General features: G+C 68.2%; 49 protein-coding genes and 1 pseudogene (1 of these 50 cut by a window edge). 35 read left to right on the top strand and 15 right to left on the bottom strand.

The window, feature by feature from the left end; translation table 11 throughout:
* From AC1DDH_RS13375 to AC1DDH_RS13420, 10 genes are all read left to right on the top strand, one after another.
* On the top strand, positions 1-598 hold the 3' portion of the coding sequence (locus AC1DDH_RS13375; protein ID WP_476955601.1) for a DeoR/GlpR family DNA-binding transcription regulator. The gene continues 176 nt to the left of window position 1, outside the view; only the last 598 of its 774 coding nucleotides appear in the window; its start codon lies off the left edge, out of view; the stop codon is at positions 596-598.
* Positions 595-1,782, top strand: a complete 1,188-nt coding sequence (locus AC1DDH_RS13380; RefSeq protein WP_476947376.1) for an MFS transporter — start codon at positions 595-597, stop codon at positions 1,780-1,782. Before AC1DDH_RS13375 ends, AC1DDH_RS13380 begins: the two co-directional genes overlap by 4 nt.
* A gap of 15 nt (positions 1,783-1,797) precedes the next feature.
* On the top strand, positions 1,798-3,294 hold the full coding sequence (locus AC1DDH_RS13385; protein ID WP_476947375.1) for a phosphatase PAP2 family protein: 1,497 nt from the start codon (positions 1,798-1,800) through the stop codon (positions 3,292-3,294).
* A 177-nt stretch (positions 3,295-3,471) separates the two neighbouring features.
* Positions 3,472-4,413, top strand: coding sequence for an ABC transporter ATP-binding protein (locus tag AC1DDH_RS13390; RefSeq protein WP_476947374.1), 942 nt, complete (start codon positions 3,472-3,474; stop codon positions 4,411-4,413).
* A gap of 3 nt (positions 4,414-4,416) precedes the next feature.
* Complete coding sequence (locus AC1DDH_RS13395) at positions 4,417-5,301, top strand: ABC transporter permease (protein WP_243178127.1); 885 nt, start codon at positions 4,417-4,419, stop codon at positions 5,299-5,301.
* 49 nt (positions 5,302-5,350) lie between these two features.
* Positions 5,351-6,730 carry a sensor histidine kinase gene (locus tag AC1DDH_RS13400; RefSeq protein WP_476955602.1) on the top strand — a complete coding sequence of 460 codons (1,380 nt, stop codon included), beginning with the start codon at positions 5,351-5,353 and terminating at the stop codon, positions 6,728-6,730.
* Positions 6,690-7,424, top strand: a complete 735-nt coding sequence (locus tag AC1DDH_RS13405) for a response regulator (protein WP_476947371.1) — start codon at positions 6,690-6,692, stop codon at positions 7,422-7,424. The genes AC1DDH_RS13400 and AC1DDH_RS13405 overlap by 41 nt, the downstream gene beginning before the upstream one ends.
* A gap of 285 nt (positions 7,425-7,709) precedes the next feature.
* Complete coding sequence (locus tag AC1DDH_RS13410) at positions 7,710-9,173, top strand: amino acid permease (RefSeq protein WP_476947370.1); 1,464 nt, start codon at positions 7,710-7,712, stop codon at positions 9,171-9,173.
* Positions 9,174-9,469: 296 nt separating this feature from the next.
* Positions 9,470-10,360 (top strand): intradiol ring-cleavage dioxygenase, encoded by an 891-nt coding sequence (locus AC1DDH_RS13415; RefSeq protein ID WP_476856795.1) that lies wholly within the window; start codon positions 9,470-9,472, stop codon positions 10,358-10,360.
* A gap of 62 nt (positions 10,361-10,422) precedes the next feature.
* Positions 10,423-11,736 (top strand): M18 family aminopeptidase, encoded by a 1,314-nt coding sequence (locus AC1DDH_RS13420; protein ID WP_476955603.1) that lies wholly within the window; start codon positions 10,423-10,425, stop codon positions 11,734-11,736.
* Positions 11,737-11,747: 11 nt separating this feature from the next.
* On the opposite strand, the gene AC1DDH_RS13425 is transcribed toward AC1DDH_RS13420, so the two are convergent.
* Positions 11,748-12,431, bottom strand: coding sequence for a DUF1345 domain-containing protein (locus AC1DDH_RS13425; protein WP_476955604.1), 684 nt, complete (start codon positions 12,429-12,431; stop codon positions 11,748-11,750).
* Positions 12,432-12,702: 271 nt separating this feature from the next.
* On the opposite strand from AC1DDH_RS13425, the gene rpsF reads away from it, so the two are divergent.
* The 4 genes from rpsF (at position 12,703) to rplI (ending at position 14,474) form a co-directional block, all read left to right on the top strand.
* Complete coding sequence (rpsF, locus tag AC1DDH_RS13430) at positions 12,703-13,008, top strand: 30S ribosomal protein S6 (protein ID WP_026266755.1); 306 nt, start codon at positions 12,703-12,705, stop codon at positions 13,006-13,008.
* Positions 13,009-13,063: 55 nt separating this feature from the next.
* Complete coding sequence (locus AC1DDH_RS13435) at positions 13,064-13,639, top strand: single-stranded DNA-binding protein (RefSeq protein ID WP_018775330.1); 576 nt, start codon at positions 13,064-13,066, stop codon at positions 13,637-13,639.
* A gap of 125 nt (positions 13,640-13,764) precedes the next feature.
* On the top strand, positions 13,765-14,004 hold the full coding sequence (gene rpsR / locus AC1DDH_RS13440) for a 30S ribosomal protein S18 (RefSeq protein ID WP_003800144.1): 240 nt from the start codon (positions 13,765-13,767) through the stop codon (positions 14,002-14,004).
* Positions 14,005-14,021: 17 nt separating this feature from the next.
* On the top strand, positions 14,022-14,474 hold the full coding sequence (rplI, locus tag AC1DDH_RS13445; RefSeq protein ID WP_018775331.1) for a 50S ribosomal protein L9: 453 nt from the start codon (positions 14,022-14,024) through the stop codon (positions 14,472-14,474).
* A gap of 172 nt (positions 14,475-14,646) precedes the next feature.
* On the opposite strand, the gene AC1DDH_RS13450 is transcribed toward rplI, so the two are convergent.
* Entirely contained in the window at positions 14,647-15,069 is a 423-nt protein-coding gene (locus AC1DDH_RS13450; protein WP_230009171.1) for a DUF1801 domain-containing protein, read from the bottom strand.
* A gap of 140 nt (positions 15,070-15,209) precedes the next feature.
* Here AC1DDH_RS13450 and AC1DDH_RS13455 point away from each other — a divergent pair, with 140 nt between their 5' ends.
* Both AC1DDH_RS13455 and AC1DDH_RS13460 read left to right on the top strand, forming a co-directional pair.
* Entirely contained in the window at positions 15,210-15,836 is a 627-nt protein-coding gene (locus AC1DDH_RS13455) for an FMN reductase (RefSeq protein WP_476955605.1), read from the top strand.
* A gap of 74 nt (positions 15,837-15,910) precedes the next feature.
* A complete protein-coding gene (locus tag AC1DDH_RS13460; protein WP_476955606.1) occupies positions 15,911-16,363 on the top strand; it encodes a TFIIB-type zinc ribbon-containing protein in 453 nt (150 codons plus the stop codon).
* Between the two features lie 57 nt (positions 16,364-16,420).
* Here the strand turns inward: AC1DDH_RS13460 and AC1DDH_RS13465 are convergent, their stop codons facing one another.
* A complete protein-coding gene (locus AC1DDH_RS13465) occupies positions 16,421-16,993 on the bottom strand; it encodes a hypothetical protein (protein ID WP_476955607.1) in 573 nt (190 codons plus the stop codon).
* Positions 16,994-16,996: 3 nt separating this feature from the next.
* Positions 16,997-17,443: a hypothetical protein gene (locus tag AC1DDH_RS13470; protein WP_476850679.1), complete on the bottom strand. Its 447-nt coding sequence runs from the start codon at positions 17,441-17,443 to the stop codon at positions 16,997-16,999.
* A gap of 845 nt (positions 17,444-18,288) precedes the next feature.
* On the opposite strand from AC1DDH_RS13470, the gene dnaB reads away from it, so the two are divergent.
* The gene (dnaB, locus tag AC1DDH_RS13475) at positions 18,289-19,674 is read left to right on the top strand and encodes a replicative DNA helicase (RefSeq protein WP_018775337.1); all 1,386 of its coding nucleotides are present in this window, start codon (positions 18,289-18,291) and stop codon (positions 19,672-19,674) included.
* Positions 19,675-19,684: 10 nt separating this feature from the next.
* On the opposite strand, the gene AC1DDH_RS13480 is transcribed toward dnaB, so the two are convergent.
* Both AC1DDH_RS13480 and AC1DDH_RS13485 read right to left on the bottom strand, forming a co-directional pair.
* Complete coding sequence (locus AC1DDH_RS13480; RefSeq protein ID WP_476955608.1) at positions 19,685-20,659, bottom strand: acyl-CoA thioesterase; 975 nt, start codon at positions 20,657-20,659, stop codon at positions 19,685-19,687.
* Between the two features lie 177 nt (positions 20,660-20,836).
* Complete coding sequence (locus tag AC1DDH_RS13485) at positions 20,837-21,271, bottom strand: DoxX family protein (RefSeq protein ID WP_028277632.1); 435 nt, start codon at positions 21,269-21,271, stop codon at positions 20,837-20,839.
* A gap of 149 nt (positions 21,272-21,420) precedes the next feature.
* Here AC1DDH_RS13485 and AC1DDH_RS13490 point away from each other — a divergent pair, with 149 nt between their 5' ends.
* The 3 genes from AC1DDH_RS13490 to AC1DDH_RS13500 all read left to right on the top strand — a co-directional run bounded on the left by AC1DDH_RS13490 (position 21,421) and on the right by AC1DDH_RS13500 (position 23,854).
* Positions 21,421-22,776 (top strand): MATE family efflux transporter, encoded by a 1,356-nt coding sequence (locus AC1DDH_RS13490; RefSeq protein WP_476947366.1) that lies wholly within the window; start codon positions 21,421-21,423, stop codon positions 22,774-22,776.
* A 38-nt stretch (positions 22,777-22,814) separates the two neighbouring features.
* Positions 22,815-23,408 (top strand): hypothetical protein, encoded by a 594-nt coding sequence (locus AC1DDH_RS13495; RefSeq protein WP_028277630.1) that lies wholly within the window; start codon positions 22,815-22,817, stop codon positions 23,406-23,408.
* Positions 23,409-23,491: 83 nt separating this feature from the next.
* The gene (locus AC1DDH_RS13500; RefSeq protein WP_476870326.1) at positions 23,492-23,854 is read left to right on the top strand and encodes a hypothetical protein; all 363 of its coding nucleotides are present in this window, start codon (positions 23,492-23,494) and stop codon (positions 23,852-23,854) included.
* A 98-nt stretch (positions 23,855-23,952) separates the two neighbouring features.
* Here AC1DDH_RS13500 and AC1DDH_RS13505 read toward each other — a convergent pair whose 3' ends face one another.
* Positions 23,953-24,495, bottom strand: coding sequence for a CGNR zinc finger domain-containing protein (locus tag AC1DDH_RS13505; protein WP_230007185.1), 543 nt, complete (start codon positions 24,493-24,495; stop codon positions 23,953-23,955).
* A 240-nt stretch (positions 24,496-24,735) separates the two neighbouring features.
* Between AC1DDH_RS13505 and AC1DDH_RS13510 the strand changes: the two genes are divergently transcribed.
* Positions 24,736-25,689: an EamA family transporter gene (locus tag AC1DDH_RS13510; protein WP_476947421.1), complete on the top strand. Its 954-nt coding sequence runs from the start codon at positions 24,736-24,738 to the stop codon at positions 25,687-25,689.
* 118 nt (positions 25,690-25,807) lie between these two features.
* A complete protein-coding gene (locus tag AC1DDH_RS13515; protein ID WP_028277626.1) occupies positions 25,808-26,080 on the top strand; it encodes a DUF2277 domain-containing protein in 273 nt (90 codons plus the stop codon).
* A 26-nt stretch (positions 26,081-26,106) separates the two neighbouring features.
* Here AC1DDH_RS13515 and AC1DDH_RS13520 read toward each other — a convergent pair whose 3' ends face one another.
* The 4 genes from AC1DDH_RS13520 to AC1DDH_RS13535 all read right to left on the bottom strand — a co-directional run bounded on the left by AC1DDH_RS13520 (position 26,107) and on the right by AC1DDH_RS13535 (position 29,898).
* Positions 26,107-28,410, bottom strand: a complete 2,304-nt coding sequence (locus AC1DDH_RS13520; protein ID WP_476955616.1) for a heavy metal translocating P-type ATPase — start codon at positions 28,408-28,410, stop codon at positions 26,107-26,109.
* 117 nt (positions 28,411-28,527) lie between these two features.
* Positions 28,528-28,758: a heavy-metal-associated domain-containing protein gene (locus tag AC1DDH_RS13525; protein WP_028277624.1), complete on the bottom strand. Its 231-nt coding sequence runs from the start codon at positions 28,756-28,758 to the stop codon at positions 28,528-28,530.
* A 67-nt stretch (positions 28,759-28,825) separates the two neighbouring features.
* Positions 28,826-29,185: a metal-sensitive transcriptional regulator gene (locus AC1DDH_RS13530; protein ID WP_230012592.1), complete on the bottom strand. Its 360-nt coding sequence runs from the start codon at positions 29,183-29,185 to the stop codon at positions 28,826-28,828.
* Between the two features lie 215 nt (positions 29,186-29,400).
* Entirely contained in the window at positions 29,401-29,898 is a 498-nt protein-coding gene (locus AC1DDH_RS13535) for a universal stress protein (RefSeq protein ID WP_476870327.1), read from the bottom strand.
* A 150-nt stretch (positions 29,899-30,048) separates the two neighbouring features.
* On the opposite strand from AC1DDH_RS13535, the gene AC1DDH_RS13540 reads away from it, so the two are divergent.
* The 3 genes from AC1DDH_RS13540 to AC1DDH_RS13550 all read left to right on the top strand — a co-directional run bounded on the left by AC1DDH_RS13540 (position 30,049) and on the right by AC1DDH_RS13550 (position 31,806).
* A complete protein-coding gene (locus AC1DDH_RS13540; RefSeq protein ID WP_028277621.1) occupies positions 30,049-30,261 on the top strand; it encodes a hypothetical protein in 213 nt (70 codons plus the stop codon).
* A gap of 78 nt (positions 30,262-30,339) precedes the next feature.
* A complete protein-coding gene (locus AC1DDH_RS13545) occupies positions 30,340-31,464 on the top strand; it encodes a WD40/YVTN/BNR-like repeat-containing protein (RefSeq protein WP_476856785.1) in 1,125 nt (374 codons plus the stop codon).
* Positions 31,465-31,479: 15 nt separating this feature from the next.
* Positions 31,480-31,806, top strand: a complete 327-nt coding sequence (locus AC1DDH_RS13550; RefSeq protein WP_476850672.1) for a MoaD/ThiS family protein — start codon at positions 31,480-31,482, stop codon at positions 31,804-31,806.
* A gap of 4 nt (positions 31,807-31,810) precedes the next feature.
* Here AC1DDH_RS13550 and AC1DDH_RS13555 read toward each other — a convergent pair whose 3' ends face one another.
* From AC1DDH_RS13555 to AC1DDH_RS13565, 3 genes and pseudogenes are all read right to left on the bottom strand, one after another.
* Complete coding sequence (locus AC1DDH_RS13555) at positions 31,811-32,047, bottom strand: hypothetical protein (protein ID WP_018775353.1); 237 nt, start codon at positions 32,045-32,047, stop codon at positions 31,811-31,813.
* A gap of 152 nt (positions 32,048-32,199) precedes the next feature.
* On the bottom strand, positions 32,200-33,933 hold the full coding sequence (locus tag AC1DDH_RS13560) for an alpha-amylase family protein (RefSeq protein ID WP_476955609.1): 1,734 nt from the start codon (positions 33,931-33,933) through the stop codon (positions 32,200-32,202).
* A 71-nt stretch (positions 33,934-34,004) separates the two neighbouring features.
* Positions 34,005-34,151, bottom strand: a pseudogene (locus AC1DDH_RS13565) (LLM class F420-dependent oxidoreductase); the annotation flags it as partial.
* 118 nt (positions 34,152-34,269) lie between these two features.
* On the opposite strand from AC1DDH_RS13565, the gene AC1DDH_RS13570 reads away from it, so the two are divergent.
* Positions 34,270-35,355 carry an ATP-dependent DNA ligase gene (locus AC1DDH_RS13570; protein ID WP_476870329.1) on the top strand — a complete coding sequence of 362 codons (1,086 nt, stop codon included), beginning with the start codon at positions 34,270-34,272 and terminating at the stop codon, positions 35,353-35,355.
* 127 nt (positions 35,356-35,482) lie between these two features.
* Here AC1DDH_RS13570 and AC1DDH_RS13575 read toward each other — a convergent pair whose 3' ends face one another.
* On the bottom strand, positions 35,483-36,799 hold the full coding sequence (locus AC1DDH_RS13575; RefSeq protein WP_223914915.1) for an MFS transporter: 1,317 nt from the start codon (positions 36,797-36,799) through the stop codon (positions 35,483-35,485).
* 225 nt (positions 36,800-37,024) lie between these two features.
* Here AC1DDH_RS13575 and AC1DDH_RS13580 point away from each other — a divergent pair, with 225 nt between their 5' ends.
* From AC1DDH_RS13580 to AC1DDH_RS13620, 9 genes are all read left to right on the top strand, one after another.
* A complete protein-coding gene (locus AC1DDH_RS13580) occupies positions 37,025-37,867 on the top strand; it encodes an IclR family transcriptional regulator (protein WP_230007573.1) in 843 nt (280 codons plus the stop codon).
* 201 nt (positions 37,868-38,068) lie between these two features.
* Entirely contained in the window at positions 38,069-38,950 is an 882-nt protein-coding gene (locus AC1DDH_RS13585; RefSeq protein ID WP_230007572.1) for a shikimate dehydrogenase, read from the top strand.
* Entirely contained in the window at positions 38,950-40,923 is a 1,974-nt protein-coding gene (locus tag AC1DDH_RS13590; protein WP_476955610.1) for a bifunctional sugar phosphate isomerase/epimerase/4-hydroxyphenylpyruvate dioxygenase family protein, read from the top strand. The genes AC1DDH_RS13585 and AC1DDH_RS13590 overlap by 1 nt, the downstream gene beginning before the upstream one ends.
* 41 nt (positions 40,924-40,964) lie before the next feature.
* Positions 40,965-41,873, top strand: a complete 909-nt coding sequence (gene pcaH, locus AC1DDH_RS13595; protein ID WP_476955611.1) for a protocatechuate 3,4-dioxygenase subunit beta — start codon at positions 40,965-40,967, stop codon at positions 41,871-41,873.
* The gene (pcaG, locus tag AC1DDH_RS13600) at positions 41,866-42,456 is read left to right on the top strand and encodes a protocatechuate 3,4-dioxygenase subunit alpha (protein ID WP_476955612.1); all 591 of its coding nucleotides are present in this window, start codon (positions 41,866-41,868) and stop codon (positions 42,454-42,456) included. The genes pcaH and pcaG overlap by 8 nt, the downstream gene beginning before the upstream one ends.
* Positions 42,453-44,000 carry a lyase family protein gene (locus tag AC1DDH_RS13605; protein WP_476955613.1) on the top strand — a complete coding sequence of 516 codons (1,548 nt, stop codon included), beginning with the start codon at positions 42,453-42,455 and terminating at the stop codon, positions 43,998-44,000. Before pcaG ends, AC1DDH_RS13605 begins: the two co-directional genes overlap by 4 nt.
* Positions 43,993-44,811, top strand: coding sequence for an alpha/beta fold hydrolase (locus AC1DDH_RS13610; RefSeq protein ID WP_230007407.1), 819 nt, complete (start codon positions 43,993-43,995; stop codon positions 44,809-44,811). Before AC1DDH_RS13605 ends, AC1DDH_RS13610 begins: the two co-directional genes overlap by 8 nt.
* Positions 44,808-45,293 carry a 4-carboxymuconolactone decarboxylase gene (gene pcaC, locus AC1DDH_RS13615; protein ID WP_476859620.1) on the top strand — a complete coding sequence of 162 codons (486 nt, stop codon included), beginning with the start codon at positions 44,808-44,810 and terminating at the stop codon, positions 45,291-45,293. Before AC1DDH_RS13610 ends, pcaC begins: the two co-directional genes overlap by 4 nt.
* On the top strand, positions 45,290-46,083 hold a 794-nt coding region (locus tag AC1DDH_RS13620), incomplete at its 3' end, for a thiolase family protein (protein WP_476955614.1). The genes pcaC and AC1DDH_RS13620, both read left to right, overlap by 4 nt.

Below are 46,083 nucleotides of genomic sequence, written 5' to 3' on the forward strand. Positions count from 1 at the left end.
CGTTTTCGGCGGCGAAAACCCGCACTACGGGCAACGCGAACTCGAGGACCACACCGCCAAGATGCGGATCGCCGCCGGGGTGGCGGCCATGCTCGCGGACCGTGGACACGTCTGGCTGGACAGCGGCACCACCGCCACGGAGATCGCCCGCCAGTTGCGCCAGCGTGAGATGACGATCATGCCGATGTCGCTGCGGTCCGTCACCGCGCTGTCCGCGGACGACGGTCCGGCCGGGCGCCGCCCCGAACTCCTGATGCCCGGCGGCAGCCTCGTCCCCGGCGAACTTTCCTTCCGAGGACCGATGACGGAATCCAACATCCGCTCGCTGCGCTTCGACACCGCCGTCGTCACGCCCTGCGCCCTGAACCTCAAGGACGGGCTGTTGGCCCACGACCTCGACGACGCAGCAGTCAAACGCGCCGGCCTCGAATCCGCCGCCCGGGTGATCGTCGCCTGTGCCGCCGCCAAATGGAACGCCACCGCCGTCGCCCTCGTCGCATCCCTGGACGCCGTGGATGCCATCGTGACCGACCGGCAGCTCAGCCCTGAAGAACTTGACCAACTCGCCCAGCACTCGGTGGAAGCAGTGATCGTATGACCAGTACCGCAACCGTCCCGCAACTCAAGGCTGCCACCGGGGCGACTTTCCTTGTCTTCGGGATCAACGGATTAGTTTTCGCCAGCTGGGCAGCCCGCATCCCGGCCGTGACGGAGATCCTGCAGATCACCGCGGGCCAGATGGGAACCCTGCTGCTGTGCGTCGCGGTCGGTTCGCTGATCGCCCTGCCGACGGCCGGGTTCGTCGTCGGCCGGATCGGCACCGCCAACACCGTCCGCAGCGCCGGACTCGTGGCCGCGGCGGCCGGTGTCGGCGTCGCGCTCTCACTGATGGCGGCCTCCATCCCGGGGACTGCCATCGCCTTGTTCTTCTTCGGGATAGGCGTCGGGCTGTGGGATGTTTCGCAGAACATTGAAGGTGCCGACGTCGAACACCGGCTCGGGCGCACCATCATGCCGCAGTTCCACGCGGCCTTCAGCGGCGGCGCGTTCGTCGGTGCCCTGATCGGCGCCGGATTATCCACCCTGGGGGTCGGGCTCCCGGAGCACCTGCTGGTCATAGCCGCCGTTGTCGCCGTCCTGACCACTGTGGCCCCCCGGTATTTCCTGCCCCATCGGCCTGCCGAAGCGCCCGCCGCGGGGGACGCGGACCGGGGCAACTCCGGTTCGGCCTGGCGGGACGGGCGCACGCTGCTGATCGGCGTCGTCGTCCTCGGCGCCACCCTGACCGAAGGCGCCGGCAACGACTGGATTGCCAAGGCCGCGGTTGACGGCCTGGGCGCCGAACAGTCCACGGGGGCGCTGCTGTTCGCCGCGTTCGTGCTGGCCATGACCGCCATGCGCTTCTTTGGTGGCCGTGCGATCGACGTCTACGGCCGTGTTGCCGTGCTGCGGGCCAGCATGGCGGCGGCAACTGCGGGCCTCTGCCTCTTCGTGTTCGCCGGCAACATCTGGCTGGCCGCCGCCGGTGCCGTGCTCTGGGGCGTGGGGGCAGCACTCGCGTTCCCGATCGGGATGTCCGCCGCCGCGGACGACCCCAGGAAGGCGGCGGCCCGGGTGTCCGTGGTGTCCACGCTGGGCTACATTGCCTTCCTCGCCGGGCCGCCCCTGTTGGGCTACCTGGGGGATGTCACCGGTGTCAGGACCGCCCTGCTGGCGATCGGGATTCCGATTGTGGTGGCCCTGGTCCTCGCCGGAGCCGCGAAGCCGCTGCCCGCGAGGTAGCAGTATGGTGGTCCAATGCGAACCATGCTGAGGAAGGCCCCGGGCCGCCTGTCGAAATTCGACCGCAAACTGGTGCGCGCCGTCTCCAATCTGCCGGGAGGAGGCCATGATGACTTCTTCCGCCGTCTGTCCGCCGCCGCCAACAAGGGCAAACTTTGGTTCGGCGTTGCCGGAGCCCTGGCCCTGGTGCCCGGTAAGACGCGCAGGGCAGCGGTGCACGGACTCATTGCGCAAGGCGCTGCCTCGGCAGTCACCAACGTCGTGTTCAAGACCCTCCTGCCCCGGGCCCGCCCCCTGCCCGAACACCTTCCGGTCTTCCGCTTCGTGAACCCGCAGCCGACGAGTTCGTCGATGCCGTCGGGACACTCCGCCTCCGCGGTGGCTTTCGCTCTCGGGGTCGGCATGGTCCGCCCGGTCCTCGGTGCGGCGCTGGCCCCCGTCGCGGCCGGAGTGGCCTACTCCCGGGTCCACACCGGGGCCCACTGGCCCTCGGATGTGCTGTTCGGGTCCGCGATCGGCGCCGGCGCGGCCATGGTGACGCGGAAGTGGTGGCCTGTCCGACCGCCGTTCCCGGAAACCCGCCGCGGCGCCGCCCCGGCCGCGGAACTCCCGGACGGCCAGGGGCTCGGCATCGCGGTCAACACCCTTGGCGGGTCCTATGCTGACGAGACTGTCGACGCCCTGCAAAAAGTATTCCCTAAAGCGTATATAAAGGAAATCGGGCCGGGTGAGTCCGTCGACGCGGGCATCGCCCAGGTCGCGACCCGGCCGGGCATTGCGGCCCTGGGCGTCTGGGGCGGCGACGGAACCGTGGGCGCCGCGGCGGCCGCCGCCGTCGAACGTACCCTCCCGCTGGTGGTGCTCCCCGGCGGAACGCTGAACCATTTCGCCCGCGACGCCGGCACCCCCACCCTGGCGGACGCCGTGCAGGCGGCGTCGCGCGGCGAGGCCGCCGTGGCCGACGTCGGCCACGTGAGTGTCGAGCGCGGGCTCCCCGACAGCCCGGAGCAGCTCGAGCTGATCATGCTCAACACGGCCAGCATCGGCCTCTACCCGAACCTGGTCCGCCGGCGGGAGCAGCTCCAGCCGGCACTGGGCAAACCCCTGGCCGGAGTGGTGGCCATGTTCCGGACCTTCGCAGCCGGCACCCCCACCACGCTGATCGTCAACGGGGTGCGGCACCGGCTGTGGATCCTGTACATCGGCCGCGGCCGCTATTACCCCCGCGACCACGCGCCGCTGGTGCGTCCGGTACTCGCGGACGGTGTCCTGGACCTGCGGATGATCACTGCCGATGAGCCGTTCGCCCGGTTGCGCCTGCTCTGGGCCGTGCTCACGGGCACCGTGGCCACGTCCGGGATCACCCATCTGAGCGAAACGGACCGGATCACGGTGGAACCCGGGAACGGGCCCATGGTCCTCGCCGTCGACGGAGAGGTCATGCCCGGGGTGCGGCGGGTGGAATTCACGGTCCGCCCCGGCGCGCTGACCTACTACTCGCCCCTCGGCTGAACCCCGTCATCCAAACCCGTCATCCAACCCCTGTCATCCTCCCGGACTACCCTGATTAGCCCCTGAATCATCCCTGAGACCGGCGAAATACGCAGCTTGCCTCGGTAGCGTGGTGTGCAGACGGGCCCGTGACTGCGGTGCCCCGGATCATCTCCCGCTACGCAAAGGAACGCTTCCATGATCGAAGCACGAGGCCTGACCAAGGTTTACGGCGACAAGACCGCCGTCGCCGGCGTCAACTTCACCGTCGAAGCCGGCCGGGTCACCGGCTTCCTGGGTCCGAACGGGGCCGGAAAATCCACCACCATGCGCATGATCATGGGGCTGGACCGGCCGACGTCGGGCTCGGTGACCGTCAACGGGTTCCCGCTGACCGGGCACGCCGCCCCGCTGCGCGACGTCGGCGCGCTGCTCGATGCCAAGGCAGTCCACACGAGCCGCTCCGCCTACAACCACCTGCTGGCCATGGCGGCGACCCACAGCATCCCGAAGAAACGGGTCCACGAAGTCATTGAGATGACGGGACTGGCCGAGGTGGCCAGGAAGAAGGTCGGCGGCTTCTCGCTCGGCATGGGCCAGCGGCTGGGCATCGCCGCCGCCCTCCTGGGCGACCCGCAGACCGTCATCCTGGACGAGCCCGTCAACGGCCTTGACCCGGAGGGGGTGGTGTGGGTCCGCAACCTGGTGAAGTACCTGGCCTCCGAGGGCCGCACGGTCTTCCTTTCCAGCCACCTCATGAGCGAGATGGCCGTCACGGCGGACCACCTGATCGTGATCGGCCGCGGGAGGATCATTGCGGACGCCCCGATCCAGGAGATCATCACCGGCAAGGGCCAGGGCCGGACGCGGGTCCGCACCGACCAGCCGGACCGGCTCATGCAGCTGCTGGCCGGGACCGGGGTCTCGGTGGAGGTCCAGGAGCGCGAACTCCTCGAAGTCACAGGCCTGGACCCGCGCCAGATCGCCACTGCGGCGCTGGAGAACCACGTCATGATCTACGAACTCACCCCGCTGCAGGCCAGCCTCGAGGAGGCCTACATGGAACTGACCAAGGATGAGGTCGAATACCACTCGCTGATCACCACGGGCGCCGTTCCCGTCGAAGCCGGAGGCAACTAAGCCATGAGCTCCACAACCGTTGAATCCACGCCCTCGCGCCGCGGCGCCGACGCACAGAGGTCCGGAAACGGCAGCAGTTCCGGTCCCGGCCCCAGCTTCCTGCGGGTCCTCAACTCCGAATTCATCAAGTTCCGCACCCTGCTCTCCACTCTGATCCTGCTTGGCTCCACAGTGGTGGTCATGGTGGGGTTCGGGGCGCTTTCGGCCTGGGGGACGGGCCAGTTCTCCGAGGCCGCGGCCCGGGACCCGGAGGTCGGCGCCAGGCTCGCGGCCCAGGGCGGCGACATCGCCGTCAGCGTGCCCACCTCCGGCATCGCGTTCGCCCAGCTGATCCTGGGCTCCCTCGGCGTGCTGCTGATGAGCTCCGAGTTCACCACGGGCATGGCCCGGTCCACGTTCGCGGCGGTGCCCAAACGCATCCCCGCCTTCGCGGCCAAGCTCGTGGTGGTGGTGGTGACTTCCTTCGTCGTCACCGCCGCATCCACCCTGGCCGCCGGATTCGTATCCGTGCCGATCCTGGACAACTACGGCCTGGGCCTGGACCTGGGCAGCCCGCAGTCGGTCAAGCTGCTCCTTGTCAACAGCATTTACGTGGCGGCGGTTGCGGCCATCGGCATGGCGCTGGGCACGCTGATCCGCAACTCGGCGGGCGGCATCATGAGCCTGGTGGGACTGTTCTTCGTGGCACCCATCGCGTTCCAGCTCATTCCGGGCGACTTCTTCGTGGAGGCCCGCAAATACCTGCCCGGCAACACCGTGGATCCGCTGACCGCGGTGGAGCACCTCCCGGACACCCTCGAAGCCTGGCAGGCGGCCCTGGTGCTGGGCGCCTGGGTTGTCATCCCGGTGCTCCTGGCCGCCGTCCTGCTCAAGAGGCGGGACGTCTAGGCCGGCGCCACGGGCAGCGTCCAAGCCCTTCAGCATTTAGGCTCAGAGCATGATCGATGCGGTACCTGTCAGGGACGCGCCGGCCGGACCGGCCGACGCGTCCCTTGCTGAACTCACGGCCCGCCGCCGCGGCCGGCTCCGGCGCTACCTGCTGGCCAATCCGCGGGTCATGGACGTCCTGGTGGTGCTCTGCTACCTGGTCCTGGTCACGCCCACGGCGGCCGAATCGGTCATCCACGGCGACTGGCCGGTGGCCGTGCTGCTCGCCGCGGCCGCGCCGGTCCTGCTCTTCCGGCGGGCGTATCCGGTGCGGGTGGCGGCTGTTGTGGGGGCCCTGGAACTGGCGGTCACCTTCCTGCATCCCTGGGGGTCCAATGTCTCCGCCGGGCTCTGGTTTTCGCTGTACGCCGTCGCCGTCGTCCGCACCCGGCGGTTCGCCCTCGCCGCCCTGGCCCTGACCACCGCCCCGCTGCTGCTCCTGTACTTCCTGCTGGCCGTCGGCCCGCTGGACGGCCGGCTCCCGGACATGGCGGTCCGCACACCGGAGAATTTCCAGCTGCTGACGGGCATCGCGGCGGGCATCGGCATCGCGCTCTCGAATGTGATCGCCACGGGGATCGGGATCTCGGTGCGGCAGCGGCGCGAGCACGAGCACGAGATCGCGGCCTGGGCCGCCCGGGCCCAGCAGCTGGGCTCGGTCACGGAACGGAACCGGATCGCGCGCGAAATGCACGACGTCGTGGCGCACTCGCTGACGGTCATGATCAGCCTGTCGGACGGCGCCGCCGTCGTGGTCAAGAAGGATCCGGAGCGCGCCGCCGGCGTCCTGGCCGAACTCTCCCGGACCGGACGCACCGCGCTGGCCGACATGCGGCGCGTCCTTGGCGTGCTGCGCGAGGACGCCGCCACGGGACATGCCCCGCGCGAGCCGCTGGTGGCCGGGGGCAGCCTGGCCAAACTGCTCGAGGGCTTCCGCACCGCGGGACTGCCGCTGCACTACACGCACACCGGCCCGTCCCTGCCCGACGATGCGGCGTTCCAGCTGACCGTCTACAGAATTGTGCAGGAGTCGCTGACCAACGTGCTGCGCTACGGCCGCGCGCTCAGCCGGGTGGAGGTCAGCATTGTCCGGAACGGCTCCCGCGTCACCATTGAAGTGCTCGACGACGGCAGGGGCACCGTTGACCCGGGGGCTCCCGGGACCGGCGCGCAGGCGAAGCCTGACACACTGGACTCCTTCGGCACCGGGCATGGAATCGCCGGGATGCGGGAGCGGGCCAGGATCTACGCTGGCACCGTGTACGCCGGGCGCGCCGGTGACCGCGGCTGGCGCGTGCACGCGGAACTGAACTGCAACGGCGAGAATGCCATGGAATCAAGGGGGAACAATGTCCGACAACACGCCGGTACGCGTCCTGCTGGTGGATGACCAGCCGCTGCTTCGGATGGGTTTCCGCCTCATCCTGGAGGGTGAAGACGATTTGTGCATCGTGGGCGAGGCGTCCAACGGCGCCGAAGCGGTCCGCCACGTCCGGGAGCTCGCGCCCGACGTCGTCCTGATGGATGTGCGGATGCCGGTGCTGGACGGGATCGAGGCCACCCGGGCGATCGCCGCCTCGGGCTCCGACGCCAAAATCATTATCCTGACCACCTTTGACCTCGATGAATACGCCTTTGCAGCACTGCGGGCAGGGGCCTCTGCGTTCCTGCTCAAGGACGTGGCGCCGGCAGAACTGGTCAGCGCGGTGCGGGTGGTGGCCAGCGGCGACGCCGTGGTGGCACCCCGTGTTACGCAGCGACTGCTGGAGACCTATGTCCGTGGTGCCGGCGGCCTGGATCCTGCAGGGACAGGCGGCGCCGGCGGTCAGCAGGCCGGCGGCCCCGCACGCCCGGCGCGGGATCCGTTGCTGGAAGACCTGACGCCCCGCGAAAACGAGATGCTCGGGGCGATGGCGGAGGGACTCTCCAATGCCGAAATCGCGCACCGATACTTCCTGTCCGAGGCCACCGTCAAGACGCATGTGCGCCGGATCCTGACCAAGCTCCACCTCCGCGACCGCGTCCAGGCCGTGGTGTACGCATATGAGACCGGCCTCGTGGTGCCAAGCAACGCGGACTACTGACCGCCGCCGCCCTGCCGCCGCAAGGCAGGTTACCGGCAGGTAGTACCTGAAGCAGTGGTTTCAGGCACATTGCCGAATTGCCCGTGAGGCAACTTTGGTTGACCCTATGGCCCTCGCGTTGGGTGATGGCCCGGTCTGACCCGCCGTCATTTGTGGGACTGCACAAGACGGACGGTCCGCCGCGCGGTCTAGTGTGAAACGACATTGTGGTCCGCCGCACAGCATGGATTCGATTCCGTGCCGGCATCGAGCGGGCCTGAACCCCCCACGAAGGACGGCGCTTCCATGCCCGCTGACCAGCAGCTTTCAAAATCCCTGAAACCCAGGCATCTGTCCATGATTGCCATCGCCGGAGTGATCGGCGCCGGACTGTTTGTCGGTTCGGGTGCGGCGATCCAGCAGGCCGGCCCCGGCATCCTGGTTGCGTACGCCGCGGCGGGACTCGTCGTCATCCTCGTCATGCGGATGCTGGGCGAGATGGCCGCGGCCAACCCGGAAACCGGCTCATTTTCCACCTACGCGGACAAGGCCCTGGGCCGCTGGGCCGGGTTCAGCATCGGCTGGCTCTACGCATGGTTCTGGATCATTGTCCTCGGCATCGAGGCAACGGCTGGGGCAGCGATCATGCACCGCTGGGTCCCCGGCATTGACCAGTGGGTGTGGGCGCTTGCCCTGATGGTGCTGCTGACGCTGACCAACCTCGGGTCCGTTAAGTCGTTCGGCGAGTTCGAGTTCTGGTTCGCTTCCATCAAGGTCGCGGCAATCGTGCTCTTCCTGCTCTTCGGCGTCGCCGCGATCCTGGGCCTCATCCCCGGCGTTCCGGCGCCCGGCCTGGACAACCTGATCGGCAACGGCGGGTTCATGCCCAACGGCCCCGGCGCCGTCCTGGCCGGCATCCTCGTGGTGGTGTTCTCGTTCTTCGGCGCGGAAATTGCCACCATTGCCGCCGGCGAATCCGAGAACCCGGTCGATGCCGTCAAGAAGGCCGTGAAGTCCACTGTCTGGCGCATCCTCGTGTTCTACATCGGCTCCATCGCCATTGTGGTCACCCTGCTGCCCTGGAACTCCGCTTCCGTCGCCAAGAGCCCCTACGTCGCGGTCATTGAGCTGTTCGGCATCCCCGGCGCCGGAACCATCATGGACATTGTGGTGCTGACCTCGGTGCTCTCCTGCCTGAACTCCGGGCTCTACACCGCCAGCCGCATGCTGTTCTCGCTGTCCCGCCGCGGCGACGCCCCCAAGTCGTGGATGCGGATTTCCAAGCGCGGCGTGCCCGCCGCCGCGGTACTGGCCTCCACCGTGGTCGGCTTCGTCACCGTCGGACTGAACTACGTCGCCCCGGACACGGTCTTCCTGTTCCTGGTCAACACCTCCGGCGCCATCGCGCTGTTCGTGTGGCTCGTCATCGCGACCTCCCAGCTGATCCTGCGCCGCCGCATGGGCGCCGCCGCCAAGGACCTCCAGCTGAAAATGTGGCTCTTCCCGTACCTGACCTGGGTGTCGATCGTGAGCATCGTGGCCCTGCTGATCGGCATGGTGATCCTGGAAACCACGCGGGAATCGCTGCTGCTCTCGCTGGCTCTCGCCGCCGTCGTCGTGGGGATCGGCGTCATCCGCTACCGCAGGAACGGTGCCAAGGCCGCTGTTCCCGCAACAGGTGCCGGCGAGGCTCCTGCCGGTGACGCCACCCCGGTTGACGCCGAGCCTGGCGCTGAAGACGCCACAGTGGGCGCCCGCCCGGTGTCGTAGCCCCGGAAGGCTCCCGCAGCCGTCCCGCACCACCGGACATGCCCTCCCCCTGCGCCCACCACTGGACATAGCGCCATCATGTCCACTGCCCGGCGCGAGGGGAGGGCATATCCATGCGTGCCGGGGGACATGCCCAGTCCCCGGGCCGAGGGGAGGGCATGTCCATGCGTGCCGGGGCACAGCCGCGTCCCCGGGCCGAGGGGAGGGCATGTCCATGCGTGCCGGGGCACAGCCGCGTCACAGGAAGGGACTAGCCAGCCCATAGCGCTGCCGGGTTCGATGGGGTCATGACAAAAATGCCGCAGCCCCCGCACGAGCCGCACCCCAACCACGACCGCGGCCTGGAATTCGATCTCTCCACCCTCGTCAGCCGCCGATCGCTGGGCATGTTCCTCGGCGCGGGAACGGCCGCAGCCCTTGCGGCCTGCAGCCCGGGCGGCACCAGCGGCACCAGCGGCAGTTCGACGTCGGCCGCGGGGACCTCGGCCGCAACAGCCCCGGCGCCCTCGGCCGCGTCGGCGTCGGCCACTCCGACGCTCACCCGGGCGATCGCCGAGTGCGGGGTCGAAATCCCGCAGGAAACCGCCGGCCCCTACCCCGGTGACGGTTCCAACGGGCCCAACGTCCTCGAGGCATCCGGCGTGGTTCGTCAGGACATCACATCCAGCTTCGGGACCTCCACCAGCACAGCCGAGGGCGTACCGCTGACCGTCACGCTGACCCTTCTCGACAACGCCAACGGCTGCACCCCACTGGCCGGTGCCGCGGTGTACGCCTGGCACTGTGACCGCGAGGGCAAATACTCCATGTACGATTCGGGGCTTCAGAACGAGAACTACCTCCGCGGCGTCCAGGAGGCCGACGCCAACGGCCAGGTCACGTTCAAGACCATCTACCCCGGCGCCTACAACGGCCGCTGGCCGCACATCCACTTCGAAGTGTTCGAGTCCATGAACAATGCGACGGCGGCCGGCCAGGTCCTGGCGGTGTCACAGATCGCGCTGACCGAGGCCGCGTGCAAGGAGGTCTACGCGTCGGCCGGGTACGAATCCAGCGCGCAGAACTTCCCCCGCACCACGCTGAAGTCCGACAACGTGTTCGGCAACGACGGCGGCATCTACCAGCTGGCCACCATCACCGGCTCGGTGGCCGCGGGCTACGCCGCCGGTCTCAACGTCACCGTCTAGGCGCGGCGTCGCCCGGCACCGCGGCCCCCGGGGCCCGTGCGTGCCGGGCTAGACTCGGAGCCATGCCCACACCGAGCACTGCCGCAGAGCACATCCAGGACCTCGGCGCGTACGTCAGCGCGTCGCCGTCGAGCTTCCACGCCGTCCACGAGGCCGCGCGCCGGCTGGACGCGGCGGGCTTCACCGGCCTGGACGAACTGCAGCCCTGGCCGGAGCCCGCGGCCGCCGCCGGCAAGTTCTACGTGATCCGCGACGGCGCCCTCATCGCCTGGGTGGTGCCGGCAGGCGCCGGACCGACCACGGGTTTCAACATCCTCGGCGCGCACACGGACTCGCCCTCCTTCAAACTCAAGCCGAAGCCCACTACCGGCAAGTTCGGCTGGCTGCAGGCCGGCGTCGAGGTCTACGGCGGACCCCTCCTGAACTCCTGGCTGGACCGCGAACTCCAGCTCGCCGGCCGGCTCGTCATGCGCGACGGCACGCAGCACCTCACGGCCACCGGCCCGCTGCTGCGCTTCCCGCAGCTCGCCATCCACCTGGACCGGGCCGTCAATGAGGGCCTGGCCCTGGACAAGCAGCAGCACATGAATCCGGTCTTTGGCCTGGGCGATCCCGCCGGCGAGGACCTGCTCGGACTCCTTGCGGACCGCGTTGCCGATGCCGAGGTGGATCCGGCGCAGATCGGCGGGTACGACGTCGTCATCGCAGACACCCAGGCCCCGGCGGTGTTCGGCGCCAGGGGCGAATTCTTCGCCTCCGGCCGGCTCGACAACCTCTCCGCGACGCACGCCGGGCTCACGGCGCTGGTGGCGCACGCCGCCACGCCCGTCCCGGACGGTGCGCCGATTGCCGTGCTGGCCGCCTTCGACCACGAGGAAATCGGCTCAGCGTCCCGGTCCGGGGCGTGCGGGCCCATCCTCGAAGATGTCCTCGTGCGGATCTCGGACGGACTCGGCGCCTCTGCAAGCCAGCGGCGGCAGGCCTTCGCGGCGTCGTTCTGCGTCTCCGCGGACGCCGGCCACGCCGTGCACCCGAACTATCCCGAGCGGCACGATCCCGCCAACCGGCCGGTCCTCAACGGCGGGCCGCTGCTGAAGATCAATGCCAACCAGCGCTATGCCACCGACGCCGCCGGCGCCGCCCTCTGGGCCCGGCTGTGCACCGACGCCGGTATTCCGTACCAGGAATTCGTCTCCAACAACGTGATGCCGTGCGGGTCGACGATCGGCCCGCTGACCGCCACCCGGCTGGGAATCCGGACGGTCGACGTCGGCGTCGCCCTGCTGTCGATGCACTCGGCACGCGAGCTCTGCGGCGTCGCGGACCCGCACCGGCTGGCCGCGGTGACCCGGACGTTCTTCCGGACGGCGGCCTGACGCCTGGCGCCCTACGCGGCGACGCCGACTACGAGGTTGATGGTGGTTGCCAGAATGATGGTCCCAAAGAGGTAGGAGAGCAGGCTGTGCTTGAGGGCCTCGGCCCGGATGCCATGGTTCTGCAGCGCGGTGTCCGATACCTGGTACGTCATGCCCAGACTTGTGGCTAAGTAGGCGAAATCGGTGTACTGCGGCGGCCGGCTCTGGTTGAAGTCGATGCCGCCCACCCGGGAGCCTGCCCTCGCGCCCGTGCCGTAGTACAGCTCCGCGTACCGCAGTGTGAACAGCGTCTGGACCAGGGTCCAGGACAGCGCCACCGAGACTACCGCGAGCAGCCCGCCGGCAATCCTGGAGAGGGTGTCAGTGTTGTTGTGCGAATCCACGATGACCGCTGCCGCCGCCCCCAGGCTGGCGGCGTTGGCGGCCAGGATAAGCAGGTCCGTCGTGCTCCGGGCCGGGTCTTCCGTTGTGGCGTGCAACCGGGTGTCCGCGGGGTCGAGGCGGCCGATAACCAGCCAGACCCAGACGACGTAGGTCAAGGCGGCGGCGCACCAGCCAATCGTGGGAGCCTGCACCCAGTGCCCTGACATTCCGGCCGCCCCGGCGGCGAGTAGCCCCAACAGCACCATGGCGGCGAAGCGGAGACGGCTGCGGCGGAGCGGTGGCGGCACGGCTGACGAGGGGTTGGTGTGCATTTTCAGATCATGGCACAGCCGATGCGCCCCCCGACTGAACGCTGGCCGTGTGGCGGTTATCCACATGGCCGCCGACGCTCTTCCCGGCCAGGCCGCGGGGCCGTACGGTGGAGGCACGGAATCGCGGATTCCGGCCCGCATGCACTAAGCTATTGAAGTCTGTGCTGCGCCCTGCCTCCGTTCCGGCGGCCGGGCATTGCACGACACCGCAAATGAACCTCCTGTTACGGAAATGCCGTAACCGCTTAGCCCAAAGGAGGTGGGTTCACATATGCGTCCTTACGAATTGATGGTAATCATCGACCCCGAGGTCGAAGAGCGTGCCGTTGAGCCGTCGCTTCAGAAGTTCCTGAACGTCATCACCAACGATGGTGGAACCATCGAAAAGGTTGACATCTGGGGCCGTCGTCGCCTGGCTTACGAAATCCAGAAGAAGTCCGAAGGTATCTACGCCGTGGTGAACTTCACCGCCGAGCCGGCTACCGCCAAGGAACTTGACCGCCAGCTGAGTCTCAACGAGACCATCATGCGCACCAAGATCACCCGCCCCGAAGAGCAGAAAGTTGTTGCTGAGTAATTCAGCAGCCAACCTTCAATCTTCATCCCCGCAGGAACGCACAAGGAGGCAGTAGATGGCAGGCGAAACCACTATCACGGTTATCGGTAACCTCACCAATGACCCCGAACTCAGGTTCACACCGTCCGGTTCGGCCGTAGCGAATTTCACCATCGCTTCTACTCCCCGCACCTTCGACCGGCAGTCCAATGAGTGGAAGGACGGGGAAACCCTGTTCCTCCGCGCGTCGGTCTGGCGCGAAGCAGCCGAAAACGTCGCCGAGTCCCTGACCAAGGGCATGCGCGTTATCGTCTCCGGCCGCTTGAAGAGCCGTTCCTACGAAACAAAAGAAGGCGAGAAGCGCACCGTTATCGAGCTTGAGGTCGATGAAATCGGCCCGAGCCTGCGCTACGCCAACGCCAAGGTCAACCGCACCCAGCGCTCCGGCGGTCAGGGTGGTCAGGGTGGCTTCGGCGGCGGCAACAGCGGCGGTGGATTCGGTGGCGGCCAGGGTGCAAACCAGGGCGGCAACACCGGTGGGACATGGGGCGGCAACCAGCCCGCCGCGCAGGAAGACCCGTGGGCCACGCCCGGGGTCAGCAATGCGGGCGGCGGCTGGGGCAACGGCCCGGATTCCGAACCTCCCTTCTAAACAACATCTAAGGTCCGGCAACGAAAACCGACTGGCCGCCGCAACGCGGCCTGGTGCAGACTGCGCCGGATCACCACCATCCCGTGGATCAATATCCACGGGCTCCATCGAATAGGAGCTCCACGATGGCTAAGGCTGAACTCCGTAAGCCCAAACCAAAGTCCAACCCCTTGAAGGCCGCTGACATCACTGTCATCGACTACAAGGACGTAGCATTGCTGCGCAAGTTCATCTCCGACCGCGGAAAGATCCGCGCCCGTCGCGTCACTGGCGTCACGGTGCAGGAACAGCGCAAGATCGCCCAGGCAATCAAGAACGCCCGCGAAGTTGCTCTGCTGCCTTACTCCGGCGCTGGCCGCGGCTAAGGAAGGGATTAACTAAAATGGCAAAGCTCATTCTGACCCACGAAGTAACCGGTCTCGGTGCTGCTGGCGACGTTGTCGAGGTCAAGGACGGTTACGCACGTAACTACCTGCTGCCCCGCAACTTCGCCCTGACCTGGTCCAAGGGTGGCGAGAAGCAGGTTGAGTCCATCAAGGCTGCCCGCGTTGCCCGCGAGCACGCTTCCCTGGAAGACGCTCAGAAGCAGGCTGCTGCACTCTCCGCCAAGCCGGTCAAGCTGGTCGTCAAGGCTGGCGCAACCGGACGCCTGTTCGGCACCGTCAAGCAGGGCGACGTGGCCGACGCTGTTGAGGCCGCAGGCCTGGGCCGCATCGACAAGCGCAAGGTTGAACTGCCGGCACACATCAAGTCGACCGGTTCCTACCAGGCAAACGTCCGTCTGCACGACGACGTTTCCGCTGTGATCGAACTCGACGTAGTAGCAGGTAAGTAGCCCTCACCGGCTGCAGTCCTGAACTGCTGGAAGGCCCCCGCCTCCGGACCTCTCTGAGGACCGACGGCGGGGGCCTTCTGCTTTAACCCCAACACGAGGTCACTTGCGGTCCATGTTGGACGGCGTCATGGGCCGTAGGTGACCCCGCGTTGCTTTGGCGGGGCGGATCCCCTTAGGCGTGGTGCAGCGCCGTGGTGACATGCCGGTAGCCGAGCCGGACCAGTTCGGTGAGCACGGCCTCGTCGACGTCGTCGAGCTTGTTGACGTACAGGCAGCCGGCGCCGAGCTTGTGCCTGCCCAGCCTGCCGAGGAGTTCGGCGGCCTCCGGCCCATATGTCAGGCCGTAGAGCGACAGGCTGGATTTCCTGGGGGAGAAGCCGACCGCCGCGGCATCGCCCTCCCTGCCGCTCGCGTACTTGTAGTGGTAGCGGCCGAAGCCCACAATCGTCGGACCCCACATTTGCGCCGGTTCGCCCGTTATTTCGGACATCAGCGCCAGCAGGCGGAACCCGTCGGCGCGCCGGACCGGATGCTCGACGGCGGCCAGGAACTCCTGAACCGACGCGCCGGTTGCCTGCGTTTTGTTTTCTGCCATGAGGGCAGTCTTGCAGAGCGCGACATTCCTGTCAGGCGGGGAGGTTGGCCGGGAATAAATCCCCTATCCCGCCGCTTCTAAAGGTAGATGCAAACGCATGTAGTCGCGTTGCTGACCAGGATTCAACTTAGGAGCACTCCGTGGAAACCCGCCGTATCACCGTTATCTCCGCCGGACTCGGCGTCCCCTCCTCAAGCCGCCTGCTCGCGGACCAGCTGGCGGCCTCGGCCGAGCGGCAGCTTGCCGCGGCCGGCTACGCCGTGGACATCGAGGTCCTGGAGTTGCGGGACCTCGCCGTGGACATCGCCAACAACTTTGTAACCGGGTATGCGGCTCCGCGGCTCGCCGAAGTGATTGCCGGCGTCGAGGCCTCTGATGGCCTGATCGCCGTCAGCCCCGTGTTCAGCGCGTCCTACAGCGGGCTTTTCAAGTCCTTCATCGACGTGCTCGATCCCAAGGCGCTCGAAGGCAAGGCCGTGCTGATCGGGGCCACCGCCGGCACGGACCGGCACCAGATGGTGCTGGACTTCGCGATGCGGCCGCTGTTCACCTACCTGCGCACCCGGATCGCCGCCACCGCGGTTTTCGCCGGGCCGCAGGACTGGGGAAACAACGACGACGGCGGCTCGCCACTGTCGGTGCGCGTGGACCGGGCGGCGGGGGAGTTTGTCGCCCTGCTGCAGGACTCAGGGCCGCAGCAGAAGCCGGTCGCGCTGGAGTCCCTGCCGTTTGAGCAGCTGCTGGCCGGGATCGCTGCCCGGCGGTAGGTCTGCCCGGCGCAGGGCTCCCGGGCCTGCAGCGCCGTCCGAACCTTTTCGGCCGCCCGCTCGTTGTCCGGGACATGAAATGTCCCGTGGATTCTATTGACCTGATCATGAGTGAACGCAGCGGCGTGGAGATTGACTATTGCCCCCAATGCCGCGGGGTGTGGCTGGACCGGGGAGAGCTGGACAAGATCATTGACCGTGCGGCGGAGTCGTTGGGCCCGGCAGCCGGCGTCCCCGCTAAACCACTGCCGCCGGCAGCGATGCCACCTGCGGCGTTTTCACCTGCCGAGTTTTCACCTGCGTCGTTTTCACCTGCGGTTGCTGGCCACATTCCGCCGCCGCTGTACAACCTCGACCCGCGCCGGGACGACCGGCGTCCGGATGACGGCAGCTATGACGAGCGCCGGTACGATGACCGCCGCGACCGTCCGCGTCCCGACCAGTCCAGGTATGAGCAGCCGCGTTACGATGACCGCCGTCGTCCGAAGAAGAAGGAAGGCTGGCTGGGGGACTTGTTCGACTTCTAGCCATGCCGGGTCCCCGGCCGTGCCGGTGGCCCGGAGCCGGCGTGGGCCCCGCGGGGCTCAGTCGCCGAGCAGTGCGATGAACTCCCGGGCCTGTTTCATGGAAATATCCGAGTGGCGGGTCAGGGCGGTCGCTGCGGCCTCGGTGTCGCCGCTCTTAGCCAGGGTGCGGATCCTCCCGTAGATCTCATCATTGAGCATGTTGCTGCTCACCTCGCGGGTGACATCGCCCTTGCTGGCGATCGCGCGGTAGCGGTACGAGAACCGCTGGGGCACGTCGTCGTCGTCCGGTACGGCCGCCGGCGCCGGCTCAGGGGCGCGGAAGGGCTGGGGGTGGGCTGCCAGCGCCGCGACGGCGTCGCGGGACGCCCGGAGGCCCTCGCCTGTGGCCTCGAGGTAGACCTTGATGGCGGTCATGGCCTGCCCCTGCGCGATCAGCGCGTAGAGCTGCCGGTGCTGGTCCTCGGTGAGCTTGGCGGCCGCCGTCCGGGCCAGCTCCGCGGAGTTGGGGTCCGGCTGCGGCGCTGGTGCCGGCATGGTGCGTTCGCCGCGGCGGCTCCACGCCCGTATCGCCAGCAGTACGGCGGCGGCCACGAGCACCAGGATCAGTACGGGAATGAGCAGGGAGTCCATGTGCTAGAGCCGATCTACGTAATTCTTTGCGGTCTTCAGGTCCGAGCGCGTCGATTGCCGCAGCAGCCGGACGGCCTTCGTCTTGTGGCCGTCGTGGGCCAGCGATTGGAGCTGCAAGAGGAGCTGTGGGCTCAGGTGTCCAATGGCGGACAACGCATCCTGGTGGCCGGAGCTGTCCCGGCCCAAAAGGGCGGAGCGGGCGTGGTCGGCCTGCTGCGATTGCTGCTGGGAGTTCTGGCTGGGGCGCGTGGTAGCTTCAATCCGGGCGCGGGAGGCCTCGGCAGCCCGGACCTGTGCCGCGTAGTGGGCCTGGGACTTGAGCGCCAGTTCCTGCTGGTAACGCTCGGCATCTGAGATGCCGTGGTTCCGCGGCTTCAACGCCGTGACCGCCGCCCAGAGCACCGCCGCGAGGATGAGGGCAGGCAACATGACTATCAGTACATCGCCCATGATTAGAGCTTATGCCAGATTGCGGTTATCCACAGCATGTTCCGCACCTCGCGTACAGTGCGCCGCTGCTGGCGTCAATTCGGCTCGGCGGGAATGAATCCGGTCACAAAATGTGCGTATCGGGCGGCAAATGTGGCCTCCTGTGCCGCATCGTATCCCCAGCTCCAAGGTGCAGGCTGTGGATGAAGCTTGGCGGAAATTGTTTTGTGTCCACAAGATGAATGCAACATTTCCGCAGGTCAAGCACTGAATACAGGCTTAACTTTTTTTCTATCCACAGCTCTACCCACAGACTGTGCACAAGCATCAGGCACTAGTGCACAGGTTATCCACAGGGCAGCGGAGCGGCCGGGTTGGTGCCTGCCCCGGCGGCGGATAACGTAGCAGGATATCGGGCGTGGGAAGTGGAAAAACCTGCGGTCGCCGGATGGTGCCCACCAGGACACCGGCTCCGGGATCCGGCGCCCTGCGGCCGCACCAGCACTGTGGATAACGGCGGTTGCTGGCCCGGCGCGAACTGTCGGAGCTGACTGGTAAGAATAGAGCGGCCGGCATGTGCCGGGTTTTGCCGCCCGCATCACAGCAGTTCGGCAGCACAGCAGTTCGGAATCACAGCAGTTCGGCAACACAGCAGTTCGGCAACACAGCAGGTACGCATCACAGCTCCGCAATGACAACAGTTCGGCATCACGGCCGTTGAGCACCGCAGCGGCTGGGCGTTGACCCGCCGGGATACGGCGCTTGGCTGTAAAGCACTGGGTACGAGGGCATTGGGCATAAGGCGCAGTGCTTACGCGCCGCGGCGAACGGACATCCGCCACGGCACACAATGAAGGACGGCAGTTTTGTCAGTTACGCATCTGGACTCAGTCGAGGGTACGCGGGGAGCCGAGGGCAGCCGCAAGCCTCCGCAGGACATCCCCGCGGAGCAGTCAGTCCTGGGCGGCATGATGCTGTCCAAGGACGCCATCGCCGACGTCGTCGAGATCCTGCGTGGCCAGGACTTCTACCGTCCGGCGCACGAAACCATCTACGAGGCCATCATCGACCTCTATGGCCGCGGCGAGCCCGCGGACGCCGTGACCGTCTCGGACGAGCTGACCAAGCGCGGCGAAATCAACAGGATCGGCGGACCCGCCTACCTGCACGAACTCATCCAGACCGTCCCCACGGCGGCCAACGCCGGTTACTACGCTGAAATCGTGGGCGAACGCGCGGTGCTGCGCCGCCTGGTCAACGCCGGCACCAAGATCGTCCAGCTCGGCTACGGACAGGACGGCGAGGTCGAAGACCTGGTCAACCAGGCCCAGGCCGAGGTCTACGCCGTCGCCGAACGCCGGACCGCCGAGGACTATGTGGTCCTCAAGGACGTCATGGAATCCACCGTGGACGAGATCGAGGCCTCCGGCCACCGCGGCGAGGGCATGGTGGGTGTACCCACCGGCTTCTACGAGCTCGATGAACTCACCCACGGCCTGCATCCCGGCCAGATGATCGTCATCGCCGCCCGCCCGGCCGTCGGCAAGTCCACGTTCGCGCTGGACTTCGCCCGCTCGGCCGCCATCAAGAACAACCTTGCGACCGTCATGTTTTCCCTCGAAATGGGCCGCAACGAGATCGCCATGCGCCTGCTGTCCGCCGAGGCCACGATCGGTCTCCAGGACCTCCGCAAGGGCACCATCAAGGACGAACAGTGGTCCAAGATTGCCACCACCATGGGCCGGATGAACGATGCGCCGCTGTTCATCGATGACAGCCCCAACATGTCGCTGATGGAGATCCGGGCCAAGTGCCGGCGCCTGAAGCAGCAGCATGACCTCAAGCTGGTGATCCTGGACTACCTGCAGCTCATGAGCTCGGGCAAGAAAGTGGAATCCCGCCAGCAGGAAGTCTCCGAGTTCTCCCGTGCCCTGAAGCTCCTGGCCAAGGAACTCCAGGTGCCGGTGATCGCGCTGTCGCAGCTGAACCGTGGCTCCGAGCAGCGCCAGGACAAGCGCCCCATGGTCTCGGACCTGCGCGAATCCGGCTCCATCGAGCAGGATGCCGACATGGTGATCCTGCTGCACCGCGAAGACGTCTATGACAAGGAGTCCCCGCGCGCGGGCGAGGCGGACATCCTGATCGCCAAGCACCGTAACGGCCCCACAAAAGACATTGTGGTGGCTTTCCAGGGCCACTACTCGCGGTTTGCCAACATGGCCGCCGACGCCGGCGGTGGCGGCGGCTTCTAGCCCCGCCCGGCTAGTGGTCGCGGTCCGCGAGCAGGTGGTTGGGCAGCCGGTTCCCCGGGGCCCGGCCGCGGATTTCCAGCAGTTCGCGGGCGTGGGCGTGCAGCCGGATATCCTCTTCTGACACCGGCACCCACTGCGGAATCGGGACCGAGGTGCCGGTCTCGTCTCGGGCGACCATGACCGTCAGGCAGTACGTGGTCAGGTTCAGCTCGCGCCCCTTGGGGTCTCCGGAGCGGACGTGGACGGCGATGTGCATGCCCTTGGTGCCGGTGTAGACCAGACGGGCCTCCACCTCTACGACGTGGCCGATCAGCAGCGGCCGGTAGAATCGGACACCGCCGGAGAATACGGCCACGGTGTCCTTGCCGCAGTAGCGGGAGGCGCAGACATAGGCAGCCTCGTCGATCCACTTCATGACGATGCCGCCGTGCACCTTGCCGCCCCAGTTCACGTCCGTGGGCGCGGCCATGAACCGCAGCACCACGCTCTCGGCCGTGCCGGCGTCGGTATATTCCTGTCCGCTCATGGCCTCCACAATGTCCTCGCGGACCTTGATCCGGGCCAGCGCGTGGTCCCGCTGTTCGATTTCGTCCGGCGTCTCAGGGACGAACTGCGGCACCGGTATGGGCTTGCCGTCCGCGCCCACGGCCACGAAGATCACGATGCACTGGCTGCGCATGGTGGCGGGGCCGCCCTTCGGATCGCCCGAGGACACCACGGTGCGGATATGCATCGAGGACCGCCCGGTGTACACGATCGTGGCCTCGACCTCCACCATGTCGCCACTGTTGACCGGGTCCGCGAAGTGGATGTTCCCCACGTAGGCCGTCACGCAGTAGGACTTTGCCCAGCCGACGGCGGCGGCATAGGCCGCCTTGTCCACCCACTCGAGCACGGTGCCGGCGTCGACCGAGCCGCTGTGGCCGACATCGGTGGGGGCCGCCAGGAAGCGCAGGCTCACGGAATTGGGCGCGTTCTCGCTCATAATGCGAGTTTACTGATTGGCCCGGCAGGCGCGGCCGGCCAGCGACACAATCGCTCTCCTGCAGGCCACAACCACGCCATAACCACGCCATAACCCGGAGACACACGACGGCGGGCGGCCACCAAAAGGTGACCGCCCGCCGTCGCGCTCCAGGCCGTGAGCCATGCCGTGGATGCCTTAGGCCAGGACGCGGAGCTTCGAGTCGGCGCGGCCGAAGAGGGCGCGGTCGGCGGAGAACTTGCCGGCACCGACGAGGGCCACGGCTGCGGCGGCGGCCGCCAGGATCAGGACGAGTTCATAGCCGCCGGTTGCGACGAAGACGCCGGCGGAGGCGTGGACCATGAACAGGGCGCCGAGCATGTCCAGTGCGAGGAGGACCGCAAACACGCGGGTGAGCACGCCCAGGATCAGCGCGACACCGCCGACGAGCTCGAGGGTCGCGACGACGGGAGCCACCGCCTGGGCTGCCGGAACACCCATCTGGGTGAAGGCGGCCTGGGTGCCTGCGATCGTGAATTCGTTGAACTTCTGCCAGCCGTGGGCGGCGAAAAGGAAGCCGGCGATGACGCGCAGGATGGTTCGGGCGGAGGTGGTCAGGGCGGGCTGGTTCATGGGAAATACCGTTTCGTAAGTAGGGGGCGGCGCGGCTCTCAGCCGCCGCGGCTTCGGTTGCGTTCAAGATCCAGTCTTCCGGATATTTAGTTGAAATGTCAACTAAATGACGCGCTGGGTCGATTCAACGGCCCGGCTAGGGTTAACGCGTGCAACCTTCCCCGCAGCTGTCCACCGCCCCGCCGCCGACTACCGGGCAGCGCCGGGAAATCCTGCGCCTGGCAGTGCCGGCTTTCGGCGCCCTGATCGCCGAGCCGCTGTTCCTGCTCGCGGATTCGGCCATTGTGGGCCATCTCGGCGTGGCCGAACTGGCCGGCGTCGGGCTGGCATCGGCGGTCCTGCACACGGCAGTCGGACTGATGGTGTTCCTCGCGTACTCCACCACCCCGGCAGTGGCGCGGGCCATCGGCAACGGCCAGCTGGCCAAAGCCCTCGCCGCCGGGCGCGACGGCATCTGGTTGGCTTTGCTGCTCGGACTCGTCCTTGCGGTCGCCGGGTTCCTGGCCGCGGGCCCGCTCCTGGACCTGATGGGCGCCGACGGCGAGGTGCATGCCTTTGCCGTGGACTATGTGCGCGGGTCCATGCCCGGCCTCGTGGCGATGCTGCTCATCTTCGCGGGCACCGGGGTGCTGCGCGGACTCCAGGACACCCGGACCCCGCTGATCGTCGCCGCTGCGGGTTTCACGCTGAACATCGCGCTGAACCTGGTCCTCGTCTACGGGTTGGGCTGGTCCGTGACCGGCTCGGCCGTGGGCACGAGCATCGCGCAGTGGGCCATGGCGGCCGTCTATGTGCTGATCGTCCGGCGCAACGCCCGCAACCACGGGGTGTCCCTGCGGCCGGACTGGCGTGGCATCCGGGCCCTGACCGGGGTGGGTTCCTGGCTGATGCTGCGCACACTCAGCCTGCGGATCGCGATTCTCGCCACGGTGGTGGTGGTCACCGCCCAGGGGCCGGTCAATCTCGCCGCGCATCAGCTGGCCATGACCGTCTTCACGTTCTTCGCTTTCGCCCTCGACGCCCTCGCGATCGCGGCCCAGGCCTTGATCGGCAAGGAACTCGGCGCGGCCCGGCCGGTGGCGGCACGAGCGCTGACGCGCACCATGACCCGGTGGGGGGTCGGCTTCGGCGTCCTGACCGGAATCCTTCTGGCAGCCGCGGCACCGTGGGCGGGCGCCCTCTTCACACCCGACGCCGAAGTCCGGGCGGCACTCACCCTCGCCCTCTGGGTGCTCGCCGCCGGGCAGCCGCTGGCCGGGTACGTCTTCGTCCTTGACGGCGTCCTCATCGGCGCGGGCGACGCCCGCTACCTGGCGATCGCCGGCGTCGTCAACCTCGCTGCCTACCTGCCGCTGCTGCTGGCCGTGCTGTATTCCGGCGCCGGTGCCGGCGCGGGATTGCTCTGGCTGTGGGCCGCGTTCTCACTCGGCTACATGGCGGCGCGGGCGCTGACGCTGGGCCTCCGGGCCAGGACGGACCGGTGGATGGTGCTCGGCGCGCGGTGAGTTCGGGCTGGGTACGTGCCAAGCACTAAACTGGACGGGTGACTCTTCCCGCAGCGCCTGACGCGACCCCTGCCATCCGCGCCGCGGCCGACCTCTTCAAGCCCGTGCTTGTCAGGGCGGCCGTCGCGCTCGTGTTTGGCGCGGTCACCGTGTTCTGGGCGGCGCCGCCAGAATCGGGCATGGGCTGGGCCGGCGGCCTCTACCTGCTGGCCACCGGTGTGGTGATGATCTGGACCGTACCCAAGACCGGATTCCCCCCGCGGGAAGGCGCTGGCAGAGTCCTTTCCGCCGGCGGGGCAGCCCTGGCCGGAGCCGGCGCGGCCGTGGCCCTGATCCCCGCCCCGCTCGTCTTCGGAACCATCGCGGCCCTGGGCCTGGGCGTGGCCGGCGCCGCGGAGCTGTTCGCGGGCATTCGTGGCCGCGGCCGGTCCGTGCTGGCCCGTGACTGGATCGCCTCCGGCGTGATCGGACTGGGCACTGCGATCGCGCTGCCGTTCTTCATCGGCCTCGGCCCGCATGCCCTCCTCGGCGTTGCCGGCGGCGGGGCCATCATCAGCGGCGTCCTGTGGATGTTGTCCGGACTGACCCTGCGCCATGATGCTCCGGGCGATTCCGCGGAGGCCGTAAACTAGTACCGACAGGTTCTACCCGGCGTAGAACAATCGCGGTAACAAGACAGCCACGCTATTTGCGCGGGCTGCAGGAGGAAAACACCTTGGCACAGCAGAAACCCGGAGCGCCCCGCAGCCTGCGGACCTCGGTCAAGGGACCGCTCATGTTCTCCGCGTTCTGGGCCGTGGTGGTTTTCTTCGGCGTCCTGATCTTCGCCTCGGGCGGCAGCGCCCGCTCGCCCCGGTTCGATCTGGCGCTCATCGGCGCCGGCATCGCCTTTATTGTGATCCTGGTGGTGGCCGCCATGCTGGCCATGAGCCACAAGGAGAATCCCGCTGACCTGGGGAAGGGTTCCGGCGTCAACCTCAGTTCCAAACGCACGCCCTCCGGCCATGGCGGCCCGTCAGCGCAGCCCCGGCCCGAGGCCGGCCCCGGCGATTCCCGTGACAGCGGCCCGCAGGCCTAGCAACGAGGCCTGGCAGCGTGGCCCCACGGTGAGGCCCGACAGGCCGGCCTGACAGCGGGGCCCGACACCGCGGGCCCCTCCCGCCGGCACCTTCGGCGTCAGGACGCGGCTTTCCGGGCCCGGTACGCGGCCACGTGCGCGCGGTTGGCACAGTTTCCCGTGTCGCAGTAGCGCTTCGAACGGTTGCGGCTCAGGTCCAGCACGACGGCGTCGCAGTCGTCCGCGGCGCACACCAGCAGGCGGTCCATTTCCTTGCTGCGGATCACGTCCACGATCGCCATGGCCGCCTCCGTGCTCATCCGGTCGGCCAGCGGCGCCTCCGGGGTGGTGGCGTGCAGGTGCCAGTCCCAGGGTTCGTGCTTGACCAGCTGGGGCAGCGCCCGGGCCTCCCGGAGCAGCCGGTTCACAGTTCCCGCGGCTGCCGACTCCTCGGCCTGCCAGAGCTCGGCGAGCTCGCCGCGGAGCCGCCGCACGCTGGCCAGCTCGGCCCCGTCCCGGGTACGGGAACCGGTGAAGCCCTCGGCCTCCAGGAAGGCATCCAGATCCCTGACTGTGGCCAAATGTTCCTCACCGTTGGCCGCGGTGTTGATGAGGTTGACCACAGAACGCAGGGCAACTTCCGTGTCAGGGGCAAAAACCATCTTGACTCCTTACCTTGCCGGGGCGTAATGTCATGAGCATAACCCTACTTTACTCCTGACAGGAGAATGCCCGTGTCTGCCCCCCAGCGCCCCGTCGCCACACCGGTCCGAGACCTAGCCGCCCAGCGGTCTGCCTCCGAACCGGGCGGCACCCCGCAGGGAAGCAAACTCGAAGGCAAACGGGGAGGCAAGCAGGCCGCCAGGCAGAGCACCACGCGGGCCGCCGCACCATCCGGGTTCATGGCATCGGGCCTGGGCGTCGCCCTGTTTTCGTCCGCGGTATTCGGGCTCTCCGGATCATTCGCCAAGGCGCTCCTGGAAACGGGCTGGACTCCCGGGGCGGCCGTCACGGCCCGGCTTACCGGTGCGGCCCTGATTCTGGCCGTCTTCGCCATTCCCTCCTTGCGCGGGCGTTGGCACCAGCTCCGGGACAACTGGCTGACCGTGCTGCTGTTCGGATTCATCGGCGTCGCCGCCTGCCAGCTGTTCTATTTCAACGCCGTATCCCGGCTCTCGGTCGGCGTCGCCCTGCTGCTGGAGTACCTGGCGCCGGTGCTGATCGTCCTCTGGCTGTGGGCCGCCAGCCGGAAACGGCCGCGGCCACTGACCATTGCCGGCACTCTCCTGTCCCTCGGCGGGCTGATCCTGGTCCTGGACCTCACCGGGGCCGTCAAAGTCGACCTCATCGGGGTGCTGTGGGGGATCGCGGCCGCGGTGTGCCTGGCCATCTATTTCTTCATCACGGCCAAGGAAAACGACACCCTGCCGCCCATCCTGCTGGCTTCCGGCGGGCTCATGGTGGGCGCCATCGTCATGTGGCTTGCCGCGGCAACCGGGCTGCTGCCGATGGCCTTCAGCACGGCCGACACCCGCCTGGGGGCCTGGGTCACCCCGTGGTGGGTGGCGCTGGGCGGCCTCGTGGTCCTGGCCACGGTGGTGGCGTACGTGTCCGGAATTGTCGCCGCCCGGGCACTCGGCTCGAAAGTCGCGTCCTTTGTCTCGCTCACCGAGGTGCTGTTCGCCGTCATCTGGGCGTGGCTGCTGCTCGGCGAACTGCCCGGACCCATCCAGCTCCTGGGCGGCCTGCTGATCGTCGGCGGGGTGGTGCTGGTCCGGCTGGACGAGCTCCGGGCCCCGTCCGGCACCGGCGCGGCAGCGCTGGACCACGCGAACGACTGCGAGCCCGTGCCGTAGTCGGTTGTCCGTTCGGCCCGGGCACCTCGTTCCCGGGCCCGAAGGAATCTCAATCGGGCGACAGCCTACAACGCGCCTAACCGTGCCTCAATCACCACAAGGCCCTTAGCATGGAGATATGTGCCGAAATATCCGGACCCTCCACAATTTTGAACCCCACGCCACCACCGCGGAGGTGGAGGCCGCCGCGTTGCAATACGTGCGCAAGATCAGCGGCAGCACCAAGCCGTCCAAGGCCAACGAGGAGGCCTTCAACCGGGCTGTGCATGAGATTGCCCATGCGACGCAACACCTCCTCGACTCCCTGGTGACCCACGCCCCGGCAAAGGACCGCGGGGAGGAAGCGGCCAAAGCCAAAGCCAGGGCTGCCATCCGCTATGGCGCGGCCTGAGGCGGGGCGCCCGGCCTAAGGCCTGACTACTTTCCGAAGCTGCGCAGCCGCAGCGAGTTGGCCACCACCAGCACGGAGCTGGCGGCCATGGCGGCGCCGGCGATCATCGGGTTGAGCAGGCCCAGGGCTGCCACCGGGATGCCCACGGCGTTGTAGAAGAAGGCCCAGAAGAGGTTCGTCTTGATGGTGCCGAGCGTCCGGCGGGAAAGCTCGATCGCCTGCGCCACCTGTCCGAGGTCGTTGCCCATCACCGTCAGATCGGCTGCCTCGATGGCGACGTCGGTGCCGGAACCCATGGCGATGCCCAGGTCCGCCTGCGCCAGCGCCGCGGCGTCGTTAACGCCGTCCCCGGCCATGGCCACAGTGGCGCCGGCCGCTTGCAGCGTCCGCACGGCCTCAACCTTGCCCGCCGGGAGCACACCGGCAAAGACGTCGCGCGGGCTGATCCCGACGGCGGCCGCCACCTGGGCAGCCACAGTGGCGTTGTCGCCGGTCAGCAGGATCGGCCGGAGCCCGAGCTCCCGGAGCCGGGTAACTGCGGCCGCGGAACCGGGCTTAACGGTGTCCCGCAGGCTGATGATTCCGGCGATTTCGCCGTCCACGGCAACCCAGACGGCCGTGGCGCCGGAGTCTTCGGCAGCACCAAGCGCCTCGCGCTGAGCCGGGGCCGGAGCGACGCCGGACTCCAACAGCCAGCCGGTGCGCCCCGCGACCACGCGCCGGCCGTCGACCGTGCCATCGACTCCGCCGCCGGGTGCGGAGCGGAAGCCGGCGACGGCGGGGAGGCCGGCGCCGTTGTTGTTCACACGCCCCGCCGCCGCACCCAACGCCGCAGCGGCGATGGCCCGGGCGATCGGGTGCTCGGAGGCGTTTTCCACAGCACCCGCCAGGCGCAGGACCTCGGCTTCGCTGTGCGGCCCGAAACTTTGGACGCCGTCCACGGCAAGGCGGCCGGTGGTGACGGTCCCGGTCTTGTCCAGCAGGATCGTGTCCACCGTCCGGGTGTCCTCGAGGACTTGCGGACCCTTGATCAGGATCCCCAGCTGGGCGCCCCGCCCGGTGCCGGTCAGCAGTCCGACGGGCGTGGCCAGCCCGAGGGCGCAGGGGCAGGCAATGACCAGCACGGCGACGGCGGCGGTGAAGGCGGCCCGGACCTCGTCGGCCCTGACGGCCGGTGCGGCCGCAATCAGCCAGGCCCCGAAGGTGAGGGCGGCGATGACCAGGACGACCGGCACGAAGACGGCGCTGATGCGGTCGGCGAGCCGGGCGATCGGCGCCTTTCCGGTCTGCGCCGCGGAGACGAGCCTGCCCATCTGGGCCAGGGTGGTCTCGGACCCGACGCGGGTGGCACGGACCAGGAGCCGGCCTGAGGTATTGATGGTGGCCCCGGTGACCTGGCTGTCCGGGCCGACTTCCACGGGCACGGATTCGCCGGTCACGAGGGAGGCGTCCACCGCAGAGGCGCCGTCGATGACGACGCCATCGGCGGCGATCTTCTCGCCGGGGCGGACCACGATCACGTCTCCGAGGGCCAGCTGGTCGGCCGGGATCTTGTGCTCGGTGCCGCCGCGCAGGACCGTAGCGTCCTTGGCCCCCAGGTCCAGGAGGGCCTTGAGGGCGTCGCCCGCCTTTCGTTTGGCGTTGGCCTCGAGGTAGCGGCCGAGCAGCAGGAACGTGGTGACCACGGATGCGACCTCGAAGTACAGGCCGCCGGAGCCCATGCCCTCCGCTGCGGGATGTTCGGTCATGCCCGGGTCGGCAAGGAGTTGCCCGACCGAGAACGAGTAGGCGGCAATCACGCCGATGGATACCAGGGTGTCCATGGTCGAGGCCAGATGCCGCGCGTTGATGGCCGCGGCGCGGTGAAACGGCCACGCCGCCCAGGCAACCACCGGCAGGGCCAGGATGGCGGCCACCCAGCCCCAGTTCGGGAACTGGAATGCCGGGATCATCGAGATCGCGAAGACCGGGACGGTGAGTACGGCCGCCACAACCAGCCGCGGGCGAAGCGAGGGTGCGGCTGTGGCGGCCGGAAATCCGGTGCCGGCCGGGAGCCCTGCGTCCTCCACCGGCGTGCCCGGATACCTGCCGGACCGGACCGTGGCCTTGTAGCCCGCGGCCGCGACCGTGGCGGTGATCTGGTCATCGGTGATGTCCGCCGGGACGCTGACCCGGGCGGATTCGAGGGGCAGGTTGACGCTGGCCTCGACTCCGTCGAGCTTTCCGAGCCTGCGCTCGACCCGGTTGACGCAGGACGCGCACGTCATGCCCTCGATATCGAGGTCAATGACACGGCTCCCGGCCCGGTCCAACAACTGCTGGTCCAACAACTGCTCGCTGCTCACGGCGCCCTTCTTTTCTGGCTCGATTGGTTGTCTGCCGTTCCGGTGTCTGCGCCCGACGGCGGTTGCCGGTCCGGTGTCTGCGCCTGACGGCGCTGTTGTCACTCAGGCTTCGCTGGCGACCACGAGGTAGCCGGCTTCGGCGATTGCCTCGCCGATTTCGGAGGAGGACAGTGCTTCGTTGGAGGTGATCGTGACGGTGGAGATGCCGCCGGCGTTGAGGTCGACGTCGATCTTTTCGACGCCGGAGAGCGCCTCAAGTTCTTCGCTGACAGAGGACACGCAGTGGCCGCAGGTCATGCCGGAAACGTTGACGGTGGTGGAAACGGGGGCCATGGGGTGCTCCTTGTCGCTGAGCCGGGTATGGTTCCCCGGCCCGGTGGTGTGGTGGGTGGTACGGGTACTAGCGGAGCAGGCGTCCGATGGCATCGGTGGCCTCCTTGACTTTGACATCGATGGCCTCCGCCCGAAGCTCCGGGTCTGGCTCGGCGGCGGCGCCGACAACGCAGTGGCCGATGTGCTCTTCGACGAGCCCGAGGCTCACGGCATGCAGGGCCTTGGTGACGGCGGCGACCTGGGTGAGGATGTCGATGCAGTATTTGTCCTCGTCAACCATCCGGGCGATGCCGCGGACCTGCCCTTCGATCCGCTTGAGACGGCGAAGGTAGGCGTCCTTGTTGGACGTGTAGCCGTGTTCATGGGGCGGGGCGTCAAGGGGAACAGTGTCCAGACGTGCCGTGCCGGGGACTTCTGACTCGCTCATGCCCTCAACATATACCCCCTAGGGGTATGTTTCAAGCCCGCGGCCCGGGCAGGCCCAGGATGTGGAATGCTGCGCAAAACAAAGAGCTCCGGAGTGCGTTATTGGGGGATACGCACTCCGGAGCAGCTTTGGGGTAGGCCGTTCCTCCGGCCTACAGATCGAGCTTACTCGCCGGTAGTGGGGTAGCACCAGCGCTCTGAATAAGTACTTTCGCTTTATTTTCTTCCTGCCGGAGCGACGCCCGGAACGATCAGGATCGGACGTTCCTGATGGTGGCTGAGCCATGCCGCCACGGAGCCGTTCAGCGCGGCGGAGATGCGGTGGCCGATGCCGCGTTCGGGGGTCCCCACCACGATCATGGATGCGTTGGTGTCCGCGGCCAGCCTGCCGATCGCCCGGGCGGGATCCCCGGCCAGGGTGCGCAGCGTCCAGTCGATTCCCAGGGGAACGCAGAGTGCCTCAACAGCGGAACGCAGCTCCTGGGCGGTGGCCCGGATCCGGGCGTCGTCCGCGTCCGGGTGCAGGGACAGGCGGTGCGCGGACCGCGCCGGGTCCCACTCCACGAGGTAGCTGGCCTCGTCCACGTAGGCGCAGATCAAGGGCGCGGCGAGGGACTTCGCGAGGGATGCCGCCGTCTGCAGCACTTCCGGATACTGTCCCGGAACCACACCCACCACGAGGGGCGCAGGGCCGTGGGCGGAGTCGTCAGGCATACTTCATTCTGGCGCCGGGGTGCGGCCCTGAACAGGGGCTTACTTCCCGTCTGCCGGCCCGGGACGGTGCGGGCGCCGTTTGCCGCGGCCTCCCTTGAACAGCCCGGGGGTGGGGCCTACGGTTGAAGAACACAGGAGGAGGTGGCCGCCGTGGAGATCTACATGTGGTGGTTGGATCTGGATTTGGCGAGCAAGGAATGGCTTCGGGAAAACCTGCGGACCATTGAACTGCCCGAGGCCGTGCAGCGGGGAATCGCGGATGCCGGCGGGCCCGGTCCGGCTGAGCCGTCCGCCGCCGGCGCGGCCGTATTGACGGCCGCGGACTGGGACTTCATCGAGACGCAGTCGGAGTTCGTCGACTGAAAGATGCCACCGGCGCGGCAGCGCATGCCGGCGGACGCCGGGAGAAAACCGTTGCGGCCTTCGGGCGGGGATGGTTGCATGGACCCCATGGCTACTGCAGAGAGTTACGTCCTGGCGATCGGGACCAAGAAAGGCCTTTGGCTGGCGACCAGCCGGGACCGGAAGGACTGGTCGCTGTCCGGCCCGCATTTTCTGATGAGTGAGGTGCCCAGCATCGCCATCGATACCCGCGATGACAGGACCCGGATCCTGGTGGGGGTCCGCTCCGAGCACTGGGGCCCCACGGTTTTCCACTCAGATGATCTCGGCGGATCCTGGACCGAACCCGAAAACGGCGCCATCACGTTCCCCGACGGCACCGACGCCGCCCTGGAACGGATCTGGCAGATCTATCCCGACGCCGACTCCCGCCCGGGCGTCGTGTGGGCGGGCTGCGAACCGATCTCGGTCTGGAAATCCACCGACGGCGGCGAGCACTTTGAGCTCAACCGCGGCCTCTGGGACCATCCGCACCGCAGCGAATGGGGCGCAGGCTATGGCGGCGCTGCGGCGCACTCGATCGTCGTCGACCCCACGGGCGAGAAAGTCCACGTCGCCATGAGCACCGGAGGGGTCTACCGCTCGCTCGACGGCGGCGCCTCCTGGGAGCCGCGCAACAAGGGAATTTCCGCGTACTTCATGCCGGATCCCAACCCGGAATTCGGCCAGTGCGTCCACAAGATCGCGGCCGACGCCGCCGTCGACGGCCGCCTGTACGCGCAAAACCATCACGGCGTGTACCGCAGCGACGACGGCGCCGAATCGTGGGAGTCGATCGCCGAGGGGCTGCCGGCGGACTTCGGTTTTGTGATGCTGACGCATCCGCGCCGGGCCGGTACCGCCTGGGTGGTCCCGCTGAAGGCTGACGGCGAACGTATCCCGCCGGACGGGAAGCTGGCCGTGCACCGGACGGATGACGCCGGCGCCAACTGGAAACGGCTCGATGCCGGGCTGCCGGAAGCCGAGTACAACGCCGTGCTCCGTGATGCTGCCAGCGTCGACAGCGCGGAGCCTGCGGGCGTCTACTTCGGGACGCGCGGCGGCAGTGTCTACGCCAGCGCTGACGAGGGAGAACACTTTACCGAGGTCGCCTCGCACCTGCCGGATGTGCTGTGCGTGCGGGCAGCCGTGGTCTCCACTGCCCTGCTCCCGGCGCAGGCGTGAAGGGGTAAAAAGCGCATGAACAGCGGCGAGATCAGCGGCGACGCCATGCCGGCAGACTCGGCGATCAGCGTGGTCCTGCCCAGCGTCCTCCAACCGCTCGCCGGCGGGCAGTCCATCCTGACTGCGCCCGCCGAGGCAGCGGTGACGGTGGAGTGGGTGCTGGATACGGTGACCGGGGGCTATCCGGCGCTGTCGCGGCGGTTGCGGGACGAGACCGGAAGTGTTCGCCGTTACGTGAATATATACGTCAACGGGAATGAAATCCGGCGGCTGCAGGGTCTGGTGACTGCCGTGGCGCCGGGCCAGGAGGTCCTCATCATCCAGTCGGTGGCCGGAGGCTGACGCCTCAGGCGACCCGCCAGACGCTGCATTCGTCGGCATTGATGGCCTTGCGCATGCCGGTGTGGCGGTCCATGATCCAGACGACGCCGATTCCGGGGGCCGTTTCCTGAACGCTGCCGCGGCGGATCACGACGTCATCGTAGTTCGGGCCCACCCGCAGGCGGGCCTCGATCTCGTCGCCGCGGTGCAGCTGGTCGAGCGCGCGGACGCGGGTTACATGGGCTTTCGCTTCCTTCAACATGGCGGGGCCTCCTGGACTGGAGTCGGTGCCTGCTCTTGCCGGCACTTCCAGTCTCCTGCGCCAATGTTGCGTCCGCGTTTCGGCACGGTAAGGGGCCGGTTAGATTTCGGGGGCGCAGCGGATACCGGCCACCATCAGGGCTGCGGGCGCCCTCAGGGGAGCTGGCGTTCGCCCGGGCGCTCGACCCGGAACCACCGGTACCCGTAGCGGTCCAGCGGGACTTCGAAGGCGCCGTCGTCGGAGAGCGGGATGTCCTCGCCGCCGAGCAGGTCCCGGAGCACGGCCCCGGCGTAAGACCGCCCCGCCGCGCCCTTCCCGTCCGGACCCGCCGGGCCGCCTTCCTCGCCCTCCGGCGGGACCACCGAGGCCGTCACAGACGCCGGTTCGGCGCCAAAATTGTGGGCGACCACTACTGTAGAGCCGTCCCACGTGCAACGGTGCAGCAACACCGCCGGTGAGGCCTGCTTGATGAGGGCAAACCTGCCCCAGCCGAGCTCGGGACATTCCCGGTACCGCTGGATCAGTGTCGCGATGAAGTTCCACAGCGAATCGGGATCCCGTTTCGCGGCCGCGGCGTTGATGCGCGCGGGCCCGTACGGTCCGTCCACGGGCTGGGCGACGAGGTCCCCCGGCGGGGCGGTCGAGAAGCCGCCATTTTCGGTGTGGTCCCACTGCATGGGGGAGCGGACGGCCGAGCGGCCCTTCGCGCGCAGATCTTCGCCCATCCCGATCTCTTCGCCGTAGAAGAGCACCGGGGTGCCCGGCAGCGAGAACATCAGGGAGTACACCATGCGGATCCTGGCCGGGTCGCCGCCGAGCATGGTGGGCAGCCGCCGCCGCAGTCCGCGGCCGTACATCTGCATGTCGGGATCCGGACCGAAGGCCGCGAAGACCTCCTCGCGTTCGGCATCGCTGAGCTTGTCCAGGGTGAGTTCATCGTGGTTCCGGACGAACATGGCCCATTGGTTGTCGGGATTGACCTTCGGACGGCTGCCGAGCGTCCGGGCCAGCGGCCGGGCGTCCTGCCGGGCCAGTGACAGGTACATGTTCTGCATGGAGAGGAAATCAAACTGCATGTTCAGCTCGTTGCCGGCAGGGCCGCCGAAGTACTTCAGCTGCTCTTTGTATGGAAGGTTGACCTCGCCCAGCAGCACCGCGCTGCCATGGCGGCGGTTGAGGAAGCTGCGCAGGGCGCTCAGGTACTGGTGTGGGTCGATTTTCGCGGCTTCATCCTTGGGCTCGCCGACCAGCTCCAGGAAGAAGGGCACCGCGTCCAGCCGGAAGCCGTCCAGGCCCAGCTGCAGCCAGAATCCCATTGACTTCGCAATCTCGTCCCGCACCTTGGCATTCATCACGTTCAGGTCCGGCTGGTGTTTGGCGAACATGTGCAGATACCACTCACCGGTGGCCTTGTCCTGGGTCCAGATGGACGTTTCCTCGCCGGGAAACACCACCTGGTCCGAGGTGTCCGGCGGCGTGTCCTTCCGCCAGACGTAGTAGTCGCGGTAGGGGTTGTCCACGGACTTGCGCGCCTGGACGAACCACGGGTGCCGGTCGGAGGTGTGGTTGATGACGAAGTCCGCGATCACCCGGATGCCGCGGTCGTTGGCCGTGCGGATGAATTCCACCAGGTCCCCCAGGGTTCCGAGCCGGGGATCCACGCCGTACATGTCGGTGACGTCGTAGCCGTCGTCGCGGTCCGGGGAAGGGTAGAAGGGCATGAGCCAGATGCACGTGATGCCGAGCGCGGCAAGATAGTCCACCCGTTGGATCAGTCCGCCGAAATCTCCGGTGCCGTCGCCGTCGCCGTCGATGAACGTCTCCGGATCCAGGCAGTAAATCACCGCGTTCTTCCACCAGAGGTCCGAGGTCTCGGCGATTCTCACAGCGCACCGTCCGTTCCGAACGGAGCCTGTCCCGCCGCCGGGCGGAGCTGGGGGAGGACGTGTTCGGCGAAGGTGTGGCCCTGCCGGGCGGACGACGGCTCAATATGGTCCGAGCACATGGCGGCATCGAAGCCGGCCTGCCCGGCCAGTTGAACGTCCTGCAGGAGGCGCCGGGGGCTGATCTGCTCATGCGAGGCGTGGAACCCGATGGTAGCCATCACCCATGTTTACCGCCGGGGCCGGGCCGTGTCGAGGAGCCCCCAGTTGAGGAGCCCCTCGCGAGGACCCACAGCGTGGGGCTGGCGGTCCTGGGTCCGCGGCGCAAGAATGGGCGCTATGCACCTGCCGTTGATGCCTCCCATTGCGCCCATGCTGGCCAAAGCGCTGCCGGCCCTGCCGTCGCCGGACGCCGGAACGGGCTGGCTCTTTGAGCCGAAATGGGACGGGTTCCGCTCCATCATCTTCCGTGACGGCGACGAGGTGGAGATCGGCAGCCGGAATGGCAAGCCGATGACGCGCTATTTCCCCGAGCTTGTCGAGGCGCTGAAGTCGGAGCTGCCGGAACGCTGCGTGGTGGACGGCGAGATCATCCTGGTGGCGGCCTCCGGGGACCGGCTGGATTTCGACGCGCTCCAGCAGCGCATCCATCCGGCCGCCAGCCGGGTGAAGCTGCTCGCGGAACAGACCCCGGCTCGCTTCGTGGCGTTCGACCTGCTGGCCCTCGGCGACGAGGATCTCACGGGCAAACCCTTCTCCGAGCGCCGCCGGCAGCTGGAGCGCGCACTGGCAGCCAGCGCGGCGCCGGTCCACCTCACGGCCGCGACCTCCGACCGGGACACGGCGCAGCGCTGGTTCCGGCAGTTCGAGGGCGCCGGACTGGACGGGATTGTGGCCAAGACGCTGGAGGGCAGCTACCAGCCGGACAAGCGCGTGATGGTCAAGGTCAAGCACGAACGGACGGCGGACTGCGTGCTCGCCGGATACCGCGTGCACACATCCGGTCCGGACCGGATCGGCTCGCTGCTCCTGGGGCTCTACGACGACGCCGGGGTGCTGGCGAACGTCGGCGTGGTGGGAGCTTTCCCGATGGCCCGGCGCGCGGAGCTGTTTGCCGAGCTGCAGGAGCTGGTCACCGGTTTTGACGGCCACCCCTGGGCCTGGGCCCGGCAGGAGGAGGGGGCGCGCACTCCGCGGAAGGCCGAGGGAAGCCGGTGGAGCGGCGGCAAAGACCTGTCCTTCACCCCGCTGCGGCCCGAGCGCGTGGTGGAAGTGAAGTATGACCATATGGAGGGCGAACGGTTCCGGCACACAGCCCAGTTCCTGCGCTGGCGTCCGGACCGTGATCCGCGCTCCTGCACCTATGACCAGCTGGAGGAACCGGTGAAGTTCGATCTCGCCGCGGTACTGGGCGCCGCCCGCTAACCGGTTAGCCCGCTGACCCGCTCAACGCATCAACGACTGCGGCCCGCCCCCAAAGGGACGGGCCGCCGTCGTGCGGTGCGGAAAAGCTGTGCTGAAGTGCGGTTGAGATCCGCTGCCGGTGCGGGGGCTACCGCTGGCCGAGCTGCTTGGTGGGGACCCGGAATGTTTCCTTGGCCGTCAGCGCCGCGACGGTGGCGATGAGGCAGATGATTGCGGTGAAGATGGAGATCTGGACCCAGCCACCGGGCTGGATGCCGCCCATGGCCGCCACGATCGCCGGGGCGAAGCCGGCCATCAGGAAGCCCAGCTGGGTGCCGATTGCGAGGCCGGAGAAGCGGACGTTGGTGCTGAACATCTCGGCGTAGAAGGAGGGCCAGACCGCGTTGGCCGCAGCGTAGCCGAAGGAGAAGAACGCGATTGCCGTAAGGAACATCAGCGCGACGTTGCCGGATTCGAGGCTCAACAGGAAGACCGGGGTCAGGGCTGCGCTGGACAGTGCGCCGTAGATGAAGACCGGCTTGCGGCCGATCTTGTCGGCGAGCATGCCGAAGAGCGGCTGGGTGCCCAGTGCCATGAAGTTGGCGCCGACGACGAGCCAGAGGGTGGTGGTGCCGTCCACGCCGGCGACGTTCTTGGCGTAGCTGATGGCCAGGGTGCCGAAGACGGTGGACACGGCGGCGATGAAGGCGCAGGCGATGACGCGGAGGACATCGCGCCAGTGGCTCTTGAGGAGGTCCGCGACGGGGAGCTTGGAGATCTGCTTGGTCTTCTGGGCCTCCTCAAACGCCGGCGGTTCGTGCAGGGTGCGGCGGATGAAGAACGCGATCAGCACAACCACGGCGCTGAGCCAGAACGGGATGCGCCAGCCGATCGTGTACTTGATGTCGTCAGGCAGAGCGAGGACCGGGATGAAGACGAGGGCGGCAAGGATCTGGCCGCCCTGGGTGCCGGTCAGGGTCCAGGAGGTGAAGAAGGAGCGGCGGTTGTCCGGGGCGTGCTCGAGCGTCATGGACGAGGCGCCGGCCTGCTCGCCGGCGGCGGAAAAGCCCTGGCAAAGACGCGCCAGCACCAGCAGGACAGGGGCCCACCAGCCGACCGTCTTGAAGTCCGGCAGGCAGCCGATGGCAAAGGTGGAGGCGCCCATCAGCAACAGCGTGAACATGAGGACCTTCCGGCGCCCTATCCTGTCACCGAAGTGGCCGAGGATAACGGCGCCGACCGGGCGGGCAATGTAGGCAAAGCCGAAGGTGGCGAACGACATGATCGCCGCGTTGGTGTCCGCATCGGGGAAGAAGACATGCGGGAAGATCAGCGCGGCTGCGGAACCGAAGATGAAGAAGTCGTAATACTCGACGGCGCTGCCCAGGAAGCTGGCAAGGGCCGCCTTCTTCGGCGTCCCTCCTGTGGTTATACCCGGCGTCGTGGACGGGACAGTGTGGCTCATGGTGTTCCTTTGGTGTGACGACGTTGTCGCGGATGGATCAGGAAGGTCTCGGCTGCCGCTTGCTTAAGTGTGGTGCAGCCGGAGGTCCGTGGAAAGACCCGGACTAGTAGCCACATGGTGGAAGCTACTTGTGCGATGTAGCAATCATGACTGTGAGCACAGTCACTTGTCAACAAAAATAATCACCATCTAGAAATAGCTCTCACTATGTGGGAACATCGATGCATGAGTGTGAATCAAACCACAGATGTTCCCGCCGCTTCCGGGTATCCGGCGGAAGCCCCTTCGAAGCCTGCCAAGGCCGCCAGGGAGGACTCGCGGACGGACATGGTGGGCAAGGCCCTGGGCCTGCTGGTCCTCCTGGGCGACGAGCCGCGGGGCGCCAGCGCCGCGGAGATCTCCCGCCGCGCGGATCTGCCGTTCAGTACCACCTACCGCCTGCTCGGCTCCCTGACGCGGGACGGCTTCGTTGACTACGAGCCGGACGGCCGCCGGTACCACCTGGGACTGAGGGTCTTCCAGCTTGGCCAGCGCGTCTCCAACCACCACGGCTTCGCGGGTACGGCGCTGCCCATCCTGCGGCGCGTGACCGAGGAAACGGGTGAGGCGACCATCCTCTCCGTGCGGGACGGCATCCACCACCTGACGGTGAACAAGGTGGACGGCCCGCAGACCTTCCGGGTCACGAGCGACCCCGGGCATCTAGGGGCACTTCATACCACCTCGGTGGGCAAGGCACTGGTGGCGTTCGCCGACGACGCCACCCGCGCCCAGCTCGTCGAGGAGCTGCCCCTGGAACCGCTGACGGCGCTCTCCATTACGGACCGCGAGGCTTTCCGGGCCGAAATCGAGCAGGTCCGGCGCCAGGGCTTCGCCACCATGGATGAGGAAAACGAACTCGGCATGCGCGCCGTCGCCGTCCCGGTTTTCAACGCCCAGGGGCACGCCTTCGCCTCGCTGGCCACGGCGGTCCCGGTCTTCCGCCTGAGCATGGAGGCTCTCGTGGCCCTCGTGCCGCTGCTGCAGGCGGCGGCCGCCGAGCTGTCGGCCCGGCTGCCCCAGCGGTGACGGCCGACCAGCCTGCGTCATGAAAGCCTGCGTCATGAAAGCGGGCGCCGAAACGAACCGGCGCCGTAATAATATGTTCGTCATTCGAACAACAGTGCAACATGTGAACAAAGTCTGTAATGTAATCCCTATCACCCGGCCCGCCGCGGACGCCGCAAGCGTCGCAGCCCGCCGAGTGCCGTTGTCAAAGGAGCAAACTGGATGAGCAATCGAGCAGAGTCCTTCCTCGTGGGCCTCGTGGGAGACGGCGTCATGCCCTCCCTCACGCCCTACATGCATGAACGCGAGGGCGACGTGCAGGGCCTCCGGTACCTCTACCGCCCCATCGACCTCACCGAACTCGGCCTGCCCGGCCGGGCCGTGGGGGAGTTGCTCTCCGGCGCCCGAAGCCTCGGGTTCAACGGATTGAACATCACGCACCCCTGCAAGCAGCTCGTGCTCGAGTACCTGGATGAGGTCTCCGCCGACGCCCGGCGCCTGGGCGCCGTCAACACCGTGGTGATCCGCGACGGCCGCTTCATCGGCCACAACACCGACTTCTCCGGCTTCGCCGCGGCGCTGGCCTCCGGGCTTCCCGGCGCCACCCTGGATCGCGTGGTGCAGCTGGGAGCCGGCGGCGCCGGCTCCGCCGTCGCCTACGCCCTGCTCACCGCGGGGGTCCGCGAGCTGGACCTCGTGGACACCGACGCGGCCCGGTCCGCCGCACGGGCGGCCGAGCTCGCCGGGTTCTTCCCGGACCGGACCGTCACCGCCCGGACGACGGCGGAGCTCCCGCAGCTCATGCCGCAGGCCGACGGCCTGGTGCACTGCACCCCGGTGGGCATGGCCGCCCATCCGGGGGTTCCGCTGGACATGTCCCTCGTGGAGTCCCGGCACTGGGTGGCCGACATCGTGTACCGGCCGATCGAAACCGAGCTCGTCCGCGAGGCGCGCGCCAAGGGCTGCGAGGTGCTCGACGGCGGCCGGATGGCCGTGGGCCAGGCGGCGGACGCCTTCCGGATCTTCACCGGGCGCCAGGCCGACGCCGACCGCATGCGCTCCCACTTCCTGGAACTTGTGGCCGCGGAAGAGGTGCCCGCCTGATGCGCACCGGGATCGCCACCGTCTGCCTCGCCGGCACCTTGCGGGAAAAAATGCAGGCCTGCGCCGTTGCCGGCTTCGACGGGATCGAGATCTTCGAACAGGATCTCGTGACGTCCCCGCTGAGCCCGGAGGACGTCCGGAAACTGGCCGCCGACCTCGGCCTGACCCTTGACCTCTACCAGCCCTTCCGGGACTTCGACAGCGTTCCCGAGGACCTGCTCGCCGCCAACCTGCGCCGCGCGGACGCCAAGTTCCGGCTCATGTCCCGCCTGGGCATGGACACCATGCTGCTCTGCTCCAACGTCGGCACCGCCACGATCGACGATGACGAGCTCCGCGCCGCACAGCTTTCCCGGCTCGCGGACCTCGCGGGTGACCACGGCGTCAAGGTCGCCTATGAGGCCCTGGCCTGGGGCAAGTACGTGAACGACTACGAGCACGCCCACCGGCTGGTTGGGATGGTGGACCACCCCAACCTGGGCACCTGCCTGGACTCTTTCCACATCCTCTCCCGGGACTGGGATACCGCGCCGATCGAGGCCTTCGACCCGGAGAAAATCTTCTTCGTCCAGGTCGCCGATGCCCCCAAGCTGTCCATGGACGTGCTGTCCTGGAGCCGGCACTACCGGGTGTTTCCAGGGGAGGGCCAGTTCGAACTCGCCAAGTTCATGGGCCACGTGGTCCGCGCGGGCTACACGGGACCGGTGTCGCTGGAAGTATTCAACGACGTCTTCCGCCAGGCCGACGTCGAACGCACCGCCGTCGACGCCATGCGGTCGCTGATCTGGCTCGAAGAGCAGAGCGCCGCCTGGCTCGAGGCAAACCCGGCGAATGCAGCAGACGGCATGGTCAGGGGGGCGGCCGGCCCGGTGTCCGGTGCCCGGCGCCGCTACCCCATGGAGCTTGCCACGCTTCCCCGCGTGGCCGAGCCCGCCGGCTTCAACTTCGCCGAGGTCCGGGCCGGTGACACCGCCGGACTGGAAACCCTGCTGGGCCAGCTGGGGTTTGCGTTCAACGGGCGGCATCGCACGAAGGATGTGCAATTGTGGACCATGGGCCACGCGCGCGTGATCATCAACGAAGAACCGGCAGCCATCGGCACGGCGACCGCTGCCGCCGGTACCGGCCAGCCGGCTCCCGCCGCCGCTGCCATCTCCGCCCTGGGCTTCGACGTCGACTCTCCCGTTATCGCCGCCGCCCGCGCCCAGCAGCTCAAGGCCCCCGCCGTTCCGCGCAAGAGCCAGGCCAACGAGGAAGTCTTCCAGGGCTTCGCCGCGCCGGACTCCACCGAAATCTTCCTCTGCCAGGGCAGCCCGGACGGCACCGCCGCGTGGACCCGGGAATTCGGCGACGGCCTGGACGTCGCCGCGGCGGACCCGGCAGAGCACCCGGGCGCGGTGATCGACCACGTGAACCTCGCGCAGCCGTGGCAGCACTTCGACGAGGCCGTGCTCTTCTACACCAGCGCCCTCGCACTGGAACCGCAGCCGTTCGCCGAGGTGGCCAGCCCCACCGGGCTGGTCCGGTCCCAGGTGGTGCTGACGCAGGACCGCGGCGTCCGCCTGGTGCTGAACCTGGCCCCGCTGATCCAGCAGGAAGGGACTGCCGGCACCGGCCACCGCCCCGGCTACCAGGAACACATCGCCTTCGCTGTCGATGACCTCGTGGCCACGGCCCGGGCCGCACGGGACCGCGGACTGGACTTCCTGCAGATCCCCGCGAACTACTACGAGGACCTCGACGCCCGGTTCGCTCTGGACCCGGAAATCCTGGCCACGCTCCGTGAGCTCAACCTGCTCTATGACCGCGACGCCGACGGCGAGTTCCTGCACTTCTACACCGCCACCGTGGGCAGCGTGTTCTTCGAAATGGTGGAGCGCCGCGGTGCCTACGACGGCTATGGCGCCCCGAACGCCCCGGTGCGGCACGCCGTCCAGTACGACCACCTGCACCAGCTGACCCGTACTTCCTGACCCCATCCGAACAACAAACACACCAACGAAAGGAGGCTGCTGTGCCTGAAGAAATCAACCTCGACGTCTTCAACGCCGACCCGATCACCGAGGACGTGTCCGACGAAGCCACGGAGGCCGCACCAAAGACGCATGCGCCCGCCGCCCATGCCTTGGATACTGCCGCGGAGTCGCAGGCGGACCTCAGCGCCGAGATGAAGGCGATCGGCGAAGCGTACGCGCAGGCCCTCAAAGGCGGAGCCCCGGCCGAAACCCAGCCGCGGCTCGACTACGCGCCGTACCGCAGCAGCGTCCTGCGCCACCCCACCAAGGATCTGCACCACGCGGATCCGGAAACCATCGAACTGTACTCGCCGGCGTTCGGGCACATGGACGTGCACGCGCTGGAAGCGGACCTGACCATCGCGCACAACGGCGAGCCGCTCGGCGAACGCATCGTGGTCTCCGGCCGGGTGCTCGACGGCGACGGACGCCCCGTCGCCGGCCAGCTTGTCGAAATCTGGCAGGCGAACTCCGCCGGCCGCTACATCCACAAGCGTGACCAGCACCCGGCACCGCTGGATCCCAACTTCACCGGCGTCGGCCGCTGCATCACGGGCGCGGACGGCTCCTACAGCTTCACCACCATCAAGCCCGGCGCCTACCCGTGGAAGAACCACCTCAATGCCTGGCGCCCGGCCCACATCCACTTCTCCCTGTTCGGGCAGGAGTTCACCCAGCGGATCGTCACCCAGATGTACTTCCCCGGTGACCAGCTGTTCCCGCTGGACCCGATCTACCAGTCGATCGTGGACCAGGATGCCCGCGACCGGCTCGTGGCCACCTACAACCACGACCAGACCAAGCCTGAATGGGCTCTGGCGTACAACTGGGACATCGTCCTGACCGGGTCCAAGCGGACCTGGACCGAAAACGAGGCATTGGGCGCAGGAGGCGATGAGAATGAATAGCAACGCCGTGGGTAAACTCACCCCGACACCGGGCCAGACCGTGGGGCCGTTCTATGGCTACGCCCTGCCCTTCGCCAAGGACCGCGAGCTCCTGGCTCCCGGATCCCCGGGTTCCATCCGGCTCCAGGGCACCGTCTATGACGGCGCCGGGCACCCGATCCCGGACGCGATCCTGGAGATCTGGCAGGCCGACGCGGACGGCAAGGTCCCGCACCGCACGGGCTCCCTGGTCCGGGACGGCTACACCTTCACCGGCTTCGGCCGCAGCGCTGTCGGCAACACCGGCGCCTTCACCTTCACCACGGTGAACCCCGGCCCCACCGAGGAGGGCGCGGCGCCGTTCATTGCCGTCGCCGTCTTTGCCCGGGGCCTGATGAACCGCCTGTTCACCCGCGTCTACCTGCCGGAAGACGAGGAAGCCCTGGCCAAGGATCCGCTGCTCAGCTCGCTTGACCCGGACCGGCGCCGGACCCTGATCGCACGCCGGGATCCCGACGGCGGACTGAACTGGGACATCCGCCTCCAGGGCGAGGGCGAGACCGTGTTCCTGGATTTCAGCGGCGCCGAGGGTGCCTCCAAGTGACCTTCTTCGAAACCGACGGCGACGCCGGCCTGCTCAGTCCCGTGTCGGCGTCGCCGTTCGTGGCGGCGCTGACCGGGGACCGTGCGGTGCTCGCCGCCATCCTCAAGGTCGAGGCCGCCTGGGCGGCGGTCCTGGACGAGGCTGGCCTGGCCCCGGCCGGCTCCGCCGCGGTGGTGGCCGCCGCCGCGGACGTGCAGCGGTACGACGTCGCGGACCTCGCCGTCCGGGCCCAAGGCGGCGGCAACCCCGTCATCCCGCTGCTCGCCGACCTCCGGGAGCAGGTCAGGAACCTGGACACCGCCGGACTCGGTGCCGTCCGCGCCGTTCACACCTCGCTGACCAGCCAGGACGTGCTCGACTCTGCCCTGATGGTGCTGGCCGCCGGGGCCATCCGCGAACTGCTCGCGGAGCTCCGGTCGGCAACGGCCGCCCTCGCCGGCCTCGCCGAAACCCACGGGCACACGCTTTGTGTGGCCCGCAGCCTGACCCAGCACTCGCTTCCCTACACCTTCGGGCTGCGGGCCGCGCAATGGTTCAGCGGGCTGGCCGCCGCGGCCGGCCGGCTCGAGGCCCTCGAACTGCCGGTACAGACCGGCGGCGCCGCCGGGACCCTGGCTTCCGGCACTGTACTTATTGACGGCACTGTACTTATTGACGGCGCTGTACTCACTGACGGCGCTGGGCCGGCCGCGGGGACGCTGTCCCCGTTTGACCTCGCCGACCGGCTGGCCGCCCGCCTGGGTCTCGCTCCCGTTCCTGCCCCCTGGCACAGCAACCGGCTGGCCGTGACCTCGCTCGGCGACGCGCTGGCGGCGGTGACCGACGCGGCCGGAAAGATGGCCGCAGACGTCCTGTTCCTGAGCCGGCCCGAAGTTGCCGAGATCGCGGAACCGCGCGTCGCGGGGCGCGGCGTGTCCTCGGCCATGCCGCAGAAGCAGAACCCCGTGCTCTCCGTGCTGATCCGCAGCGCCGCCCTGCAGGCCCCGGCACTGGCCGCACAGCTGCATCTCGCGGCCGCCAATTTCAACGACGAACGCCCCGACGGCGCCTGGCACAGCGAATGGGCGGCCCTGCGCCAGCTGCTGCGCCTGGCCCTCGGCGCCGCGGTGCAGCTGCGCGAACTGGCCGAAGGGATGGCGGTCTTCCCCGGAGCGATGCGCCGCAACCTCGAGCTCGGCGGCCCGCTGCTGCTTTCCGAAGCCGTCAACGCCGCCGTCGCACCGCTTTTGGACGGGACCGTTGTGGACGGGACCGGTGCCGGCCCGGGAGCCGCCCGGACCGGGAAACAGCGGCTGCAGGCCGTCGTGGACGAAACGCTCTTGGCCCCGGCTGCGGAGCAGGCGGACACCTACCGGGCACTGCTCCGCGCCGCTGTCCCGGAGGAGCTGCTCAGCGACGCCCGGCTTGAGGAACTTTTGAACCCGGCCAACTACCTCGGCCAGGCCGCTGAGATCTCCCGCCGCATCCTCGCGGCGTATCCGGAATACACCGGCCAGGCCGGCGCCCTCGCCCACCAAATCCAGAACGGAGCTTCCCGTGGCTAGACCCACCGTCAAAGCAGTCCTGCTGTCGCCCCAGCGCGAACTCGGCGACAAGCCCCTCCTCATCGTCGGGCCCTCGCTCGGAACATCCTCCCTGCTGTGGAGCCAGGCCGGCACGTTGCTGGGCGCCGACGTCGACGTCATCGCCTGGGACCTGCCGGGGCACGGCGTCTCGCCCGCGGCGGAGGAGACCTTCACGGTCGCCGACCTCGCGGATGCCGTAATCGGCCTGGTCGATTCGATCGCCCCGGGCGCGCGCTTCCACTACGCCGGGGTATCCCTCGGCGGCGCCACCGGACTGCAGCTTGGCATCAAGCACGGCGACCGGCTCAAGAGCCTCTCAGTGCAGTGTTCCGGCGCGAAGCTCGGCACTGCCGAGGGCTGGCTGGAGCGCGCAGAAACCGTGCGCACGCAGGGAACCCCGGTGATGATCCAGGGTTCCGCGCAGCGCTGGTTCGCGCCGGGCTTCATGGAGAGCCAGCCGGAGCTCAGCAGCCGGCTCCTGCACAGCCTCAGGGACGCCGACCGCTTCAGCTACGCCTTCTGCTGCGAGGCCCTGGCCGGCTTCGACGTGCGGGACCAGCTCGGCACCATCCGCGTTCCCACCCAGGTTGTGGCGGGCGCCCTGGACGACGTCGCCCCGCCGTCGATGGCCGGGGAAGTCGCCGCGGGCATCACCTCCGGCGGCGGCACTGCCACGGCCGTCAGCCTGGAGGGCGTGGCACACCTGGCGCCGTTCGAGGCGCCGGGTCACGTCGCCGAGCTGCTCAAGGGCCTCATCACCTGGACCGAGTCCCAGGGAGCGGGAGCATGACTCTCTCCGAAGCCGGCAGTGCTGAACTCCACGGGCCCGAACGCAACGGTGTGGTCCAGCCCGGCGCGACCAGCCAGGAGATCTACGACGGCGGCATGAAAGTCCGCCGCGAGGTCCTCGGCGCCGCGCACGTGGACCGCGCCAACGCCAACAAGGATTCCTTCACGGAGGACTTCCAGGACATGATCACCAGGATCGCCTGGGGCGGCATCTGGACCCGGCCCGGGATCAGCCGCCAGATGCGCTCAGCCGTCACCCTGACCGCCATGGTGGCCCACGGGCACTGGGAAGAACTGGCCATGCACATCCGCGCCGCCATCACCAACGGCCTGAGCCGGGACGAGATCAAGGAAATCCTGCTCCAGACCGCCATCTACTGCGGGGTCCCCTCCGCCAACACCGCGTTCAAGACCGCCCAGCAGGTCTTCCATTCCATGGACGACGCAGCCATGGACGAAGCAGAAACGGACAAGAACCCATGAATCAGGCATTTATCTATGACGCTGTGAGGACGCCGTTCGGGAAGTTCGGTTCCGGCCTCGCCGGGATCCGCCCGGATGACCTCGCCGCGCACGTGATCCGCGAATCCGTGAAGCGCGCCCCGGCCCTGGACGTCGAGCGGATCGATGAGGTGGTGTTCGGCAACGCGAACGGCGCCGGCGAGGAGAACCGCAACGTCGCCCGGATGGGCACCCTGCTGGCCGGGCTGCCCGTCTCGGTCCCGGGCACCACGGTCAACCGGCTCTGCGGCTCCTCCCTGGACGCGGCGATCATCGCCTCCCGCCAGATCAACACCGGCGACGCCGAGCTGATGCTGATCGGCGGCGCCGAATCGATGTCCCGGGCCCCGTGGGTGCTGCCCAAGACCGAGAAGCCCTACCCGGCCGGGGACCTGACCCTGGCCTCCACCACGCTGGGCTGGCGGCTGGTGAACCGGGCCATGCCGAAGGACTGGACCATCTCCCTGGGCGAGGCCACCGAACGGCTCCGGGAGAAGTACGGCGTGACCCGCGAGCAGCAGGACGAGTTCTCCGCCGCCTCCCACAACCTCGCCGCCGCGGCCTGGGACGAGGGGTTCTACGACAACCTCGTCGTCCCGGTCCCGGGCACGGACCTGGTCCGCGACGAGGGCATCCGTCCCGGGTCCTCGGCGGAGAAGCTCGCCGGGCTCAAGACCGTGTTCCGGACCGGGAACGGCACCGTCACGGCCGGGAACGCGTCCCCGCTCTCCGACGGCGCGTCCGCGGCGTGGCTGGGCAGTGAAAAGGCCGC

The sequence above is a fragment of the Arthrobacter sp. 10T425 genome (assembly GCF_056393985.1).

What these genes read in the sequence shown, in the direction of transcription:
- AC1DDH_RS13380 (WP_476947376.1), top strand. Translation starts at nt 595, where the DNA reads ATGACCAGTACCGCAACCGTCCCGCAACTCAAGGCTGCCACCGGGGCG.
- AC1DDH_RS13385 (WP_476947375.1), top strand. Translation starts at nt 1,798, where the DNA reads ATGCGAACCATGCTGAGGAAGGCCCCGGGCCGCCTGTCGAAATTCGAC.
- AC1DDH_RS13390 (WP_476947374.1), top strand. Translation starts at nt 3,472, where the DNA reads ATGATCGAAGCACGAGGCCTGACCAAGGTTTACGGCGACAAGACCGCC.
- AC1DDH_RS13395 (WP_243178127.1), top strand. Translation starts at nt 4,417, where the DNA reads ATGAGCTCCACAACCGTTGAATCCACGCCCTCGCGCCGCGGCGCCGAC.
- AC1DDH_RS13400 (WP_476955602.1), top strand. Translation starts at nt 5,351, where the DNA reads ATGATCGATGCGGTACCTGTCAGGGACGCGCCGGCCGGACCGGCCGAC.
- AC1DDH_RS13405 (WP_476947371.1), top strand. Translation starts at nt 6,690, where the DNA reads ATGTCCGACAACACGCCGGTACGCGTCCTGCTGGTGGATGACCAGCCG.
- AC1DDH_RS13410 (WP_476947370.1), top strand. Translation starts at nt 7,710, where the DNA reads ATGCCCGCTGACCAGCAGCTTTCAAAATCCCTGAAACCCAGGCATCTG.
- AC1DDH_RS13415 (WP_476856795.1), top strand. Translation starts at nt 9,470, where the DNA reads ATGCCGCAGCCCCCGCACGAGCCGCACCCCAACCACGACCGCGGCCTG.
- AC1DDH_RS13420 (WP_476955603.1), top strand. Translation starts at nt 10,423, where the DNA reads ATGCCCACACCGAGCACTGCCGCAGAGCACATCCAGGACCTCGGCGCG.
- AC1DDH_RS13425 (WP_476955604.1), bottom strand. Translation starts at nt 12,431, where the DNA reads ATGCACACCAACCCCTCGTCAGCCGTGCCGCCACCGCTCCGCCGCAGC.
- rpsF (WP_026266755.1), top strand. Translation starts at nt 12,703, where the DNA reads ATGCGTCCTTACGAATTGATGGTAATCATCGACCCCGAGGTCGAAGAG.
- AC1DDH_RS13435 (WP_018775330.1), top strand. Translation starts at nt 13,064, where the DNA reads ATGGCAGGCGAAACCACTATCACGGTTATCGGTAACCTCACCAATGAC.
- rpsR (WP_003800144.1), top strand. Translation starts at nt 13,765, where the DNA reads ATGGCTAAGGCTGAACTCCGTAAGCCCAAACCAAAGTCCAACCCCTTG.
- rplI (WP_018775331.1), top strand. Translation starts at nt 14,022, where the DNA reads ATGGCAAAGCTCATTCTGACCCACGAAGTAACCGGTCTCGGTGCTGCT.
- AC1DDH_RS13450 (WP_230009171.1), bottom strand. Translation starts at nt 15,069, where the DNA reads ATGGCAGAAAACAAAACGCAGGCAACCGGCGCGTCGGTTCAGGAGTTC.
- AC1DDH_RS13460 (WP_476955606.1), top strand. Translation starts at nt 15,911, where the DNA reads ATGAAATGTCCCGTGGATTCTATTGACCTGATCATGAGTGAACGCAGC.
- AC1DDH_RS13465 (WP_476955607.1), bottom strand. Translation starts at nt 16,993, where the DNA reads ATGGACTCCCTGCTCATTCCCGTACTGATCCTGGTGCTCGTGGCCGCC.
- AC1DDH_RS13470 (WP_476850679.1), bottom strand. Translation starts at nt 17,443, where the DNA reads ATGGGCGATGTACTGATAGTCATGTTGCCTGCCCTCATCCTCGCGGCG.
- AC1DDH_RS13480 (WP_476955608.1), bottom strand. Translation starts at nt 20,659, where the DNA reads ATGAGCGAGAACGCGCCCAATTCCGTGAGCCTGCGCTTCCTGGCGGCC.
- AC1DDH_RS13485 (WP_028277632.1), bottom strand. Translation starts at nt 21,271, where the DNA reads ATGAACCAGCCCGCCCTGACCACCTCCGCCCGAACCATCCTGCGCGTC.
- AC1DDH_RS13505 (WP_230007185.1), bottom strand. Translation starts at nt 24,495, where the DNA reads ATGGTTTTTGCCCCTGACACGGAAGTTGCCCTGCGTTCTGTGGTCAAC.
- AC1DDH_RS13510 (WP_476947421.1), top strand. Translation starts at nt 24,736, where the DNA reads ATGGCATCGGGCCTGGGCGTCGCCCTGTTTTCGTCCGCGGTATTCGGG.
- AC1DDH_RS13515 (WP_028277626.1), top strand. Translation starts at nt 25,808, where the DNA reads ATGTGCCGAAATATCCGGACCCTCCACAATTTTGAACCCCACGCCACC.
- AC1DDH_RS13525 (WP_028277624.1), bottom strand. Translation starts at nt 28,758, where the DNA reads ATGGCCCCCGTTTCCACCACCGTCAACGTTTCCGGCATGACCTGCGGC.
- AC1DDH_RS13530 (WP_230012592.1), bottom strand. Translation starts at nt 29,185, where the DNA reads ATGAGCGAGTCAGAAGTCCCCGGCACGGCACGTCTGGACACTGTTCCC.
- AC1DDH_RS13535 (WP_476870327.1), bottom strand. Translation starts at nt 29,898, where the DNA reads ATGCCTGACGACTCCGCCCACGGCCCTGCGCCCCTCGTGGTGGGTGTG.
- AC1DDH_RS13545 (WP_476856785.1), top strand. Translation starts at nt 30,340, where the DNA reads ATGGACCCCATGGCTACTGCAGAGAGTTACGTCCTGGCGATCGGGACC.
- AC1DDH_RS13550 (WP_476850672.1), top strand. Translation starts at nt 31,480, where the DNA reads ATGAACAGCGGCGAGATCAGCGGCGACGCCATGCCGGCAGACTCGGCG.
- AC1DDH_RS13555 (WP_018775353.1), bottom strand. Translation starts at nt 32,047, where the DNA reads ATGTTGAAGGAAGCGAAAGCCCATGTAACCCGCGTCCGCGCGCTCGAC.
- AC1DDH_RS13570 (WP_476870329.1), top strand. Translation starts at nt 34,270, where the DNA reads ATGCACCTGCCGTTGATGCCTCCCATTGCGCCCATGCTGGCCAAAGCG.
- AC1DDH_RS13575 (WP_223914915.1), bottom strand. Translation starts at nt 36,799, where the DNA reads ATGAGCCACACTGTCCCGTCCACGACGCCGGGTATAACCACAGGAGGG.
- AC1DDH_RS13580 (WP_230007573.1), top strand. Translation starts at nt 37,025, where the DNA reads ATGAGTGTGAATCAAACCACAGATGTTCCCGCCGCTTCCGGGTATCCG.
- AC1DDH_RS13585 (WP_230007572.1), top strand. Translation starts at nt 38,069, where the DNA reads ATGAGCAATCGAGCAGAGTCCTTCCTCGTGGGCCTCGTGGGAGACGGC.
- AC1DDH_RS13590 (WP_476955610.1), top strand. Translation starts at nt 38,950, where the DNA reads ATGCGCACCGGGATCGCCACCGTCTGCCTCGCCGGCACCTTGCGGGAA.
- pcaG (WP_476955612.1), top strand. Translation starts at nt 41,866, where the DNA reads ATGAATAGCAACGCCGTGGGTAAACTCACCCCGACACCGGGCCAGACC.
- pcaC (WP_476859620.1), top strand. Translation starts at nt 44,808, where the DNA reads ATGACTCTCTCCGAAGCCGGCAGTGCTGAACTCCACGGGCCCGAACGC.